58 protein-coding genes (2 of these 58 running past the window's edge) are annotated in these 55305 nt (G+C 65.6%); 29 read left to right on the top strand and 29 right to left on the bottom strand.

From position 1 onward, the window contains the following. From scpA to CO669_RS26650, 8 genes are all read right to left on the bottom strand, one after another. Positions 1-230: the 5' end (the start) of a methylmalonyl-CoA mutase gene (gene scpA / locus CO669_RS26615; protein ID WP_097663020.1), read on the bottom strand. 1927 nt of this gene lie to the left of the window's left edge; the window shows 230 of its 2157 coding nt (coding positions 1-230); it begins with the start codon at positions 228-230; its stop codon lies beyond the left edge, outside the window. 16 nt (positions 231-246) lie between these two features. Continuing rightward, positions 247-711 carry a GFA family protein gene (locus tag CO669_RS26620; RefSeq protein WP_097662912.1) on the bottom strand — a complete coding sequence of 155 codons (465 nt, stop codon included), beginning with the start codon at positions 709-711 and terminating at the stop codon, positions 247-249. Then, positions 708-2579: a methylmalonyl-CoA mutase family protein gene (locus tag CO669_RS26625; RefSeq protein ID WP_097662913.1), complete on the bottom strand. Its 1872-nt coding sequence runs from the start codon at positions 2577-2579 to the stop codon at positions 708-710. The genes CO669_RS26620 and CO669_RS26625 overlap by 4 nt, the downstream gene beginning before the upstream one ends. Before the next feature lie 82 nt (positions 2580-2661). Continuing rightward, on the bottom strand, positions 2662-3153 hold the full coding sequence (folK, locus tag CO669_RS26630) for a 2-amino-4-hydroxy-6-hydroxymethyldihydropteridine diphosphokinase (RefSeq protein ID WP_097662914.1): 492 nt from the start codon (positions 3151-3153) through the stop codon (positions 2662-2664). Position 3154: 1 nt separating this feature from the next. Continuing rightward, positions 3155-3523: a dihydroneopterin aldolase gene (gene folB / locus CO669_RS26635; protein ID WP_097662915.1), complete on the bottom strand. Its 369-nt coding sequence runs from the start codon at positions 3521-3523 to the stop codon at positions 3155-3157. Continuing rightward, positions 3520-4380 carry a dihydropteroate synthase gene (gene folP, locus CO669_RS26640; RefSeq protein ID WP_097662916.1) on the bottom strand — a complete coding sequence of 287 codons (861 nt, stop codon included), beginning with the start codon at positions 4378-4380 and terminating at the stop codon, positions 3520-3522. Before folP ends, folB begins: the two co-directional genes overlap by 4 nt. Positions 4381-4622: 242 nt before the next feature. Further along, positions 4623-5030 (bottom strand): DUF4332 domain-containing protein, encoded by a 408-nt coding sequence (locus tag CO669_RS26645; RefSeq protein ID WP_097662917.1) that lies wholly within the window; start codon positions 5028-5030, stop codon positions 4623-4625. Between the two features lie 26 nt (positions 5031-5056). After that, positions 5057-5422: a hypothetical protein gene (locus CO669_RS26650; RefSeq protein ID WP_097662918.1), complete on the bottom strand. Its 366-nt coding sequence runs from the start codon at positions 5420-5422 to the stop codon at positions 5057-5059. Between the two features lie 351 nt (positions 5423-5773). Between CO669_RS26650 and CO669_RS26655 the strand changes: the two genes are divergently transcribed. The 3 genes from CO669_RS26655 (at position 5774) to CO669_RS26665 (ending at position 10248) form a co-directional block, all read left to right on the top strand. Then, positions 5774-7396 (top strand): helicase HerA-like domain-containing protein, encoded by a 1623-nt coding sequence (locus tag CO669_RS26655; RefSeq protein WP_097662919.1) that lies wholly within the window; start codon positions 5774-5776, stop codon positions 7394-7396. 92 nt (positions 7397-7488) lie between these two features. Continuing rightward, on the top strand, positions 7489-8829 hold the full coding sequence (locus CO669_RS26660; RefSeq protein ID WP_198964278.1) for a glycosyltransferase family 87 protein: 1341 nt from the start codon (positions 7489-7491) through the stop codon (positions 8827-8829). 24 nt (positions 8830-8853) lie between these two features. Then, positions 8854-10248 (top strand): M20/M25/M40 family metallo-hydrolase, encoded by a 1395-nt coding sequence (locus CO669_RS26665; RefSeq protein ID WP_097662920.1) that lies wholly within the window; start codon positions 8854-8856, stop codon positions 10246-10248. A gap of 325 nt (positions 10249-10573) precedes the next feature. On the opposite strand, the gene CO669_RS26670 is transcribed toward CO669_RS26665, so the two are convergent. Then, entirely contained in the window at positions 10574-11353 is a 780-nt protein-coding gene (locus CO669_RS26670; protein ID WP_097662921.1) for a class II aldolase/adducin family protein, read from the bottom strand. A gap of 182 nt (positions 11354-11535) precedes the next feature. Next, positions 11536-13185 carry a glycosyltransferase family 39 protein gene (locus CO669_RS26675; protein ID WP_097662922.1) on the bottom strand — a complete coding sequence of 550 codons (1650 nt, stop codon included), beginning with the start codon at positions 13183-13185 and terminating at the stop codon, positions 11536-11538. Between the two features lie 309 nt (positions 13186-13494). On the opposite strand from CO669_RS26675, the gene CO669_RS26680 reads away from it, so the two are divergent. Then, complete coding sequence (locus CO669_RS26680) at positions 13495-14376, top strand: DUF308 domain-containing protein (RefSeq protein ID WP_198964279.1); 882 nt, start codon at positions 13495-13497, stop codon at positions 14374-14376. A 153-nt stretch (positions 14377-14529) separates the two neighbouring features. Continuing rightward, positions 14530-14949, top strand: a complete 420-nt coding sequence (locus tag CO669_RS26685) for a Ros/MucR family transcriptional regulator (protein WP_097662924.1) — start codon at positions 14530-14532, stop codon at positions 14947-14949. A 168-nt stretch (positions 14950-15117) separates the two neighbouring features. Here the strand turns inward: CO669_RS26685 and CO669_RS26690 are convergent, their stop codons facing one another. Together CO669_RS26690 and CO669_RS26695 are read right to left on the bottom strand one after the other, a co-directional pair. Next, a complete protein-coding gene (locus CO669_RS26690) occupies positions 15118-15546 on the bottom strand; it encodes a SufE family protein (RefSeq protein ID WP_097662925.1) in 429 nt (142 codons plus the stop codon). Between the two features lie 69 nt (positions 15547-15615). Beyond that, complete coding sequence (locus CO669_RS26695; protein ID WP_097662926.1) at positions 15616-16059, bottom strand: DUF5330 domain-containing protein; 444 nt, start codon at positions 16057-16059, stop codon at positions 15616-15618. 408 nt (positions 16060-16467) lie between these two features. Here CO669_RS26695 and CO669_RS26700 point away from each other — a divergent pair, with 408 nt between their 5' ends. From CO669_RS26700 to CO669_RS26715, 4 genes are all read left to right on the top strand, one after another. Further along, positions 16468-18324, top strand: a complete 1857-nt coding sequence (locus tag CO669_RS26700; RefSeq protein ID WP_198964280.1) for a PAS domain-containing sensor histidine kinase — start codon at positions 16468-16470, stop codon at positions 18322-18324. Next, positions 18317-19021, top strand: a complete 705-nt coding sequence (locus CO669_RS26705; protein ID WP_097662928.1) for a peptidoglycan-binding domain-containing protein — start codon at positions 18317-18319, stop codon at positions 19019-19021. Before CO669_RS26700 ends, CO669_RS26705 begins: the two co-directional genes overlap by 8 nt. Positions 19022-19176: 155 nt before the next feature. Then, a complete protein-coding gene (locus CO669_RS26710) occupies positions 19177-19386 on the top strand; it encodes a hypothetical protein (protein ID WP_198964281.1) in 210 nt (69 codons plus the stop codon). Positions 19387-19439: 53 nt separating this feature from the next. Further along, on the top strand, positions 19440-19784 hold the full coding sequence (locus tag CO669_RS26715) for a DUF1491 family protein (RefSeq protein WP_097662930.1): 345 nt from the start codon (positions 19440-19442) through the stop codon (positions 19782-19784). A gap of 147 nt (positions 19785-19931) precedes the next feature. Here the strand turns inward: CO669_RS26715 and CO669_RS26720 are convergent, their stop codons facing one another. Continuing rightward, positions 19932-20909, bottom strand: a complete 978-nt coding sequence (locus CO669_RS26720) for a DUF2336 domain-containing protein (protein WP_097662931.1) — start codon at positions 20907-20909, stop codon at positions 19932-19934. A 253-nt stretch (positions 20910-21162) separates the two neighbouring features. On the opposite strand from CO669_RS26720, the gene CO669_RS26725 reads away from it, so the two are divergent. The 3 genes from CO669_RS26725 (at position 21163) to CO669_RS26735 (ending at position 24086) form a co-directional block, all read left to right on the top strand. Next, the gene (locus tag CO669_RS26725; protein WP_097662932.1) at positions 21163-21351 is read left to right on the top strand and encodes a hypothetical protein; all 189 of its coding nucleotides are present in this window, start codon (positions 21163-21165) and stop codon (positions 21349-21351) included. Positions 21352-21367: 16 nt separating this feature from the next. After that, on the top strand, positions 21368-22129 hold the full coding sequence (locus CO669_RS26730; protein WP_097662933.1) for a hypothetical protein: 762 nt from the start codon (positions 21368-21370) through the stop codon (positions 22127-22129). A 166-nt stretch (positions 22130-22295) separates the two neighbouring features. Further along, on the top strand, positions 22296-24086 hold the full coding sequence (locus CO669_RS26735; protein WP_143278742.1) for a WG repeat-containing protein: 1791 nt from the start codon (positions 22296-22298) through the stop codon (positions 24084-24086). Positions 24087-24098: 12 nt separating this feature from the next. On the opposite strand, the gene CO669_RS26740 is transcribed toward CO669_RS26735, so the two are convergent. Next, positions 24099-24959 carry a LysR family transcriptional regulator gene (locus CO669_RS26740; protein ID WP_097662935.1) on the bottom strand — a complete coding sequence of 287 codons (861 nt, stop codon included), beginning with the start codon at positions 24957-24959 and terminating at the stop codon, positions 24099-24101. A gap of 93 nt (positions 24960-25052) precedes the next feature. On the opposite strand from CO669_RS26740, the gene CO669_RS26745 reads away from it, so the two are divergent. Further along, positions 25053-25889: an MBL fold metallo-hydrolase gene (locus CO669_RS26745; RefSeq protein WP_097662936.1), complete on the top strand. Its 837-nt coding sequence runs from the start codon at positions 25053-25055 to the stop codon at positions 25887-25889. A gap of 591 nt (positions 25890-26480) precedes the next feature. On the opposite strand, the gene CO669_RS26755 is transcribed toward CO669_RS26745, so the two are convergent. The 3 genes from CO669_RS26755 to CO669_RS26765 form a co-directional block, all read right to left on the bottom strand. After that, positions 26481-27059, bottom strand: coding sequence for an amino acid synthesis family protein (locus tag CO669_RS26755; protein ID WP_097662938.1), 579 nt, complete (start codon positions 27057-27059; stop codon positions 26481-26483). A gap of 8 nt (positions 27060-27067) precedes the next feature. Then, on the bottom strand, positions 27068-27931 hold the full coding sequence (locus CO669_RS26760; RefSeq protein WP_097662939.1) for a fumarylacetoacetate hydrolase family protein: 864 nt from the start codon (positions 27929-27931) through the stop codon (positions 27068-27070). Positions 27932-28036: 105 nt separating this feature from the next. Beyond that, positions 28037-28738 carry an FCD domain-containing protein gene (locus tag CO669_RS26765; protein WP_097662940.1) on the bottom strand — a complete coding sequence of 234 codons (702 nt, stop codon included), beginning with the start codon at positions 28736-28738 and terminating at the stop codon, positions 28037-28039. A 107-nt stretch (positions 28739-28845) separates the two neighbouring features. Between CO669_RS26765 and CO669_RS26770 the strand changes: the two genes are divergently transcribed. From CO669_RS26770 to CO669_RS26800, 7 genes are all read left to right on the top strand, one after another. Further along, positions 28846-29838: a zinc-dependent alcohol dehydrogenase family protein gene (locus CO669_RS26770; RefSeq protein ID WP_097662941.1), complete on the top strand. Its 993-nt coding sequence runs from the start codon at positions 28846-28848 to the stop codon at positions 29836-29838. Between the two features lie 16 nt (positions 29839-29854). Then, positions 29855-30760 carry a VOC family protein gene (locus CO669_RS26775; protein WP_097663022.1) on the top strand — a complete coding sequence of 302 codons (906 nt, stop codon included), beginning with the start codon at positions 29855-29857 and terminating at the stop codon, positions 30758-30760. 129 nt (positions 30761-30889) lie between these two features. Next, a complete protein-coding gene (locus tag CO669_RS26780) occupies positions 30890-31867 on the top strand; it encodes a tripartite tricarboxylate transporter substrate binding protein (protein ID WP_097662942.1) in 978 nt (325 codons plus the stop codon). 115 nt (positions 31868-31982) lie between these two features. After that, positions 31983-32348, top strand: coding sequence for a hypothetical protein (locus CO669_RS26785; protein WP_097663023.1), 366 nt, complete (start codon positions 31983-31985; stop codon positions 32346-32348). 102 nt (positions 32349-32450) lie between these two features. Further along, positions 32451-32843, top strand: coding sequence for a FixH family protein (locus CO669_RS26790; RefSeq protein ID WP_097662943.1), 393 nt, complete (start codon positions 32451-32453; stop codon positions 32841-32843). Between the two features lie 79 nt (positions 32844-32922). Continuing rightward, positions 32923-34344: an efflux RND transporter periplasmic adaptor subunit gene (locus CO669_RS26795; RefSeq protein ID WP_097662944.1), complete on the top strand. Its 1422-nt coding sequence runs from the start codon at positions 32923-32925 to the stop codon at positions 34342-34344. Next, positions 34341-37529 (top strand): efflux RND transporter permease subunit, encoded by a 3189-nt coding sequence (locus tag CO669_RS26800; protein ID WP_097662945.1) that lies wholly within the window; start codon positions 34341-34343, stop codon positions 37527-37529. The genes CO669_RS26795 and CO669_RS26800 overlap by 4 nt, the downstream gene beginning before the upstream one ends. Positions 37530-37564: 35 nt before the next feature. On the opposite strand, the gene CO669_RS26805 is transcribed toward CO669_RS26800, so the two are convergent. Genes CO669_RS26805 through CO669_RS26815 form a run of 3 tightly spaced genes read right to left on the bottom strand, consistent with a single transcriptional unit; the run spans position 37565 to position 40002 of the window. Beyond that, entirely contained in the window at positions 37565-38371 is an 807-nt protein-coding gene (locus CO669_RS26805; protein ID WP_097662946.1) for an ABC transporter permease, read from the bottom strand. Beyond that, positions 38368-38964: an ABC transporter ATP-binding protein gene (locus CO669_RS26810; protein WP_097662947.1), complete on the bottom strand. Its 597-nt coding sequence runs from the start codon at positions 38962-38964 to the stop codon at positions 38368-38370. Before CO669_RS26810 ends, CO669_RS26805 begins: the two co-directional genes overlap by 4 nt. Before the next feature lie 3 nt (positions 38965-38967). Continuing rightward, the gene (locus tag CO669_RS26815; RefSeq protein WP_097662948.1) at positions 38968-40002 is read right to left on the bottom strand and encodes a Cj0069 family protein; all 1035 of its coding nucleotides are present in this window, start codon (positions 40000-40002) and stop codon (positions 38968-38970) included. 474 nt (positions 40003-40476) lie between these two features. Here CO669_RS26815 and CO669_RS26820 point away from each other — a divergent pair, with 474 nt between their 5' ends. Together CO669_RS26820 and CO669_RS26825 are read left to right on the top strand one after the other, a co-directional pair. Then, positions 40477-40710, top strand: a complete 234-nt coding sequence (locus tag CO669_RS26820) for a hypothetical protein (protein WP_097663024.1) — start codon at positions 40477-40479, stop codon at positions 40708-40710. A 44-nt stretch (positions 40711-40754) separates the two neighbouring features. Next, on the top strand, positions 40755-41642 hold the full coding sequence (locus CO669_RS26825; protein ID WP_097662949.1) for a DUF1259 domain-containing protein: 888 nt from the start codon (positions 40755-40757) through the stop codon (positions 41640-41642). 11 nt (positions 41643-41653) lie between these two features. Here CO669_RS26825 and CO669_RS26830 read toward each other — a convergent pair whose 3' ends face one another. Continuing rightward, positions 41654-41968 (bottom strand): YjiS-like domain-containing protein, encoded by a 315-nt coding sequence (locus tag CO669_RS26830; protein WP_097662950.1) that lies wholly within the window; start codon positions 41966-41968, stop codon positions 41654-41656. A gap of 352 nt (positions 41969-42320) precedes the next feature. Between CO669_RS26830 and CO669_RS26835 the strand changes: the two genes are divergently transcribed. After that, positions 42321-44729, top strand: a complete 2409-nt coding sequence (locus CO669_RS26835; RefSeq protein WP_097662951.1) for a 3-keto-alpha-glucoside-1,2-lyase-like domain-containing protein — start codon at positions 42321-42323, stop codon at positions 44727-44729. Between the two features lie 120 nt (positions 44730-44849). Here CO669_RS26835 and CO669_RS26840 read toward each other — a convergent pair whose 3' ends face one another. The 5 genes from CO669_RS26840 to CO669_RS26860 all read right to left on the bottom strand — a co-directional run bounded on the left by CO669_RS26840 (position 44850) and on the right by CO669_RS26860 (position 47743). Then, entirely contained in the window at positions 44850-45257 is a 408-nt protein-coding gene (locus CO669_RS26840) for a GFA family protein (protein WP_097662952.1), read from the bottom strand. A 126-nt stretch (positions 45258-45383) separates the two neighbouring features. Then, positions 45384-45785 (bottom strand): arsenate reductase (glutaredoxin), encoded by a 402-nt coding sequence (gene arsC, locus CO669_RS26845; protein WP_097662953.1) that lies wholly within the window; start codon positions 45783-45785, stop codon positions 45384-45386. A 17-nt stretch (positions 45786-45802) separates the two neighbouring features. Next, entirely contained in the window at positions 45803-46858 is a 1056-nt protein-coding gene (gene arsB / locus CO669_RS26850) for an ACR3 family arsenite efflux transporter (protein ID WP_097662954.1), read from the bottom strand. Between the two features lie 2 nt (positions 46859-46860). Then, the gene (locus tag CO669_RS26855) at positions 46861-47388 is read right to left on the bottom strand and encodes an arsenate reductase ArsC (protein ID WP_097662955.1); all 528 of its coding nucleotides are present in this window, start codon (positions 47386-47388) and stop codon (positions 46861-46863) included. Next, positions 47381-47743: an ArsR/SmtB family transcription factor gene (locus tag CO669_RS26860; RefSeq protein WP_097662956.1), complete on the bottom strand. Its 363-nt coding sequence runs from the start codon at positions 47741-47743 to the stop codon at positions 47381-47383. Before CO669_RS26860 ends, CO669_RS26855 begins: the two co-directional genes overlap by 8 nt. A 123-nt stretch (positions 47744-47866) precedes the next feature. Between CO669_RS26860 and CO669_RS26865 the strand changes: the two genes are divergently transcribed. From CO669_RS26865 to CO669_RS26890, 6 genes are all read left to right on the top strand, one after another. Continuing rightward, a complete protein-coding gene (locus CO669_RS26865) occupies positions 47867-48184 on the top strand; it encodes an ArsR/SmtB family transcription factor (protein WP_097662957.1) in 318 nt (105 codons plus the stop codon). Between the two features lie 48 nt (positions 48185-48232). After that, positions 48233-49594 carry an NAD(P)-binding domain-containing protein gene (locus CO669_RS26870; RefSeq protein ID WP_097662958.1) on the top strand — a complete coding sequence of 454 codons (1362 nt, stop codon included), beginning with the start codon at positions 48233-48235 and terminating at the stop codon, positions 49592-49594. Positions 49595-49694: 100 nt separating this feature from the next. Continuing rightward, the gene (locus CO669_RS26875; protein WP_097662959.1) at positions 49695-50873 is read left to right on the top strand and encodes an MFS transporter; all 1179 of its coding nucleotides are present in this window, start codon (positions 49695-49697) and stop codon (positions 50871-50873) included. Between the two features lie 217 nt (positions 50874-51090). Beyond that, entirely contained in the window at positions 51091-51516 is a 426-nt protein-coding gene (locus CO669_RS26880; RefSeq protein WP_097662960.1) for a hypothetical protein, read from the top strand. Between the two features lie 101 nt (positions 51517-51617). After that, positions 51618-51896 carry a hypothetical protein gene (locus CO669_RS26885; RefSeq protein ID WP_097662961.1) on the top strand — a complete coding sequence of 93 codons (279 nt, stop codon included), beginning with the start codon at positions 51618-51620 and terminating at the stop codon, positions 51894-51896. A gap of 205 nt (positions 51897-52101) precedes the next feature. Continuing rightward, positions 52102-53082, top strand: a complete 981-nt coding sequence (locus CO669_RS26890; RefSeq protein ID WP_097662962.1) for a phosphatase PAP2 family protein — start codon at positions 52102-52104, stop codon at positions 53080-53082. Positions 53083-53432: 350 nt separating this feature from the next. Here CO669_RS26890 and CO669_RS26895 read toward each other — a convergent pair whose 3' ends face one another. The 3 genes in view from CO669_RS26895 to CO669_RS26905 are tightly spaced (at most 9 nt apart) and all read right to left on the bottom strand, a layout consistent with a single transcriptional unit that may run on beyond the window. Further along, entirely contained in the window at positions 53433-54017 is a 585-nt protein-coding gene (locus CO669_RS26895) for a DUF1254 domain-containing protein (RefSeq protein WP_097662963.1), read from the bottom strand. After that, entirely contained in the window at positions 54014-54592 is a 579-nt protein-coding gene (locus CO669_RS26900; protein ID WP_097662964.1) for a DUF1214 domain-containing protein, read from the bottom strand. The genes CO669_RS26895 and CO669_RS26900 overlap by 4 nt, the downstream gene beginning before the upstream one ends. Positions 54593-54601: 9 nt before the next feature. Then, positions 54602-55305: the 3' portion of a transglycosylase domain-containing protein gene (locus CO669_RS26905; RefSeq protein WP_097662965.1), read on the bottom strand. 1582 nt of this gene lie beyond the right edge of the window; 704 of the gene's 2286 nt are visible here — the last part of the coding sequence; its start codon lies beyond the right edge, outside the window; its stop codon occupies positions 54602-54604.

Raw genomic sequence — 55305 nt, forward strand, 5'->3', positions numbered from 1 at the left:
TGCCGGACGGTCCAGGGCTGGTTGACATACATGGTCGGGTAGGGCCCGCGCAGGTATGGCGCGATGCCCGGATAGGTCTCGAGAAAATCGAGCCCGGCCAGATCAGCCTCGCCATAGGCGGGCTTCACCAGGATGCCCTCCGGGGTCAGCCAGGGCTCGGCGCTGCCGGCTGGAGCAGCGGTGGTTGCTCTCTCGAAGGCAACGTCTGCAAAGTTCGGAATGCGGCTCATGGCTTCAACCATATCCTCAATCATGATCCGGATGCTGATGGCTGACGATGGTCGCCATCTTCTCCGGTCCGTAATTCTGCTGCGTGGTCTGGCTCGGGAGATTGGCGATGCCGACCACCCAGCCGAGGCGCGATTCGGTGCCGAACTGGCGCGTCGGGATCACCCGGTCGGGGCGATCGAAGGCGCCGGTCATGATCTCGATCCGGTCGCCGTCGATGCGGCCGAAGCTGAGCGGCGTGCCGCAGGCGGCGCAGAAGCCGCGCTCGGCGATGGTGGAGGAGCGGAAGAACGACGGCTGTCCCTTGGTCCAGGCGAAGTCGGTCTTGTTGATGTCGGCAAAGGAGGCGAAGGGCGCGCCGGCCGCCTTCTGGCACATGCGGCAGTGGCAGATCGAGACCCTGTTCGGCGCCGTCGTGACACCGAAACGCACCGCGCCGCATTGGCAGCCGCCGGTGAGAACGGGTTTGCTGGTGTCGGTCATGCCTGCTCCATCCGTCGATAGGCGTCTTGCAGCGTGGCAAGCGCATCGCCTCCGGCGAAGACAAAACCCGTGACGCCGGCGGCCCGCAGCGCCGCCTCGGCTTCCGTCGGGCGGCCCGCCAGATAGATATGTCGGCCGCCTGCGGTTTGCAGGGCCTTCGCGGCAGGTTCCGCCTGATCGGCGTAGACCTTGTCGCTGGAACAGAGGCAAGCAAGCTCGGCGCCGGAGGCCTTGAAGGCCGCAGCCAGCTTCGCCGGATCGGCAAAACCCTCGCTGTCGATGGCCTGAATGCCGCCGGCCTCGAAGAAGCTCTTGGCAAAGGTCGCGCGCGCCGTGAAATCGGCGGGCGTGCCGAGACTGGCCAGGAACACTCTTGGCCGCGCCCCGCGCACCTTCAGCGCCGCGTCGGATTTGTCGCGCAGCGCCTCGAACGGTTCCGCCAGCCGGATCGGCGGCAGCGGCTCGAACTTGTATTTTTGCTCGCCGTACGGCGCCAGCGCGATCGGTGTCGCCTTGAGCACGGTGGCTGCGCTCTCATGCAGGTTCGGAAACTCGCTGGCGCCGGTCAGCACGTCGCGGCGTTTTGCGATGTTGGCGTCGCGCGCCTTTCGCGCGGCCGCGACCTTGCCCTGGAACACGCCCTGCTGAAGCGCGGCAAAGGCGCCGCCGGCCTTTTCGCTCTCCTGGAACAGCGCCCAGGCGGCCTCGCAAAGCTGCGCGGTCAGCGTCTCGATGCCGCCGGCGCCCGCCGCGGGATCGCTGACCTTGGCGAGGTTGCTTTCCTCCAGCAGCAACAGTTGCGTGTTGCGTGCGACACGCCGCGCGAACGGATCGGGCAGCCCAAGCGCCAGCGTGTGCGGCAGCACGGTGATCGCGTTGGCGCCGGCAAGCCCCGCCGCGAATGTCGCGATGGTCGCGCGCAGCATATTCACGTAAGGATCGCGCTGCGTTAGCATGCGCCAGGCGGTATCGGCAGCGATGAACAGCGGTTTGGGCGTCAGCCCGCACGCTGTTTCGATGCGCGCCCACAGCAGGCGCAACGCGCGGAATTTGGCCATGCTCAGGAACTGGTCGGCGTCCGCGGCAAGCCGCGCATAGACCATGCCTTGCGCCGCTTCCAGCGGAATGCCGGCGCCTTCGATCGCGCGCAAATAGGCGACGCCGCAGGCCAGCACGAAGGCGAGCTCCTGCACCTCGGAGCCGCCGGCATCGTGGATCGCGCGGCCGTCGGCGGAGGCGAACGGCCCCTTGAAGCCGAGCCCGGCGAGGCCCTTGATGGCGCCGGTGATCGCGGGGGCGATCTCGTCCCAGGTATAGGGGCTGTGGCCCCACACCGCGCCGGCCGCGAGCGGATCGAGGCCGAAGCGGATGTTGCAGGCGGCGGGATCGAGACCCTTGCTCTTCACATATTCCGCGACATGGATCGCGGCCATCCGCGATTGCGGTCCGATCTCGAGCTCGATGCCGATGCCGGCGTCGAGATGAATGTCCTTCAGGATCTTCGCGACCGCCTCGGCCGAAGGTTCCAGGCCGAAACCGCGCGCGCCATTGGCGCCGGCGAAGACCAGCGCGAGCCCGGTCGCGCCGTTCTCCAGGTCCTGCAACGCCTGCGCATTGGCCAGCGCCGCATCGGGATGGTCGATCCGCTGCACGATCTGCCACGGCGCGGCGGCGGCTCGCCCCATGACGGGCGCGACAGCCTTGGCGCGCGGATAGAGCGGATCGATCTTGAGCCCGTCATAGGTCTTGCCGACCAGCTTCTCGAACGGCGCGCCCTTGAGCACGCCGTCGACCAGCTTGCGCCAGTCCTCGACGGTTGCCTGGGGAAAATCGGCCGCCAGCTTCAGGTCGTCGGTCACGGAGGTCATACGGCCAAGGGCTCCCAAACGTATCGTTATTCGCGGGGCGAATTTGCCACGGCCGACCGTCCCTGCAAACGGTCGATTTTGGTTAACCGGTATCCGGAAGCCGCTCAATGCCTTGCGTCGAGACGCTGGCGAGCCCGTCACGCACGCGAATGCCCGAGATGATGCGGTCGGGTGCGATTTCTGCCAGCGGTACCAGCACGAACGCGCGCTCGAACAGGCGCGGATGCGGCAGGGTCAGGTCGGGCTTCTGCAAGCTGACATCGTCGTAGGCGATCATGTCGAGATCGAGCGTGCGCGGTCCCCAGCGCCGATCCTTCTGTCGCGTGCGGCCGAATTTCTGCTCGACCTTCTGCAGCACGAACAGGAGTGCGTGCGGATCGAGGTCGGTCTCGATCTCGATGCAGGCATTGATGAAGGGATCCTGGTCCTCGTCGCCCCAGGGCGGCGTGGCATAGTCCGCGGAGCGCGCGATCAGGGCGCCTTGCGCCATGCCGCAGATATGGGCGACCGCCTTGCGGAATGTCGCGCGGACATCGCCGACATTGCCGCCGAGGGCGATCAGCACGTCTGCCATTTTACGGATGCCGCGATCGCGTCAGCATGATGCCGACGTCGTCGAAGATCGCCGCGATCGGCGCGTGCGGCTTGTGCACGGTGATCTTCACGGCGCGGATGCGCGGAAAGTGCGACAGGATGGCGTCGGCAACCGCGCCGGCCGCGCGCTCCAGCAGCTTGTAATTGGTGTTCTTGAACGCGGCCGTCGTGGTCGCGACTACGTCGGCATAGGACACGGTGTCGGAGAGGCGGTCGCTGCGCGAGGGCTCCGACAGGTCGGTATAGAGCTCGAGGTCGATCACGAAGCGCTGGCCGACTTCGGTCTCGTGATCCATCACGCCGTGGCGGGCGTGGATCGACAGGCCGGTGACGAAGATCGTGTCGGTCATTGTGTGCCCTCGATTGCGTTCGCAACCCGCAGCGCCTGCAGGGTCTCGGCGACGTCATGGGTCCGGATGATCTTGGCGCCGCGCTGCGCGGCGATCAGATGCGCGGCGATCGAGCCGGCGAGCCGCTCCTTCGGCTCCGACGGCGACACCGCTGCGATGAAGCGCTTGCGCGAGGCGCCGACCAGGATCGGCAGGTCGAACATCTCGAATTCGCGCAAGCGCGCCAGCGCGATCATGCTCTGCTCGGCGGTCTTGCCGAAGCCGATGCCGGGATCGAGCACGATCCTGTCGCGCGCGATGCCGGCCTTTGCGGCGATGTCCAGCGAGCGCAGGAAGAACGTCTTCATGTCCGTGATGATGTCGATGGCGGGATCGGCATCGTCGCGGTTGTGCATGACGATGACGGGGACACCTCTTGCGGCCACCAGCGGCGCCATCGCGGCGTCGCGCTGCAGGCCCCAGACGTCATTGGCGATCGCCGCGCCCTGGTCGAGCGCGTAGGCCACCACCTCCGCCTTCATGCTGTCGATCGAGACCGGCACGCCGAGGGCGACGACGCCGGCCAGCACCGGCTTCAGCCGGGCAAGCTCGTCATCGGCGGTGACGGCCTTCGCGCCCTTGTAGGGCCGGGTGGATTCGGCGCCGATGTCGATGATGTCGACGCCGGCCTCGATCATCGCCCGCGCCCGCGCGAGCGCCTGCTCGGGCGCGATGAACTCGCCGCCATCGGAAAAGGAGTCCGGGGTGATGTTGAGCACGCCCATCACCGCCGGGATGGGCCGTTCCAGCAATGTCCGCAGCGCATCCGGCCTGGCCGAGCCGGCCGGCGGGACGGTTGGGGAGGGCGAGGCATTCATGGCGCCCGCTTTAGCGGTCGGGGAGGGGGAGTTCAAGACCAACCCCTCGCTGTCATTGCCCGCGAAAGCGGGCAATCCAGTACTCCGAGGCAGTGCGGCGATACGGAGGACGCGCGGCGTACTGGATACCCCGCCTTCGCGGGGTATGACGGCAGAGTTTGGTGATACAGCACAGCTCCATCATCGCCATTCCCGTGCCAACGCTTCGTGGTTGCGCGGGGATGACGGAGTCAGGGAGTCGGCTAATACGTGATCTTCGGCTGCAGCTTCTTCGCCTTGGCGATGATGTCGCCGACCGACTTCTCGGACGGCAGGATGCGCAGCAGCTTCTTCTTCTCGTTGGCGTCGCGCATGCTCTGGGCGAGCCTTGCCGGATTCCGATAGGCAAGCTCGCGCACGGTGGTGACCCCGGCGGCGCGGACCAGGCCGACCTTGGCGCGGCCCATGCCGGGGATGCGCATGTAGTCGGACACGTTGGCCCATTCCAGCAGCAATTGCTCGCTGATGCCGGTCTTGGCGGAGAGCGCCTTGCGGCCTTTCACCGTGCCGGCCGCCTCGAGCAGCGCATCGGTGGTGCGGATACCCTGCGCCTTCAACTTGTTGGCGGCAAAGACCGACAGGCCCTCAATCTCGGAGATGGGATATGTCATGGTACTCGATATGAAATGCGACGGCTTCAGGCGAACTGGCTGAGGCCCGGCGTCCCCGCAATGATCTTGCCCATCTGATCCGCTCCGATTTTGTCTCGGCCGTAGCGGAAAAGTTCACGGGCGATGTTTTGAATCTCGGACATGCCGAGCCCGAGGCCCATCAGGCGCGTGCCGACCGCCATCAGGCCGCCGCCCATCAGCCGCGACAGTCCGCCGCCGCTCCTGGATGCCTCGATGGCGGCTTCCGCTCCGGGGATGTGATCGATCAGGGCCTGCACGCTGTCGGAGGGGCCCTCGTTGCGGAGGAAGCCCAGGATAATGCCGACGGTCTTTTCAGCGACAGCACTATCTATGCTGGCGTTTGTCGCCAGCCGCCCGATCAGTTCGTCCATAAGGCCCGCCCCTCAGCCGGTTTGCTTGCCGGAGTATTCTTTCGAAAATGATCTTGAGCCGGTGTGATGTGAAATTCAAGCGATGAACGCAAGCGTCGTCGCGATTCATCTTCGAACGCGCGAAAAGTGTTGCAGCGGTGCATGAGCGGAGATGGAATCGGCGAAAAATTGCCGCGTTGCGAACGGCTCGTTCCTACTTTCGGCTGATACCGTCCGTCTGTTTCCGACAATGTCACATGCCTGGAGCAGCGTTGAACCGTTTCAATCGGTGCGCGACATGCGTTAAACTACGGAACTGGAGCATTCGAGTTTCGGTATGCGAAACCCGGCAAGAAGAGATCAGAGAGAATAATGACCGCACAGGACAACAAGCTCGGCGATACCGACGACAAGATCTTCGTCGGCAAGGGAGCGGAGCAGGCCTGGCTGACGCTGGCGCTCGCCAATCGCCATGGCCTCGTCACGGGTGCAACCGGAACCGGCAAGACCGTGACGCTGCAAGTGATGGCGGAAGGATTTGCGCGCGCCGGTGTTCCGGTCTTCGCCGCCGACATCAAGGGCGACCTCTCGGGCATCTCGGAGGTGGGCGAAGCGAAGGACTTCATCGTCAAGCGCGCCACTGAAATGGGGCTGAATTTCCAGCCCGACCAGTTCTCGACGGTGTTCTGGGACGTGTTCGGCGAGCAGGGTCATCCGGTGCGCGCGACCGTCACGGAAATGGGGCCGCTTCTGCTCGCGCGCATGCTCGACCTCAACGACGTGCAGGAAGGGGTGCTCAACGTCGCCTTCCGCGTCGCTGACGACGCCGGTTTGACCCTGATCGATATGAAGGATTTGCGCGCGCTGCTCGACGCCATCGTGCCCGATAGCGGGAAGAAGGGGGCGGATGCGGAGGAGGATCCGCTCGCCGCCATCCGCAAGGCCGCGCAAGGGTTCGGCAACGTCACCAAGGCCACCGTCGGCACCATCCAGCGCCAGCTTCTGGTGCTGGAGAACCAGGGCGGCACCAAATTCTTCGGCGAGCCGGCGCTGACGCTGAAGGACTTCATGAAGACCGACCGCGACGGCCGCGGCATGGTCAACATCCTGGTCGCCGACAAGCTGCTGCAGAGTCCTCGGCTTTACGCGACATTCCTGCTGTGGATGTTGTCGGAGCTGTTCGAGGAGCTGCCCGAGGCCGGCGATCTGCCCAAGCCGAAGCTGGTGTTCTTCTTCGACGAGGCGCATCTGCTGTTCAACGACGCGCCCAAGGCGCTGATGGACAAGATCGAGCAGGTGGTCCGCCTGATCCGCTCCAAGGGCGTCGGCGTCTACTTCGTGACGCAGAACCCGGTCGACGTGCCCGACCGCGTGCTGGGCCAGCTCGGCAACCGGGTGCAGCACGCGCTGCGCGCCTTCACACCGCGCGACCAGAAGGCGGTCGCGGCTGCGGCCCAGACCTTCCGGCCCAACCCGAAGCTCGACACGGCCAAGGTGATCATGGAGCTCGGCAAGGGCGAGGCGCTGGTGTCCTTCCTCGAAGGCAACGGCACGCCGGCGATGGTCGAGCGCGTGATGATCCGGCCGCCATCGGCGCGCATCGGGCCGATCACGCCGGACGAGCGCAAGGCGATCATGGCTGCAAGCCCGGTGAAGGGCAAATACGACACCGCGGTCGACGCCGAGTCCGCCTACGAAATGATCCAGAAGCGCATTGCCGGCACGGCGGCCACGGCCGACGGCCCAGCGGATGGAAGCGGCGGCGGCCTTCTCGGCCAGATCGGCTCGATCGTCGGCACCGTGTTCGGCACCAACGTCAAGCGCGGCCGGCTGTCGACCGGCCAGGTGATTGCGCGGGACGTGACGCGATCGGTCACCAACCAGGTGATCGGCGGAATGGCCGCCAATATCGGCAAATCGCTCGGTGGCCAGCTCGGCGGCTCGATCGGCCGCACCCTGGTCCGCGGCGCGCTGGGCGGATTGCTGCGGCGGTAGGCGGGGCCACCGGCTCTACAATTTCGGGTGAGGGGCTCTCCAAGCCTGCGCCGGTCTGCTACGTCCTGTTCGCCGCCGAACAGGACCAGTCCGTGACCTCGCTCGCTCCGCTCGCCAAGCCTGACGCGCCAAGACGCCTGTCGTTGCGCGCGCCGCTGGACCTGCTGTTTCTGGTCTGCTGCGTCCTGCTCACTGCCGACGTGCTCGTCCCCGAGATCTTCGGCAGCGGCAAGACCAAGGACTACCCGCTGTGGTACTGGGCCGGGCAGCAGGTCTTGCACGGTGAGCCGCTCTATCCCGCCACGGCCATCGAGTATTTCGAGTTCATCTATCCGCCCACGCCGGCAATCCTGCTGGCGATCCCGAGCTGGTTCGGCAAGATCCCGCTTTATGTCGTGCTCTCGATCCTCAACGTCCTGGCGTGGTGGTACACCGGCACGTTCTCGCACGTGATGACCGGCTCGGACCGCAAGCCCGGTCCCTGGCTTGAAGCGCTGCCCGCCGTCGTCACCGTGCCCTTCGTGTTCGACATGTTCGACCTCGGCCAGCCGAACCTCGTCCTGCTGGCGATGGTGCTGTTCGCCTTCTGGAGCCTGCGGCATCAGCGGTCATGGCTCGCCGGCTTCATGTTCGCGCTCGCTACCGCAATCAAGGTGTTTCCCATCGCGGTGCTGCCCTATCTGCTCTGGCGCCGGAAGTGGGCGGCCGCCGCCAGCATGATCGCTTTCACCGGAATCCTTCTCTACCTCGTGCCGGCGCCGATCCGCGGCTTCGAGCGCAACGCGGCCGAACTTGCGGTGTGGTATCAGGGCATGGTCGGAACGAGCTCGGAAAAAGGCTTCGGCCAGCGCGACGAGCAGAACTGGTCGTGGGTCAACCAGTCGCTGATCGCCGTCACGCACCGCCTGGTCCGTCCCATCAACTACAATCAGGACAATCCCAAGACGCCGCCTCGCACGATGAATGTCATCGCCGTCGACTACGGCACGGCCAACTGGATCGTGCTGGCAGTGTCGGTCTTGCTCGGGCTGGGCTTCCTCGCGGTGATGCCGCGGCAAGCGCGGCGAACGGCGCGCTCCGATGCCGAGGAGCTCGGCATCCTGCTCTGCCTGATCACGGTGGCCTCGCCTCTGGCGCGGCAATACTACTTCATGTGGCTGTTCTTCCCGATGACGGTGTTGATGCATCGCGCCGCCTTCGACGAACGGGCGAAGGTGCGCCTCGGAACCTGGCTCGCACTCGGCGCGGCCGGCATTCTCCTGCTGCTGGCGCTGCCGTGGTTTCCGACGGTCTTCCAGGCCTGGGGCAATAACCTCGCCGCGACCTCCGTTCTTGCAGGTTGCCTCGCATGGCACATCCGCCATCCGCCGGTTGCGGCTGGCCCCGAGCCTGCGACGGGGTTAAAACCCGTGAATCTCGAGAAGCCGTCTTAAGTCTCAAACGTCAGGAATCCGACCATGGCCAATGCGCAGCTTCAATCCGTGCTCGATCACATCGACAGGGATTTCGACAACAGCCTGGAGCGTCTGTTCGCGCTGCTGCGGATCAAGTCGATCTCCGCGGATCCGGCCTTTGCCGGCGACTGCAAGGCGGCGGCGGAGCATCTCGCCAAGGACATCGCGAGCCTCGGTGTTGCCACCGAGGTGAGGCCGACCGCGGGCCATCCCGCCATCGTCGGCAAGACCGGAGCGGGCGGACGGCCGCATGTGATCTTCTACGGACACTACGACGTGCAGCCGGTCGATCCGCTCGATCTCTGGCACCGCCCGCCGTTCGAGCCTGTGGTGACCGACCATGCCGACGGCCGCAAGATCATCGTCGCGCGCGGCGCCGAGGACGACAAGGGCCAGGTCATGACCTTCGTCGAGGCCTGCCGCGCCTGGAAGAAGGTGACGGGCTCGCTGCCGATCGACATCACCTTCCTGATCGAAGGCGAGGAGGAGGTCGGCTCGAAGAACTTCGTGCCCTTCATCGAGGCCAACAAGGACGAGTTCAAGGCGGACTACGTGCTGGTCTGCGACACCGGCATGTGGGACCGCAACACGCCGGCGATCACGACCTCGCTGCGCGGCCTGCTCTATGAAGAGCTGAAGATCACCGCCGCCAATCGCGACCTGCATTCCGGCGTGTTCGGCGGCAGCGCGATGAACCCGATCCGGGTGCTGACGAAGATCCTCGGCGGCCTGTTCGACGACGACAACCGCATCACCATCCCCGGCTTCTATGACGGCGTGAAGGATCTGCCCCCGGACATCCTGGAGCAGTGGAAGAAGCTCAATCTCACGCCGGACATGTTCCTGAAGCCGATCGGCCTGTCGATCCCCGCCGGCGAGAAGGGCCGCCTCCTGATCGAGCAGGCCTCCTCGCGCCCGACCTGCGACGTCAACGGCATCTGGGGCGGCTATATCGGCGAAGGCTCCAAGACCGTGATCCCCTCGCACGCCTCGGCCAAGGTCTCGTTCCGTCTGGTCGAGGGCCAGGATCCGCAAAAGATCCGCAAGGCGTTCCGCGATTACGTGACGGCGCGGCTTCCGGGCGACTGCAAGGTCGAGTTCGGCGACCATTCCGCCGCGCCCGCCGTTGCGCTCGACTGGAACATGAAGCCGCTCGCCGCCGCCAGCAAGGCGCTGACGGAGGAATGGGGCAAGGAGACCGTGCTGATGGGCTCCGGCGCCTCGATCCCGATCGTCGCCGACTTCAAGCGCACGCTCGGCCTCGACTCGCTGCTGGTCGGTTTCGGCCTCGACGACGACAACATCCACTCGCCGAACGAGAAGTACGATTTGCGCAGTTTCCAGAAGGGTATCCGTTCCTGGGCGAGGATCCTCGCGGCGCTGGCGGAGGTGAAGTAGGCACAGGGCCGTAGGGTGGGCAAAGGCGTATAGCGCCGTGCCCACCACCTCTCCATGATTGCGAAAGAACGTGGGCACGCTTCGCTTTGCCCACCCGACGAGACCTTCATCCGTCATTGCGAGCGTAGCGAAGCAATCCAGAATCCCTCCGCGGGATGAAGTCTGGATTGCTTCGTCGCCTGCGCAAATTGCTTCGCAATTTGTCGCGGGCTCCTCGCAATGACGGTGGGGCCAAATAAAAACGCCGCCCGGAATTGGGCGGCGTTTCATTCCAAAAGGCGTAGAGGTTCGTTGGCGACGAACCTACCTCAAGCTCGCGAAAATCTCAAGACCGGTAGCCGGGCAGCTCGCGGTCGAGCTTGCGCAGCAGGGGCGGCCAGACGAGGTTGGTCGCGCGCAGCTCGGCGCGGTCGCGGTTGGCGAGCAGCTCGGTGTTCTTCTCGATCGCGATCTCCTCGACCGGATAGACCGGCGTGCCGAGCGCGCGCGTGCGCACCTGCATGGAGCAGGCGCGTTCGAGATGATACATGCGTTCGAAGGCGGAGGCGACCGAGCGGCCGACCGTCAGCGTGCCGTGATTGCGCAGCAGCATGTGGTTGTGGTCGCCGAGATCCTTCTGCAGGCGCGGCCGCTCGTCGTGGTCCAGCGCGATGCCTTCATAGTCGTGATAGGCGAGGTCGTGGGTGACGAGCTGGGCGGTCTGGTTCAGCGGCAACAGGCCCTCGGCTGAGCTCGACACCGCGGTGCCGTCGAGGGTGTGGAGATGCAGCACGCAGATGGCGTCCTCCCGCACCTCGTGGATTGCCGAATGGATGGTGAAGCCGGCCGGGTTGATGCTGTACTCGCTCTCGGAAAGCTGGTTGCCGTGCAGATCGACCTTGACGAGGCTGGACGCCGTGATCTCGTCGAACATCAATCCGTAGGGGTTGATGAGGAAATGATGCTCGGGGCCGGGGACGCGCGCGGAGATGTGGGTGTCGACCAGATCGTCCCAGCCATACAGCGCGACCAGGCGATAGCAGGCGGCGAGATTGACCCGCTGCTGCCACTCGGCCTCCGTCATATCAGACGGCACTTCCTTCAGGCGCGCTTCCGCTGGCGACATGGCAGGTCTCTCCGAACATCGTTGTTGCGGGGAGGGAGCCTAGTACCGGTCGTGGTTGCCAGCAAGGCGGCCAAAGCGCGGCAGTTCAGCGTAGCCTGCATGGAGCGCAAGCGGAATGCGGGGAGTCGTGTGGTCCCGGATTTCGCTTGCGCTCCATCCGGGCTACGGGCCGGAGAAGATGATTACGGCGCCGGGATGGACAGCAGGCTGGAAATGCTGCGGCCGCGGATATCGTAGACGCGGGCGAACACCACGTCGTCGCGCTTGATCTCGACCATGACGGGTGCGGTGAGGCCCTTGCAGTAGAACTCGCCGAGCGTCATGGCGAAGTCAGCCGCGTTGGAATCCCAGCCGATGGTGAAATCGGGCCCGAGCGCGACCTGCGCCGGCCGCTGCGGACCGCACACTGCGACTTTCCATTTTCGATTGACTGGCGGCACTTCCTGGCGCTCGACCAGCTGCTCGCGCAGCTCGTCCGAGGCCTGCTTCAGCGCGAGGCCCCAATAGTCCAGCATGAAACGGTCGTCGGCGCCGCGCACGGTGCCGGCGATGTGGTTGAAGTGGGTGTATTGATAGGGATGCAGGCGGATCATCTCGGCGAGCGAGAGCGCAAGGCCGAAGCAGAAGGTCGCCAGCACGACCGGCTGCCAGGTGCGGTGATTGGCGCGCAGGCGCTCCATGGCCCAGGCGAACGCGACGCCGCCGAGCACTGCCATCGGCGGAATTACGAAGACGAAATGGCGGATGCCGTTGTATAGCGCCGGCCGCTTCACCATCGCGATCGCCAGCGGCAGGGTCGCCGCTAACGTCAGCATCAGCATGATGGTCTTGCGCCGCGCCGGCACGTCGCCTCGCGGCAGCATGGCGAAGGTGCTGAACACCGCGCCGCCCATCAGCACCAGCAGCACCTCGGGCAGCTGCAGCGCGAACAGCGTCGGCAGGTAGGACCAGGGCATGTCCGGCACCGACACGATCGCGCCGTCGAACATCTCCTTCCACGGCTTCTCGAAGAAATGCGAGAAGTAGGTCAGCGCCTCGAAGGGATTGCCGGGCTCCATGATCGACCACGGCCAGATCAGGCCCATCACGAGGTAGCCGAAGGCGAGGCCGGGCAGCAGCACATAGACGACATGGGCGAAGCGGCGGACCGACTCGCGAAGACCCTCGGTGCGCAGCTCCTCCAGGAACAGCGGGATGAAGCCGAGCATGGCGTAGACCAGCGCGAGCCCGCCGAGAATGCGGCAGCCGAGCGAAAGACCGGCGCCCAGGCCGACGATCAGAATCGTGCGCGGCGACGGCTGCGGATATTCCTCGGCGAGGCGGACGAGGCCGAGCATCAGGATGATCATGGCCACCGCGAAGGGCGCGTCCTTCGGGTTCATAAACATGTGGCCGTAGAAGATCGGGCACAGCGCGAGCAGCAGGAGTGCGGCAAGACCGGCCAGCGGCCCCCCGATGCGGCGGGCAAGGCGCCAGGTCACCGCAAGTCCGATCACGCCGACGATGGCGCCGAGCAGACGTCGCGTCTCGAACAATTCGAGCGGAATGATCTTGTGCAGGAGGGCCGCGACCATGTCGAAGCCGCCGCCATACATGTAGAGATTGGCAAAGGAGAGCGCCGCGGTGTCCTTGAAGCCGGAACCGAACATGCGCAGCAGCAGGTCGGCATATTCGGCGTGGGTGTAGTCGTCCCAGCCAAGGCCGTAGTCACGGAAGGTCAAGCCGGCGATGACGGCGACCACTGCCAGCACCAGCATGGCGAGATCGTCGCAAGTCCGTTCGACCGAGCGCCGCTGAGGCGTGTCGATCGCCGAAGTCGTGATGGATGTCATGGCTATCGGTGCCCCGGAATCCCCTCTTGGCCCTGCTGGCGCGCGCGGGCCTGCTCCCCGGACTCCCTATAGCGCAGTTCCATTACCAAGTAATTGGGCATTATGGCTAAATTCCTGATGCGACGCAGCAATTCCGGATTTCGAGCACGGACCAGCATTAGCGGGCCGTAGCTGAAGGGAATGTGAATAAGTCCCTGATTTCCCTCCCTTTAGGAACGCTGCTTGCAATTGGCCGTTGGCGTGGAACACCGTATGACGGTATCGTGGCGTGACAGGTCGCGTGTGGATGTGCGGCCGGGGGTGAGTTCGATGACCTTGGCACTGTTGATCGCAGGGATTTTCGCCGTCCTGGCGGGCTTCCTTTCGATCCTGTTTGGCTTCTCCGTCAGGGAGTTCAGCCTCGGCAGCCCCCTCATAGTCTCAGGCACCATCGGCGTCTGCTCCGGGATGTTACTGGTCGGCCTCCATGTCGTGGTCCTGGAGCTGAAAGCGATTGCGCGCCGGCTGGCCGGTACGCCGTCCGAAGTGCGGGTCAGGCCCGTGTTGCCGGGGCTTGCATCGGGCGCTGCCGCGCCTGATGCGATGTCTGCCGCAGCGGCACGGATTGACACCCGGATGGACGCGGCGCCGCCGCCACCACCGGCCGCAGGCCCGCCGCCGTGGCAGAGTGAAGCTGCCGCGCGCGAGCGTCCGCCTGCCGAGGTGCCGCCGGAGCCGGAGGCTCCGACGCCGCCGGCAGCTCCTGAAGCGCCGCGCCGGCGCAATCTGTTGTTCGCCTCGACCTCGCGCAAGGAGCGCGAGCGTGCGGAGGCGAAGACCACCGAGACGCCGTCGTTGCACCCGGAGCCGAGTGAAGCGCCGGACATTCCGCCTGCAAGCTTTGACGATGCCTGGCCGAAGCCGGATCGCAGCCGTCCGCCGGAGCCGCCGGCCACCGCGCGCCGGCCAATGCCGCCGCCGCGCTCGCCGTCGACCTTTGCGGAGGCCGCCCCGCTGCCTGCATCCGAACCGCCGCCACCACCGCCGGCACCGGCCGAGCAGCCACCCGTGACCGTGCTCAAATCGGGCGTCGTCGACGGCATGGCCTATTCGCTCTATTCCGACGGCTCGATCGAAGCGCAGATGCCGGAGGGCATGATGCGCTTTGCCTCGATCGACGAGCTGCGCACCCATCTCGACCAGCGGGGTTGAGCTCGGCCTGCGCGTCGACGCGCGGCCATGACTTGTTGCGTCGAGGTCCACTCGTATTCGCTGGCCGTCTTAGTTCAGCCGAACGTATTGTTGACACGGAATAGTTGAGCGTCGTCTATCCCGAGAGGCGCAAGGTGGAGAGAGGGCGGGCCCATGTCGGATGCGGGGGCTAAGAATTTCATCGAGCTGACGGCGGGCATCGTGTCGGCCTATCTCAGCAACAATCCGACGCCGGCCGCGGAGATTCCGAACCTGATCAGCCAGGTGCATGGCGCCCTGGTGCGGGTGTCCTCGGGCCGCACCGAGACTGCGCCGCTCGAACCGGCGAAGCCGGCGGTCTCGCTGAAGAAGTCGATCGCGCCCGACTATCTCGTCTGCCTCGAGGACGGCAAGCGCTTCAAATCGCTGAAGCGTCATCTGCGCACGCAGTACAACATGACGCCGGAGCAGTATCGGGAGAAATGGGGGCTGCCCGCCGACTATCCCATGGTCGCGCCGAACTATGCGGTGGCGCGCTCGCAGCTCGCCAAGCAGATGGGCCTCGGACAGCAGCAGCGGAAGAAGGGGAAGTAGAAGGCCGCCCCCCGGGAGATCTCGTAGGGTGGGCAAAAGCGCGAAGCGCTGTGCCCACGAGTTTTCTCCGATCGCACTCAGAACGTGGGCACGCTTCCGCCTTCGCTCTTCGAGCTACGGCGGACAAGTCGTTTTGCCCACCCTACAAGAGCTATCGACGAAGCTTCCTTACGACGCTTCCGCAAGCGCCTCTTTCGCGTCGGTCTTGATGCGCTCGACCATCGAGCGCAGGCCGTTGGAGCGCTGCGGCGTCAGATGATCGCGAAAGCCGAACTCGTTGAACACGGCGATCGCGTCGGTATCGAGAATCTCCTGCGGCGTGCGGCCGGAATAGAGCGAGAGCACGATGGCCACCAGCCCGCGCACGATGTGCGCGTCGCTGTCGCCGCGATATCGCAGGATCGGCGCGCCCTTGCTGCGGTCGACCTGCTTCTGCAGCCAGACCTGGCTGACGCAGCCGTTGACCTTGTTCTCGGCGGAGTGCTCGGCCTCGGGCATCGGTTCCAGGGTACGGCCGAGCTCGATGACGTACCGGTAACGGTCGTCCCACTCGTCCAGAAGCTCGAAATTGTCCCTGATTTCGTCGATCGTCGTCATGTTGGCCCAAGGTTCCCGCTTCCCGCCAATATAGGGATGCGAGGAGCCGAAATCGATAGGGTTTGGGCGCTAATTCGCCGGCTGCGGGCCGCGCCATTCGAGTGCGAGGTCGTCCTGGCTCAGCGTGTCACGCGGTGCTTCGCTCGAAATGGCGTCGCCTTCGCCGACCATCGCGATCGAGCCGGTATGGTCGGGCGCCTTCTTCTCGTTCTTCTCGTTCTTGTCGTTCTTCTCGTTGCCGATCTGATCTTTTTTGTCGTTGATGATCTGGTAGATCTTGCGCGCGCCGTCCTGGGCGCGCTGGCCGATGATGGTCGCCGCCTGTCCGCCGACCTCGCAGGCCGCCGGCTGGCGCTTGCAGAACTGAGTCATGTCGGAGACGGCCGCAGTCGCAGCCTGCACCGCGTCGGCGGCGCCGATCTGCGGCAGCTTCTCCGATTCGGGTGTCTTGTCCCTGGGCAGGAGCACCAGCACCAGCCCGAGCCAGAATGTGATGCGGAGCAGAAAGCGCATCTTAGCGACCTGTACCTTCGATCCCCACCGCGGCGATCTCCGCGGAAGTCGGACCTAGCAACTCTCGATAAATCGCAAGTGATTGCCTTGAGCTTAATTCGCGGAAAATTTACGCAAAATTCTTCGCGATCGACGGTGTCGTAAATTTTCGATTGACGCCGGCGCCCGTGATTTTGCCGGCGCGCATGTCCACCAATTCGAAACCATGAAAAGGACGGTGAAACCCTGTGTTCACCATCCTCGCCGAAGACGTCGTCAAATCGTCTAAAAAGCCCCGCGATGTCCCGGCGTCCGGCCGCACGCCGCGGCGCCTTAGCACTCGTTTAAGGTCGCTCTGACACGGTGGCTCAACGACAAGGAGGCGTTCCGGCGCGTCTTCTCAGACGATTGAGCCGAAGCGCGAGACCCGTGACAGTTTTGAGTATCATCCGCGATTGTCTCGATGCACTGCTGCATCCCTCCGCGCGTTACGATGCGCTGATGCGAGCGCGTCATCGTGCCTTCATGGCGCCGCGGCTGCTCGGCAGCCTGGCCGCCTTTGCCGCATTCCCGGTCTATCTCGCCATGCGCGGCGCGCCGAATGCGGTCGAGGTCGCCGCTTTCGCATGGCTGATCGCCCCGATCCTGCTGTCCTGGTTCCTGTCACGCACCGGCCGTTATGAAGGCGCGCATGTGCTGTCGTCGCTGGCGCTGTCCGGCCTGATCATGGCGGTCGCGGGCTCTACGGGCGGCATCGACTCATTTGCCGCGGTCTGGCTGGTCGTGGTTCCCCTCGAGGCCGCGCTGTCGGCCTCGCGCCGCGTCGCCGCCTTCGCGTCCTTGCTCGCGTTGTCCTGCGCGGGACTGCTGATTCTCGGCAGCCAGCTCGGCTGGCTGCCCTCCGCAGACACCAGCGCCGCAGAACGCGGCGTGCTGATGGCATTCGGCGTCGCCTCGGCGACGCTCTATGCCGCTGGCCTCGCCTTCGGCGCGGAATCGCTCGCGCGCACCAGCGTTGGGCTGCTGTCGCGCGAGGAGGAGCGTTACCGCCTGCTGGCCCGCAACATGAGCGACGTCGTCTCGCGGCATCGGCGCAACGGCGCGGTGCAGTTCATCTCGCCGGCGGCGGAGGCCATGCTCGGCATACCCGTGGCGCAACTGCTCGGTCATGGCCTGTTCGACCGCGTCCATGTCGCCGATCGCCCGGCCTATCTCACCGCGCTGTCCGATGCCGCGCGCGGCGACGTGCGCAGCGTCGAGTTCCGGCTGCGGCGTGAGCCGGATGGTTCCGAGCGCGGTCAGATCGATTTTCTCTGGGTCGAGATGCGCTGCCGCCCGCTCGATTCGGAGATGGGCCGCGACGTCACGCGCGAGGCCGAAGTCGTCGCCGTGATGCGCGACGTCACCGACCACAAGCTATCCGAGCAGGCGCTGGAGCAGGCGCGCTGCGCCGCTGAAGCCGCCGATGCCGCCAAGACGCGCTTCCTCGCCACCATGAGCCACGAGCTGCGGACGCCGCTCAACGCCATCATCGGCTTCTCCGAGATGATCGCGCAGGAGCAGACCTTGATGCTGGGTGCGGCCCAGCGCAAGGAATATGCGGAGCTCATCCACGCATCCGGCCAGCATCTGCTGTCGGTCGTCAACGGCATCCTGGACATGTCGAAGATGGAGTCGGGCAATTTCGAGATCGCGTCCGAGCCGTTCGCGCCGCGCGCCTCGCTCTTGCATTGCTGCAATCTGCTGGCGCTGAAGGCGCGGGAGAACGGCATCGACCTCATCACCGACGCGCCGCAGGACCTGCCGGTCATGACCGGCGATCCCAGGGCCTTCAAGCAGGTCGTGCTCAATCTCGTCGCCAACGCCATCAAGTTCACCGAGCGCGGCGGCCAGGTTTCCGTCTCCGCTGCGGTGACCGGATCGCAGCTGACGCTGCGCATCAGCGACACCGGCGTCGGCATCGCGCCCGACGACCTCAAGCGCATCGGTGCGCCGTTCTTCCAGGCGGGCAAGACCTATCAGCGCCGTCACGAAGGAACCGGCCTCGGACTTTCGATCGTGAAGAGCCTCGTGGCGTTGCATCTCGGCGAATTGACGGTACAAAGCAAGCTGGGGGAGGGCACCGCCGTCACGGTCAAGCTGCCGCTCGTCTACACGCCGCCGCAAGTCAAGCCGGCCGATGAGAAGGCGAGCGAGAGCAAGATCGCGACCCTGACGCCGGCGTTGCGCCAGGAGACTGCGGACCAAACTCAGGACCAACCCGCTCTGGTGAAGAAAAGTGCCTAGGAAGTTGAACAAGGACGGAGCCGCTCCGCGCCGCCGTGGCGCCAAGGCCGCGGTTGTCGACGTCGAGACCGAGCGCAACCTCGTGATGCGCGTGCTGCTGCACAGTCCCAAGGACACGCTGGCCGGCCTCGTCGCCGTCGCCGCGATCGGTGCGATCGTCGCCAACGCGCTGTTCCTGCAGACCGGTCGGCATCCGGCCCCGATGTTCGGTACGGTGATCAATCTTCCCGCGCCGTCATCCGTCTCGCTGCCCAATCTACTGCCGCGTCCGCGTCCCGTCGGCGCCGACACGTCGCCGCTGGAGCCGCGCGCGACCGAGTTCCGCGCCGAGCCCAAACCTGCCGAAAGAGCGGTCGAAAAGCCCGTGGAGAAACCGGTCGAGGCGACCGCATCGACGCGCGCGAACGATCCCATGACCAATCTGGTCAAGGCGACGACCTCGACGCCGCCCTCCGCCATGCGTCCGCCGGCTCCGATTCCCGTGCCACAGAGCCCCGCCGCGCGGCGTATCGCCGGCGTGCAGCGCGCGCTGTCCGAATACGGCTACGGCAATCTGAAGATCACGGGCACGATGAGCGGCGAGACCCAGTCGGCGATCCAGAAGTTCGAGCGCGAGCACAAGATGCAGGTCACGGGTCAGTTGTCCGACCGCCTGCTGCGCGAGCTCGGCGCCGCGATCGGCCATCCCGTCGAATAGCCGCGCCGTCCGCTGTCATTGACGCGGATCAATCTTCGGGTTCTCGCGCCGGCAGCCCAGGCCGCGTCCCGCAGGCGCGATTTGCTTGGGATCAATGACGGCCGCCAGCTTCGGGGACCATGATCGCCCATCTTCAACGAAGAAGAGAGGGTGTCATGTTCAAGGTCTCGGTCCTCGTCTGGATCATGCTGGGGACGGTGCTGGCAGGCGTCAGTCTGATTGTCGTGCTGATGGTGCCGAGTTTCGCCGCCGACGCCATCAGGAACATCCCCTACGCCGTGGCCACGGGATTTGCGCTCGCGATTCCGCTGTCATACCTCGTCGCACGCCAGATCCGCGGCGGGCAGGGCCTGCGCAACGTCTGACGGGCACGAGCTGAGACTGGCGGCGCGCGCCACGCTGGCCTATCGTCCGACTCATGCGTTTGAAATCCAACATATGGGTCGCGGCCTATCTGCGCCGATGCCAGACCGAGGGCGTGTTCGGCGCGGTGCGCCGTCGCGGCGCCGAGGAGGCGGGGGCGGTCTTCGTGAAAGTGTCGCTGCTCGACGGTCAGGCCATGCTCTACGCGCCGGCGCCGCAGACCTCTTACGACGACGGCCGCCCCGTCGATCGCTTTTTCGTGCCGGTCGCACCGCAGCCCTTGCCGGAGCACACCATCGAAGAACGGCTGACCAAGGAGATCCGCTTCGACCCGGACGCCTGGATCGTCGAGACCGAGGACCGCGCCGGGCGGCATTTCCTGGAATTGGCGAAGACGTAGCTGCTGTTCGCTGTTCCGTCGTGTCCCGGCTCTGAGCGCACCACACCGGACGATGCTTCGCATCGCCGGCGCGCTGCGTCGCGTCCGGGGCACGCTTGCAGTGACAAGCTTGGGCTCCGTCTCGCTCAGCGTTGACGCTGAGCCGCCTTACCGCTCCGACGAGCCGCCGGTCCCGGTGCGCACGGTCGGGCTGGAGCCGGGCTGTACGCCGGGCCGCGTCTGGTTCGCGCCGGCGCGGGCGCGCTGGCGTTCGCCGTCGTGCAGTGCCGACTGGTACTTTGCGCGGGTGACGGCGAGCGTCGAGCCGCGCCAGGCCGCCAGCAACACCAGCGCCGAGCGGTCGCTGAGACGGTCGTAGAGCCGCGACAGCCGGTACACCTCGTTCACGGAGGTGCCGATCGCCGGTTTGAAGAACAGCAGAATGCGCTGGAAGTTCGGGCTCGGCATGTCGAGCGCGCGCGCGGCGACGGCGAGCGCTTCGCCGCCGGGATCGTCGACGATCTGGGCTGCGACGCGCGATGGCAGAATCAGGCTGTCGCCGAGCTCGAGGGCGAAGTTCTCGACGTCGCCCGCGATCGCCGCCATCTCCAGGATCTGGATCGCGCGCTTGGCGCGGACGGTCGGAATGCGCGGCGCGGCCTTCAGCGGGGTTTGCGCCAGATTGTGCAGGATCAGCGCGCGCTCGGAAGGCCCGGCGCGGAAGAACATGTCGTGGATCTCGGCGGCGTCCTTCGGCTGCATCGCCATGTTCGCGGCCATGCGCTGCTCGGCCTCGGTCGGCGCGCGGACCGGGGAGGGGGCCGGTGCGGGCGCGGGGATTTCGCGCGCGAGCGGAACCCTGCGGCCTTCCTGGGCGGCGACCAGCCCGAGCTTCTGCAGCACCGGAACGGGCGTCTGCGGATAGATCGCGAGCTTCGCCTTGACGGCCGCGCGCGTGGCATCATCGACCTGGTCGATCAGCCGCGTCGCAAGCTCGACGAACTGGCGCTGTTCGTCGTCGCTGTGGACGCGCGTCTGGACATAGAGGTCGGTCAGCACGCGCAGCAGCGTCGGCCGAACATCGACGCCTTCGCGACGGGAGAGGCTCATCAGCCCGTCGAATCCGGGAAACAGCGACTTGGTCATGGAGGCGTACGCAACTCGGGAAAAATACTCGGAGCGAGCCTAGCGCGGGTTCCTTTAAAGGCTCGTTAAGGAAAACGAGGCGTGAAGCGGATCCTTAAATTTGAGGCCTTGTCGTGCCGCAACGGGACGGCGGGCCCGGCCCGTGCGGCTACGGTCCAAGCGGCACGTTTACACCCCGTTAACCATGAGCTGATCTTAATGATCGCCATGTTGCAGGAGCGTATTTGATCGCGCGGCAATTGAGAGAGCTGACATGGGGACCATCATCGAATTTCCGGCCGGTCGCCGGGTAGGCTCGTCGGGGGACGTCACACCGCGCGCGGACATGGGGACGATTCTGATCCTCCCGGTGATCCGCATCGAGCGCGAGGGCGACGAAACCAGCGGCGATCATGGACCGGAGCAGGGCACAGCGCCGGGGCGCCGTCGTCGCCGTCGCTGACATCCGGCTGCATGCAATGCCGGACACCATCCGCCAGATCCGGCCCGCTTTATCGGCCGTCCTGCTCGCATTGCTCGCCGCGACCCTTGGCGCGTGCAGCGGTGGCGATTTCGGCCGCACCCGCGCCGACATGCGCAGCGACGACATGCATCGCTGGCTCGGCGCCGAGGCCACCGGCAGCGTCGGCCTGAAACCTTCGCAATTCCAGCTGACCGACGAGGAGCGCCAGCTGCGCGACCTCGCTTATCCCATGATCGAGCCGCCGCTGTCGCGTCCCGCCTGGAAGAGCGTGTTCGGCGACTACAAGGCGATGCCCTCGCCCTGGCGGCAGAAGATCGTGTTCGACCGCACCATGTACGGGCGCACGCTGATCGACGAACCGCACCGCTCGCATTCCTCGCGCTATGCGCAGCTGATGGAGGACGTGCGCAACGACATCACCCGGTTCGAGCCGTTCTTCGCCTCCGCGATCCGCGTCATCGACCTCGACAGGAAGCGCGACGCCAGCATGGCGCGCGTCTCCGCGCTCTCGCCGAAGGAAAAGGACGACGCGGTCGCGCGCATGCAGGAGAACTCGCTGATCGTGCAGTGGGTGCAGCAGTGCCTCGAGCAGCGCGTCTCGTCCTATCGCTGGGCGCTGGAGCGCCTGGTGATCCAGGCGCCCGACGGCATGGCCGCCGATGCCGACCGCCTGATCGGCGAGCTCGCCGCCCAGACCGCCAACCCGCCGGTCCAGGCGCAGCCGCCTTACGGCCGCGCGGTCATCTCGAAGGGCTGAGCGGGAGCTCTGTCCGGTAAATCGGCCGCTGAGCCTGGGATTTTTGCGCAATGAGGTAACGTTCAGTTTGGCAAGTCGCCAACTGGTTGGCACCCGACGCTGGGGAAATGACCTAAAATCGCCGAAGTTGTGCCTGTCGTATCAAGCTCTTCGGAGGTTGTTTGCCTTGAACGGATGCGTTCGTCTTCTCGCCGGTATCGCCATAGTTCTTGCTGCAGCTCTGGCCGCGCGTGCGCAATCCGCCGAGCCTCTGCCCGCTCCCATTCCGACGGGACCCGACGATCTGGAGAACGCGGCGCGCGCGCAGGGCGCGTCGCTGATTCCAAGCTGCAGATTCGCGGGCGCTCGCTGCGGTTATCTCGACCGCAGTGGCAAGACAGTCATCGCGCCGCAGTTCGACTGGGTCGATTTGTTCGTTGGCGATCGCGCGCTGGTCGGTAGCGGCGGGAAATATGGCGCGATTGATACGACTGGTCGTTACGCGGTTGCTCCGACTTACGCGTCCATGAGCAGGTTCGATCGCGGCCTCGCGCTGGTCGTTGTTGGAAATCGCCTGGGCGCAATCAACGAGGATGGGCGAGCAATCGTTCCGGCGGAGCACGGCGCGATTATCCGGATCGCGGATGAGGCTTTTCTCGTCGCGGAGCCGCCCTATGCCGTTGGAAGGCAGCCGGACCCGCTGGGCCGCAATGTCGCTCCCTATGCATATGGCAAGCGGTGGGGCATCGTTGCAAGCGGCGGAAGCTGGATTGTACGCCCCAGTTTCGCACAGGTGAGCATGCTGTCGGAAGATCCGATCGGACTGTTCTTTGCCTCTGACTCCATGCGCGATAATGTGGGATGGCAGTTGATCCGAGCGGATGGAAGTCCTGTCAACACTGAGAGGTTCGATCATGTTCAGCTCATCCAGCGTGCTGATGATCGCGCGATCGTGCAGCGGGGCGGGCGCTGGGGCGCCGTCAACGGCAAGGGTGACATCGCCATAGATCTGAAATTCGACTGGCTCGGATACTTCCGCGATGGCTGGGCTCCCTATCGACTGGCCGGGCGCGAGGGTCGAATCGACCGGGACGGAAACATCTTGTCGGATGCGGTGGCCCAACCGCCGAGTTGGAACGGAAAGGTCGGTGCCGTCGTCGATGGCAAGTTGCTCTATACCGATCGCGCCGGCACCGTGTTGCTCGGGACGGATCACCCGAAATGCCCTGACGGTCGCCACCTGCGCTTCGAGCAGGGGAATTGGACCATCTTGACGGCCGACGACACGCCGGCGCCTGCCGTTGCGTTCCGTTACGTGCAGCTCGCGTGCAACGGGCCGTCGGTCGTCCAGTACGATAATAAATGGGGTTTCATATCGGTGGACGGCAAACTTCTGGCCGGTCGCTATTTCGATCGAGCCCAAGCTTTTCACGATGGAATTGCAACGATCGTCGATAACGGATTATGGGCCGTCATCGGCGAAGACGGATCGCCACTGCTCGGGCCACTGAAGCTCGCGCGAGGCACGGCGACCAGCGGAACCGGCGTGTACAGCATCGAATTCGAGGAAGGCTATAGGACGCTCGACAAGGCGCTGCTTGCCGAGCTCGTGCGAGATCCCAGTGTCCTCACGCATCGCCTTGCGCCGCGCCTGCCTTGGTCCGAAGGGCTCGCGGCGCAGCTTGACGACAAGACCGGTAGATGGGGGTTCATCGATGCGACGAAGAATTTCGTCATTGCGCCGCAATTCGATGCCGTGAGCCCCTTTCATCGGGGTTCTGCCTGGGCCGCCTTTCCCGACCGTCGTGAATGGTGCTCGATCGACAAGGCCGGAAACATCGTGTCCGCCGTCCAGTGTCGATGCGGCCAACCGATCATGCGTCTCGAGCACTACACGCCGCCGCCCAACGTCGCGTGCTATGACGACGGCATCCGCATTGTTCGTGGAATGCCGGTCATCCGTGGAACTGCCCACTAGCAACTTCGTCCGTCAGGACCTTCGGCGAGGAGCCGTGCGCGCGACTCTGCTTGGCTTGCGCGGCCGCTTCTGCAGTTTCCCGACAAATTCCTTCAGCGCATCCGCCAGCGGCGTGGAGGCGCGGTAGGCGAGGCCGACCTCGCGCTTCACCTTGACCTCGATCTCGCGCACGGCGACATCAGGATTGCCGCGCGCCACGCCCTCGGGGACGATGGCGACCCCGACCCCTGCGGCGACCAGTGCCATCGCCCAATCTTCCGACTGCGCGATCGCCGCGGTTTGCCGCTGCTGCGCGCCGCGGCCGAAGAACGCGCTCTGCTCGCAATGGCAGCGGTCGATCAGCGGCACGCCGGCGAGATCGGCGGTCCGGAGCTTGTCCTTCAGCGTCAGCGGATGCGACGGCGGCAGCGCGGCGACATAGCGCTCGCTCCACAGCGCGACGAACTGTTCATCCTTGCGCAGCATGCTCCTGGAGATGATGCGCGCATCGGCGGGCTCGTCGCTGCCGACGAGGCGGAGCGAAACGTCGCTGCGCGCGGTCAGCGGCTTCAGCAGCGCGATGGTCCGGGGCACGTCGAGCGTGCGCATCAGGCCGAGCGTGACATTCGTCTTGGTGCTCGGCTTCCTGAACAGGCTGCGCGCGGCATCGGTCTCGTCGATGATGCGGCGGGCGAGGGCGTGAAACTGTTCGGCGGACGCGGTCGGCGCGACGCCCTTCTTGTGCCGGACGAACAACGTGGTGCCGAGCTCCGCCTCCAGATGGGTGATGGCGGTCGAGATCGAGGGCTGCGACACGAAGCAGGCCCGCGCCGCGGCGGTCAGGTTGCGCGCGCGGTAGACGGCGGCGAAGTAGCGAAGCTCGCGGATATCCATAGGAATGGCCTAGAGATAATATCAATACTCGATATTTTACCTATGGCTGGAAGGATGACAAGAACGTCCTGCCCATAACCGGCAGGACACGCGATGAAAATCCACCATCTCAACGCCGGCACGATGTGCCCGATCGGCCGCCGCCTGGTGAACGGCAGCGGCGGCCTGTTCCAGCGCGCCCGCCTGGTCTGCCACTGTCTGCTGATCGAGACCAAGGACGGGCTCGCCCTGGTCGACACCGGCATCGGCCTCGACGACATCGCCGCGCCCGCGCGGCTGGGGCGGCGCTGGGTGCGGCAGACCGCGCCGAGGCTCGATCCCGCGGAGACGGCAGCCGAGCAGGTGAGGGCGCTCGGCTATTCGCTCGAGGACGTGCGCCACGTGCTGCTGACGCATCTCGACCGCGATCACGCCGGCGGCGTGCCCGACTTTCCCCATGCCGCGATCCACGTCCATCGCGCCGAATACGACATGGCGGTGCTGCACAAGCCGGCACCACCCGAAGGGCGCTATGTCACGGGGCAGTGGAGCCACGGCCCGCATTGGTCATTCTATGGCGAAGCCGGCGAGGACTGGTTCGGCTTCAGGGGCGTGCGCGCGCTCGGCGACAAGGAGGCGGACATCCTGATGATTCCGCTCGCCGGCCACACGCTCGGCCATTGCGGTATCGCGGTGCGATCGGGCGATACCTGGCTGCTGCATGCCGGCGACAGTTACTTCCACCATGCCCAGCTTGATGCATCGCCGCGCATGCCGTTGATGCTCGGCTACTTCCAGCGCCGTGGCGACATGGATCGCGACATGCGGATCGCCAACCAGGAACGGCTGCGCGCGCTGAAGCGCGATCACGGCGATCGCGTGAGCATCGTCAACAGCCACGATCCCGCCGATTACGAGCGTTGCCGCTGCGGAGGGCATCCACTGTCATGAGACCAATGTTCGGCCAACAGATGGGCCCAAGTTCTGACAATTCGTGCTATGGATGTCGCCTGAACGCCAGGCGGAGCCAGTGTCGTGATCTGTGAAAAGTCTCGTGATCGGTTGGCTCTGGCGCTTCGGCGCTACGTGGCGGGACGTATCAGTAACGACGATTTGGCAGGGATCAAAGTTGATTGGCGGGATCGCGGTGCGGTTGCGGTCCGCCAGATGGCATGGAGCCTCTACGACGATACGAGGCACCACTATGCCACAGGCAGGCACGCGATAAACTGCAGCGGCAAGCGGATAGTCGCAAGGTGGATCGTATTCCTGCATAGCGACAGGGAATATCTTTGGCCTGACTATTCTTTCATTCAAATCATCAATTGGCCCCTCAACTTGTTGACCCTTGGCTGGTGGGAGCGCCGCAAGAACATTCGTCGCCGGGAGTTTAGGCGAGCAGGGGACTTCGCTGCGTGGCCGTTCATAGCGATGACTGACCTCGATGCGGAAGCGCAAGAGCCACGATACTTGTCAGGGCTGCGTCGGCATTGACTTCCGCTGTGAGGCTGTTGCGGCGCGCATTGAGCGCGCGCTGACGCATCACCGCTGCCCGTCGTGCACGGCGATCTCCGACGCCTTGAGGCCGCCGATGCGCGCGTGGGGGCGGCCGCCGGTGGCCATCACGAGGCCGAAGGCGATCTCGTCGCGGCGCGGTGCGTCCCACAGCGTCATCTCCGCGGTGCCGAAATGGCTGCGAACATAGGCGGCATGGATGTGGCCGAGCGGCACCATCAGGCGGGTGCCGGGTCCGCCGATGGTCTTCGCCGCCGGCACGATCGCTTTGGGTTGCCCGAGCATCTCACGCATGCCGTGGCCGCCGGCTTCATGCCAGACGGCGCCGTGCTCGAGCTCGCCGTCCTCGCCGACGATGATGCCCTTGCCATAGGCTTCGATCCGCGGGGCGCCGCCGAGCTGCGTGATCAGATCGGTCGCGAGCGCGCGCCCGAGTTCGCGCAAGGACGCCTGGAACGGCATCAGGTCCGGCTCGTAGCGGCCGGCGAAGGGATTGCGGATTACCGCGATGGCGGTGCCGACCAGAAGCGGCGTCTCCAGCCGGGGGCCGCGCTCGTGCCAGACGGTCTCGACGCCGAGCGAGGTCTTGCGAATGTCGTAGGACATGAGTGGCTTTACGCCTCGTCCACGACGGGATTGCGGAGCACGCCGATATTCTCGATCTCGACCTCCACCACGTCGCCCGGCTTGAGGAAGACCGGCGGCTTGCGGGTGAAGCCGACGCCGGCCGGCGTGCCTGTCGCGATGACGTCGCCGGGCACGAGGTCGAAAATGGTCGAGCAATATTCGATCAGCCGCGGGATCGAGAAGATCAGCATCGAGGTGTCGGAGGACTGCACGGTCGCGCCGTTGACGCGCGTCTCGAGCTTCAACTTGGTGGGATCACCGATCTCGTCCGGCGTGACCAGCCACGGCCCGAACGGGCCGGTGCCGACAAAATTCTTGCCCGAGGCGATCTGCTGCGCATGACGCTGCCAGTCGCGCACGCTGACGTCGTTGTAGATCGAATAGCCCGCCACGTGAGTCCACGCGTCGGCCTGGCTGATGTGGCGGCCGCCCTTGCCGATGACGACGGCGAGCTCGCCCTCCCAGTCGAAATTGTCCGAGACCTTCGGCCGGATCACCGGCGCGTTGTGGCCGACCTGCGAGCGCCAGACCCGCAGGAAGATCGGCGGAAACTCGGTGATCTCGCGCTTCATGCCGAACGCCACGGCTTCGTTGTGGTGATCCAGATAGTTGCGCACGGCGCAGACGATCTTCTCGGGGCGCGGGATCACCGGCAGATATTTGACGTCGCCGAGCGCCAGCGTGGGCTTGTGCCCGGCGACGATGGCCTCGCGTCGCGCGTAATCGTCGCTGCCGAGAAATTCCGCGAGCGTCGGGTACTGCGGCAGGGCACGGCCGAGATCCACCACGCCGTTTTCGACAACGGCGCCCCAGCTTTCCCGATTTCCATCCAAGAACGACAGCAGTTTCATGGTTCCGCCCCGAGGGTTCTGTTTAAAGGTTCCAATTTTCGATCTAATGCATTATTTTCGAAAATACGGCGCGATGCAAGCCCGCCCTGTGAAAATGCCGGTCGCCTATTCGGTGTCGAGCAGGTGGGCCGCGTATGTCGCGACGTTGTCGGCGGTCGAGCGGATATGGCTCTCGATCAGCTGCACGGCGAGATCGGCATTGCGCGAGATGGCGGCCTGCATGATCGCCTGGTGCTCGCCGGCCTTGTCGCGCGGGCGCGGCCGGAAATTCGCCGACAGGTGCCGATAGCGCTCGGCGCGATCGAACAGCTCGGCGCGAATGGCGAGCAGCGTCGCCGAGCCGCACGCCGACACCAGCGCCTCGTGGAACTGGCGATGGGCGATCTTCCACTCGGGATCGCGCAGGGGATGCTCGGGGTCGCGCTGCTCGATTCGCTTCAATCTATGCAGCGTGGAGATCACGGCGATTTCCCAATCGTCGTCGCCCCGCTCGATCGAGCGGCGGATCAATTCCACCTCGACCAGCACGCGCGCATCGGTGACCTCGATCAGGTCCTGGCGGCTGACCGGCGCGACGCGGAAGCCGCGCTGCTCCTGCGCGTCGACGAGGCCTTCCGCGGCCAGCGCCGTCAGCGCCTCGCGCAGCGTCGTAAAGCTCGCGCCGAACCGTTCGCGCAGCACGTCGAAGCGCAGCGGCTCGTTCGGCGCAAGCGCGCAGGCAATGATCTCCTCGCGCAGCCGATGCGTGATGTCGGCGGCGATGGTCTTGCCGAATTCCTTGCGGGGACGAATGGCGCTGTCGGGCATGGCTCAGCCAATGAATCGATGGCCCAAGATGCCGCGGCAACGACCATCTTGCAATAATTTTCGTAAACGGTATGATTTTCGAAAATATGGCCTGGGGAGTGTGAGGCATGAGGGCGGTGCTGGTGCGTCAGCCGGGTGGGCCGGAGGCACTTGAGGTGGTCGAGCGTCCGGTGCCCGCGCCGGGCGCAGGCCAGGTGCAGATCCGGGCCGAGGCGTTCGGGGTCGGGCAGCCCGACGTGCTGATCCGGCGCGGCGTCTACAAATGGATGCCGCCGTTGCCGGCCAATCCGGGCAACGACGTCGCGGGGCGCATTTCCGCACTCGGGCCCGGTGTCGAGGGCTTTGCGATCGGCCAGAAGGTGCTGCTGAGCGCGCGCGATCTCTCCCAGCGCGGCGGTTGCTATGCCGATTATGTCGTTGCGCCCGCGGACGCCGTGCACACGCTGCCGGACAATGTCGATCTGCAAGCCGCGGTGTGCCTCTCGAACTACCAGGTCGCCTACGCGCTGCTGCACGAGTGCCGGCATCCGCGCGCGCCGGGAAGCGTGCTCGTGATTGGGGCTGCCGGCGGCGTCGGCACCGCGCTGGTGCAGTTGGCGAAGCTTGCCGGGATGACCGTCATCGGCACGGTCTCGACCGAGGAGAAGGCCGCGTTTGCCAGGGCGAACGGCGCCGATCACATCATCTTCTACCGCAGCGAGGATGTGGTGGCACGCGCCCGCGAGCTGACGGATGGCGAGGGCGTCGGCCTCGTGCTCGATCACGTCTGCGGGCCGGAATTCACCGCCTATCTCGGCGCCCTCGGCAAATGGGGCACGCTGCTGTCGTACAATGCCTTTGCCGGATTGCCGGAAGAGAATTTGATGGCGGCGATGCGGGATCATCTCGACATCTGTCCGGCGATCCGCTGCTTCTCCTTCCACATCTACGATCATGATCGCGACGGGCGCCGCGCCCTGATGCGCAACGTGATCGATGCGCTGAGCCGCAATGCCATCAGGCCGGCGATCTCGGCGGTCTTGAAGCTCGATGAGGTCAGAAAGGCGCATACGCTGCTGGAGCAGGGTTCGGCGCTCGGCAAGATCATCATGATTCCATGAGGGGATGGACCGCACGATGACGACACAACAACCCATCGCACGCTTCACCCGGCTGCGGCACGCGACCTTCACCTCGCCCGATCCGGAGCGGCTGCTCGATTATTATCGCGGCGTGATCGGTCTCGGCCTCGTTGCCCGCGACGGACAACGTCTGTTCCTCGCCAACGATTCCGAGCAGCTCTCGCTCGTGATCGAGCCCGGCGATGCCGCGCTGAAGAGCATCGCCTTCGAGATATCTCCCGATGTCCAGATGGAAACGCTGGGCGCCGCGCTGAAGCAGGCCGATTTGCGGCCCGAGCTGCGGAGCGATCCGCTGCCGGGCGTCGCCAGGCTGTTGTCGTTCACCGATCCCGAAGGCACGCGCTTCGAGCTGATCCAGGGCTGGACGCCGACGCCTGCGCAGGAGCGGATCGGTGCGCTTGCCGTCGCCAAGCTCGGCCATGTCGCGCTGCGCACGCCCGATCCCAGGGCCGCGTCGGACTTCTTCGCAAACGTGACGGGCCTGCGCGTCTCCGACTGGATCGAGGACCGCTTCGTCTTCATGCGCAGCGGCTACGAGCATCACACGTTGAATTTTGCCCGCGCCTCCGATCGGGCCCTGCATCACTTCGCCTTCGAGCTGCGCGGCCCCGAGCACATGCATCGGGCCTGCGACCATCTCGCGCGGCACAAGCTGCCCGTGCTCTGGGGCCCGGTACGCCACGGCCCCGGCCACAACACCGCGATTTATCACCGCAATCCCGACGGGCATCTGGTTGAGCTGTTTTGCGATCTCGACCGCATGACCGACGAGGCGCTCGGCTATTTTGACCCGCGTCCGTGGCATCGCGACCGTCCGCAGCGGCCCAAGGTCTGGGTCGGGCTGCCGCGCGACGTCTGGGGCATGCCGCCGTCGCCCGAATGCACGGAGTTCGCGCGTTAGAGCATGATCCGGAAAAGTGTGAAGCGGTTTTTCGAACGGATCATGCTCGCACTTTAACGGCTTCGATCACGACTTGAAGACGCCGCGCGCGTTGCGGCCAACGACATAAGATCAAAGGGAGAAGCATCCATGCGAGGGATGAAGCGGCTTGCTGCGGCCATTTTTCTGTTGGGCGGTTGTCTGGTGACCGGCGCTGCAGCGGCGGATACCTACCCGTCGCGTCCGATCCGCCTGCTGCATGGCTTTGCCGCCGGCGGCGCGGCCGACACGCTGTCGCGCATCATCGCCGACGGGCTCTCCAAGAAGCTCGGCCAGCCTGTTATCGTCGAGGCCAAGCCGGGCGCGGGCGGCAACATCGCGGCGGACGCGGTCGCCAAGGCGGCTCCCGACGGTTACACGCTCGGCCTCGTCACCGGCGCGCATGCGATTTCCGCGGCGACCTACAAGAGCCTGGCTTACCAGCCGGCCGAAAGCTTCGAGATGATCTCGACGCTGGTCTACTACGCGCTCGTCATCGCCGTGCGCAACGACTACCCCGCGAAATCGCTGGGCGAGCTCATCGCGATGGCCAAGGCCAAGCCGGGTTCGCTCAGCTTCGGATCGGTCGGCTTCGGTAGCACCCATCACCTCGCAGGTGAATTGCTCAACGCCACCGCGGGCGTCGAGATCGTGCACGTGCCGTATCGCGGCGACTCTCAATCCACCACTGCGCTGCTCGGCGGCGACGTTCCCGTCATCGTCGGCACGCCCGTCCTGCTCGCCCCGCAGATCCAGAGCGGCGCGATCCGCGGTCTCGCCGTGACCTCGCCGACGCGCACCGCGCTGCTCCCCGATGTCCCGACCGTGCAGGAGGCCGGGATCAAGGGCTACGACGTGCGCACCTGGGCCGGCCTGCTGGCGCCGAAAGGGACGCCGCCCGCGATCATCGCCGCACTCAATGCTGCGACGCTGGATGCGCTCGCCGACCCCGAGCTCAAGCAGCGGCTGGAGACGGCCGTCGGCGGCGAGGTCCGCGGCAGCTCGCCGGAGGAGATGAAGAAGCTGATCCAGACCGAGATCGCCAAATGGACCGGCGTGGTCGAGAGGGCGAAGATCCCGAAGATCTGAGCTGCGGCCCGCAGACGTGTCTCGCTCACGAATGCTTGACCGGGATCAACGAATGCCTCCGGCACCGGAGTATGTTACTAGGGAGGCATTCTGGTCCGAAGGTAAGTCGATATTGATGCGGTTCGTCCGTACCATCCTGGCATTCGCAATCGCCATTTCCTTGGCGATGCTGCCCGTTGGCGCGTCGGCTTCCCATCTCGCCATGTCGCCGGACGACATGCAGGCGACCATGCAGATGGGCGGCGACGCCGGGATGTCGATGGACGATTGTTGCCCCGACATGAAGGGGACGCCGTCCGAGACCGGCGGCTACAAATGCGGGATGGGTTTTTGCTGCGTCGGCGGGCTGGTCGCGCTCGACGACATCAGGCCCGTCGCCTTCGGCCATGTCGCCGTAGCGGCGAGCACCCTTCCCATTCCTGAGGATCAGGTCGTCACCATCGGCGGCGGCAGTCCTCCCTTCCGACCTCCTCGAATCTGATCTCGCCAAGCCCGAAAGACGCGTGCGGCATGCCCCGCGCGCGGGGACTGACGTGCGCGTGTGATGCGCCACGGCGAAAGATCAGATCATGAGGACAGGACTATGCTTTCCAAATTCAGCACCGCGGCGCTCGCCGCCACCCTTTCGCTCGCCGCTTCCGCCGCGATGGCGGGCCCCGGCGACTACGCCTTCGAGCCCGTCACGGCGCAGATGAAGAAGGGCGACGACGTCACGCTCTCGGTTCGCCTGACCAACAAGCAGACCGGCAAGCCGGTCGCGGACGCCGTCATCTTCAAGACCCGCGTCGACATGGCCCCGGACGGCATGGCCGAGATGGAATCGGCGGTGGCGCCGCTGCCGTCCCAGGAGCCGGGCGTCTACGTCTTCCGGACGGACCTGCCTATGGCCGGCCGCTACCAGGTCACGCTGTCGGCGAAGGTGCAGGGCGAGGCGGAGACCGTCACCGGCAAGGTGATCGTCACGGCGACCAAGTGAGCGTGCGGACGCCGCCCGCGGCGTCCGCACTTCATTTTCCCATTCATATGGACGCGCACCGAGCGCGCGAAGACACACCATGAAGACGCTGCGTCTCCTGACGATTCTCGCTCTCGGCGGCGGCCTTGCCCTGAGCGCATACCGGTTCTCGAATGACGGACGCTGGTCCGCTCATGCCGAGGTGACCTCCGCCGCGGCGCCAGCGGACCGGGTGCCGCTCTACTACCGCGATCCCAGCGGCGCGCCGCTATGGTCCGCGGCTCCGAAGAAGGACGACCGCGGGCGCGACTATTTGCCGGTGTACGATGACGAACAGGCGAGCGCAGTGGCTCCGAAGCCGGCGCAGCCGGAATCATCGCGTAAGATCCTCTACTACCGCAATCCCATGGGCCTGCCCGATACCTCGCCGGAGCCGAAGAAGGACCCGATGGGGATGAATTACGTCCCCGTCTACGAAGGCGACGACGCCGACGACGGCACGGTGAAGCTGTCGCCGGGCAAGATCCAGCGCACCGGCGTGAAATCCGAGCCGGTCGGGCGACGGGCGATCCGCGTCACTGTCAAAGCGCCCGGCACGATCCAGCTCGACGAGCGCCGCGTCTCGGTGATCGCGATGCGCGCGGAAAGCTTTGTGCAGAAAGTTGCCGACGTCACCACGGGCACGCGCGTGACGGCAGGTCAGCCGCTGATGGAGATCTACAGTTCGGCCGTCGCCTCCGCCGCGGCCGAATATCTCGCGACGATCACCTCCAAGACGGTGGGCGGCGTCGAAGTCTATGGCCGCGGCTCGCGGCAACGGCTGGTCAATCTCGACGTCCCCGAACCCGTGATCGCCGAGATGGAGCGGACGCGGGTCGCGCCCGTCACCATCCATTGGTCGGCGCCGCGCGGCGGCATCGTGCTCGAGCGCAACGCGATCGAGGGCATGCGCGCCAATCCCGGCGACGTGCTGTTCCGGATCGCGGATATCTCGCAGGTCTGGGCCCTGGTCGACGTCGCCGAGCGCGATCTCGGCAACGTCGCGGTCGGGCAGCCCGTGGCGGTGCGCGCGCGCAGCTTTCCCGGCCGCAGCTTCAGCGGCAAGATCGCGGTCGTTTATCCCCAAGTGAACCGCGACACCAGGACGGTTCGCGTCCGGATCGAGCTCGCCAATCCCGATGCCGCGCTGCTGCCGGACATGTATGTCGATGCCGAGATCGACACGGCCGACGCCGCGCCGGTGCTGGCGATTCAGGATAGCGCGGTGCTCGACACCGGCACGCGCCAGGCCGTCCTCGTCGACAAGGGAGAAGGGCGCTTCGAGCCGCGCGAGGTGAAGCTCGGCCGGCGCGGCGGCGGCTATATCGAGGTGCGCGACGGGCTTGCGGACGGCGAGGCCGTGGTCACATCCGCCACTTTCCTGATCGATGCGGAAAGCAATCTGAAGGCCGCGCTCAAGGGCTTTGCCCAGGCGGCGCCTCCGGCTCCCGAACCGGGCCATGCGACGGGAGAGCACAAATGATCGCCCGCGTCATCGCCTGGTCGGCGCGCAACCTTCTGCTGGTGCTGTTCGGCACCGGCTTTGCGGCCGCTGCCGGCCTCTATGCGCTGGTCCACCTGCCGCTGGATGCGATCCCGGACCTGTCGGACACCCAGGTCATCGTCTACACCGAATATCCCGGCCAGGCGCCGCAGGTGATCGAGGACCAGGTCACCTATCCCCTGACCACGGCGATGCTCACCGTGCCGAAATCGAAGGTGGTGCGCGGCTTCTCCTTCTTCGGCGTGTCCTTTGTCTACGTGATCTTCGAGGACGGCACCGACATCTACTGGGCGCGCTCGCGCGTGCTGGAATTCCTGAACGGCGCGGCGTCGCGGCTGCCCGCCGGCGTCAGCCCGACCATCGGGCCCGATGCCACCGGCGTCGGCTGGGTCTACCAGTACGCGGTGGTGTCGAAGGAGCTGAACCTCGCCGATACCAGGACGATCCAGGACTGGAATCTGAAGTTCGCGCTGGCCAAGGCCGAAGGCGTCGCCGAGGTCGCCAGCATCGGCGGCTTCGTCAAGCAGTACAACGTCGTGCTCGATCCGCAGCGGATGCGCGATCGTGGCATCGGCATGCAGAAGATCCGCGACGCCATCCGTGCCAGCAACGCCGACGTCGGCGGGCGCACCGTCGAGCTCGCCGAGTTCGAATACGTCATCCGCGGCAAGGGCTACATCAAGAACATCAACGATCTCGGCAACATCGTGCTGAAGACCAGCAACGGCACGCCGGTGCTGCTCCGCGACGTCGCCCATGTCGAGCTCGGGCCGGACGAACGCCGGGGCATCGCCGAGCTGAACGGGGAGGGTGAGGTCGCCAGCGGCATCGTGCTGCAGCGTTTCGGCGTCAACGCCCTCGACGTCATCGAGAACGTCAAGAAGCGCTTCGGGGAGATCGCGAGCAGCCTGCCGAAATCGGTCGAGATCGTGCCGGTCTACGACCGCTCCAGCCTGATCTACGCGGCCATCGACACGCTCAAGCACACGCTGTTCGAGGAGAGCATCGTCGTCGGTCTGGTCTGCATCGTGTTCCTGCTGCATGTGCGCAGCGCGCTGGTCGCGATCCTGATGCTGCCGGTTGGCGTGCTGATGGCGTTCGGCGCCATGAAGCTGCTCGGCCTCGGCTCGAACATCATGAGCCTCGGGGGCATCGCGATCGCGATCGGCGCCATGGTGGATGCCGCCATCGTCATGATCGAGAACGCCCACAAGCATCTCGAGCGCGCCGAGCCCGGCGCATCGCGGGTACAGATCCTGATCGAGGCCGCCTCCGAAGTCGGGCCCGCGCTGTTCTTCAGCCTGCTGATCATCACCGTGTCGTTCATGCCGATCTTCACGCTGGAATCGCAGGAAGGGCGGTTGTTCAGCCCGCTCGCCTTCACCAAGACCTTTTCGATGGCCGCAGCGGCCTTGCTGTCCGTGACGCTCGTGCCGGCGCTGATGGTGATCTTCGTCCGCGGCCGGATCGTGCCGGAGAGCCGGAACGTCATCAATCGCTTCCTGATCTGGATCTACCGTCCGGTGATCAAGGGCGTGCTGCGTGCCAGGACGTTGGTGATCCTGGCCGCGCTCGCCGTGCTCGCGGTCACGATCTGGCCGGCAAGCCGGCTCGGCACCGAGTTCATGCCGACCCTGAACGAGGGCACGCTGCTCTACATGCCGACGACGCTGCCCGGCATCTCCGTCACCAAGGCCGCCGAGCTGATGCAGACCCAGGACCGCATCATCAAGTCGTTCCCCGAAATCGCCTCCGTCTACGGCAAGGCGGGACGGGCGGCGACCGCGACCGACCCGGCGCCGACCGAGATGTTCGAGACGGTGGTCAATCTGAAGCCGAAGGAGGCGTGGCGTCCCGGCGTCACCATCGACAGCCTGATCGCGGAGATGGACAAGGCGCTGCAGTTCCCCGGCGTCTCCAACGCCTGGACCATGCCGATCAAGGCGCGCATCGACATGCTCTCCACCGGCATCCGCACGCCTGTCGGCGTCAAGGTCATGGGCACCGACCTCGTCGAGATCGACCGGCTGGCGCGGCAGGTCGAGCGGGTGATCAAGAGCGTTCCGGGCACCTCGTCGGCCTACGCCGAGCGCGGCATCGGCGGCTATTATCTCGAGATCGTGCCGGACCGCGAGGCGCTCGCGCGCTACGGCATCCTGATCCAGGACGTGCAGGACACCATCGCCGCCGCGCTCGGCGGCCAGACGGTGACGACGACCGTGGAGGGACGGCAGCGCTTCGCGGTGAACATGCGCTACCCGCGTGACCTCCGCGACAATCCCAAGGCGATTGCCAGCGATATCCTGGTGCCGATGCCGGCGGGCGGCGCCGTGCCGCTTGGCGAGGTCGCCAAGGTCGAGCCGGCTCGCGGGCCGACCTCGATCCGCACCGAGAACGGCCAGCTCGCGACCTACATCTATGTCGACATCCGCGATCGCGACATCGGCAGCTACGTCGCCGACGCGCAGCGCGCCGTGACGGAGAGCATCCAGTTCCCCGCCGGCACCTATGTGGTCTGGAGTGGCCAGTACGAATATCTGCAGCGCGCCGCCGCCCGCCTGAAGATCGTCGTGCCCGTGACGCTGACGATCATCTTCCTGCTGCTGTACCTGAACTTCAGGGCGCTGACCGAGACGCTGATCGTGATGCTGTCGCTGCCGTTCGCGCTGGTCGGCGGCATCTGGATGATGTGGTGGTTCGGCTTCAACCTGTCGGTCGCGGTCGCCGTCGGGTTCATCGCGCTCGCTGGCGTTGCCGCCGAAACCGGTGTCGTGATGCTGATCTATCTCGACCACGCGCTCGCCGAGATGAAGGCAGGGCGCAGCGCCGAGGGCCGCGCCGCCACCCGACGCGACCTCCACGACGCCATCATGGTGGGCGCGGTCGAGCGCGTCCGGCCCAAGATGATGACCGTGGTCGCCATCATGGCCGGCCTGCTGCCGATCATGTGGAGCACCGGTGCGGGATCGGAGATCATGCAGCGCATCGCGCTGCCGATGATCGGCGGCATGATCTCGTCGACGCTGCTGACGCTGGTCGTGATCCCCGCGATCTTCGGCCTGGTGAAGGGGCGGGGGCTGCCTGATGGCGAGCAGCCGGCGCTTGCCGAGGAATGTTTGGTCGAACGAGGGTACGGCATGCATGCGCCAGAAGCCGCCGAGTAGGCGACAAGCCCGATGCAGAGACCGAACCCAGGCATCTAAGCGGACTTTTCAGCGAGAACACGATCGAGGCGTAGTCGATGCCGATGATCGGTAAGAAGACGAGCGCCTCCCAGCACCGCAGCGAGAGTTCCCAATCCGGTCCCGCCGGCGATCAAGAACATGATCAAGAGCTGATATTTGACGGCGTCGATCGGTTCGACGCCTGCCAGGATTTGGCCGGTCATCATTCCCGGCAAAGAGACAAGGCCGATCGCGGCCATCGCGTTGATGGTCGGCATCAGTCCGCTCCGCATCGCATCGCGCAGGGCAGGCAGCAGCGCCTGGTATCGCGTCCCGCCAAGAGCAAGGCTGGCTTCCACGGCGGCCCGTTCACGCACCAGGCCATTGGTCAGCGCATCCAGGCCCAGGCTTATTCCTGTCATGGTGTTGCCCAGGATCATGCCCAGCAATGGCAGCGCATAGCGCGGATGATACCAGGGATCCGGGCGAAGCTCCGTCAGAAGCGAGAAAATCGTGACGGTACCGGCCGCGAGCAGCGTGCATCCGGCGCCCAAGCCGTAGCTCCACATACCTGGCAGGCGCCGCTTTTGCCGCGCGATGATCTCTCGTGATGCGAACAGAACCATGATGCAGGCAGCGAGGGCGGTCCAGAGCAGCGAGACTGCGGCAAACAGGAACGTCAACACGTATCCTACGAGCACCAGCTGAACCACCATCCGCACGGTCGCAATAGCCAGTTGTCTTTCGAGCCTGAGTCGGAGAGCAAGCGAGAGAGCGCCGTCCATCACCACAAGAAGTGCGGGCAGGACCAGATCACCGTAGGCCAGCTGGATGTAAGTCACGGCCGGCTGTCCCCGATGCGCCCGTCGGCGCTCATCACGAATATCCTCGACGCAACACGGCTGGCCTGGGCGCTGTCGTGAGTGCTCCAAACCACACTCGTTCCATTCGCAATGCGTTCGGCGATCAAGGATTCCACGGCCGCAGTCGATGCCGAATCGAGTGCCGACGTCGGCTCGTCCAGGAGAAGAACCCGCGACCGCAGCATCAGCGCCCGTACAAGTGCCAACCGTTGGCTCTCTCCGGTCGAAAGCCTTTGGACCGGCCAGGGACCGCAACTGCTGGGCAATCCCAATCTTGTGACCAGAGGGAGCGCATCGTCCCATCCGCTGAAGTGATCCTGCACGATGTCTGACCACCAGCCCGGCTCGGCAGCGAGGTAAGTGACTCGCTTTCGCCAGGCGGGGGCGGGCATTGCCTCCCTGAGCGTTCCGTCCAGCGTGACCGTTCCCTCGTTGGGGTCGAGATCAGCGATGGAGCGAAGCAGCAGGGTCTTCCCGACGCCAGAAGGGCCCTGCAGGGCGACGCATTCGCCGTCCTGCAAGTCGAATGAGACAGAGATGTGCAAACGCCTGAGTGCGCGGACCGTCAGCATGTGTCAGAGCTTGCGCTGCAGCCGATCGGCAACCCGCGCGGCGATCTCCGCCGGCGCCTCGTCCGGGTAAGGATACACCGAGCTGACATTGATCTCGCCGAGTACATAGCTGTCTGTCCCGTCGGGAAGGACCGGACCAAGCATGAAGTCGGCGTCCCAGATCATCGGCAGGTCACCTCGCGCGATGTCTAGCAACGCGGTCAGCTGCGGTGTCCACTCCTCTTCCATCAGGCGACGCAGCCGCTGGAAGCGCGGGTCTGCGTTGGACGTGTACAGCCGCGGTCCGGCCTCGGAACGTGCGGTCGGCGAGTCGACCAGGGCTTTGACTTTGTGGTGGCCGAAGCCGGCGCAGCGATCACTTGCCATATAGCAGCGCATCACACCTTCGCTCAAGCGAGGCTGGAACGGCTGATCGATCACGCTGCCGCTTTCGAAATACTCGGCGCAACGGCGGACAAAATCATCCAGCGCCAGTTCCTCGGATCCGTCCCTGGTCGCGTCAAGCACCTTGATCATCGGGGAGCCCGGCAGCCTCTCGACTTTCCAGACGCCCTGACCGCCGTTGCCCCGGTTGCGCTTGATCACCCGCGGCCCGGTGGCGAGGCGTGTCGGCAACTCGGCGCGCATGGCCGCGGCGGTTTGATATAGAGCCGTGTCGCATCCCCACCCCATCGAGCGGGTACGATAGAGGACCTCCTTGGTGCCCATCTTGAGAATGACGTCCGGATGAGCGCTGACCCACACGCCGCGTGCGGCGACGTCCCGCAGCAGCGCGTCGAGATCGGCGCGATTTCGACCGTCTTGAATAGGGTTAACCCAGACCAGCACCCCGTCCGCCGCGAGCAACTGATGCCGCACCTCCTCAGCGAAACTTTCATCGTAGATCGCGGGGCGTGCCTCGATGCCGAGTGCGGCGAGGGCTTCGAAGAGGTGCACGAAGCGGCTGTTCCGCGGGTTGGCGTCCTGGCGCGCTGCAGCGTCGCCGCGGGAGAGAATGGCCACGGAAGGTCGAGAAGAGGGCTGTCGTTCGGTAGTCATGCGCAAGCTCCACGGATGGCGTGCTGCGCAGAGCTTGGACCGAGGCCTCACGGGGAGTCTGCTTTGTCCCCACGCGAGGAACAATAATGCGACCGTCCGCGCGTTTCAAGACGGCGGTCGGCGCTCTGTTCCTGCCGTGAACCCTTTGCGCGCTGGCTGGCGATCGGCAGGCTCGCTCTGGGCACATGCCGGTTGACAGCCTCCGGGCCTAGGGGTTCTATTTGCGGACCGGGGACGGGCGATCTCCCCGTGAGGCGACAAGCCCAAGCATCGCGTCCTGATCACCAAGGGCGCAGCATGCCATTATATACCCCCGATACATCCGACGGATTGTCCCGGCCTCGGCACGACGCCTGCGCCGATCGCACCGGTGCGTGCGGGTTGCTGCGTCCGTCCGGGCACCAAGCCGGGATGTAGAGGCAAGATCGCGAGACCGACTTCGCCTGGGGCAGGGACATGACCAGGAGAACGATCATGCAGCCATCAACAATCTTCAGCACAATTCTATTGCTTGCGATCGCAGCCGGGCCGACGAGCGCATACGCCCTCACGCAGGAAGAACTCGTCGCCAGGATCCAGGCGGCCGGCTACGCGCAGGTCAGCGACATCAAGGCGACCGCCGAGGGTATCACGGCCAAGGCGGTGAAGAACGGCAAGGCGGTGACGCTCGTCGTCGACAGCAGCGGCCAGGTCAAAGAGCGACACTGAGACAAGGCCTCGATCTCGCAAAATGAGCTCAAGGGAGCATATCCATGCGAAAGACAATCTTGGCGCTGATGGGTATCGGCGCGTGCTATTTCGCGAGCGCTCACGCGCAGGGCATCGACTGGCAGCAGGTCGATGAAACGCTGGGCCGCAAGCCTGTCGTCGCGGACGATGTCCATCGCTACGGCTTTGCCCGCACCGATCTCTCCGTGACCTTGGACGGGGTGACGATCAAGCCTGCGCTCGCGCTCGGCGGCTGGGTCGCGTTCAAGCCCGCGCATGGCGGCGCGATGGTCATGGGCGATCTCGTGCTGCTCGAGACCGAGATCAATCCCGTCATGGCCAAGATGATCGCGAGCGGTCTTGCGATCACCGCCGTGCACAATCATCTGCTAAGGGCGAGTCCGGCCACGTTCTACATGCACGTCGCCGGACACGGAGACCCCGCCAAGCTGGCCTCCGCGATCCATGACGCGCTTGCCGAAAGCAGGACGCCGCAGACGGTCGCGGCGCCGGCGACCCCGGCGCCGCCGATCGATCTCGATACGGCCAGGCTCGAAGAGATCATCGGCGTCAAAGGGCAGGCCAATGGCGGCGTCTACCAGTTCAACGTCAAGCGGCGGGACCCGATCACCGAAGACGGCATGCCGCTGACGCCAGTCGCTGCGATGGGCGTTGCGATCGCCATCAATTTCCAGCCGACCGGGGCAGGCAAGGCTGCCATCACCGGTGATTTCGTGCTGACCGGCGACGAGGTGAATCCGGTCATCGTGGCGCTGCGCACGCACGGCATCGAAGTGACGGCGCTGCACAGCCACATGCTGGATGAACAGCCGCGGCTGTTCTTCATGCATTTCTGGGCCAACGACGACGCGATCAAGCTGGCGAATGGCCTGCGTGCCGCGCTCGACAAGACGGCCAGCACGAAGAGCTGAGCAGGCCGCCGCTATCTGCGACCCTTGGCGGGCGCGCCGCCCTCGCGGGGTGAGATGCGGCGCACCTGATCGAGGTAAAATGAACCATCAACCAGCGGCGCCCAACCGGCGGACGGAAACTGTCGAGCTCTCGCAACGGTTGTTCTCGATAAGCCGACGTCCGCGAGCAACCGGTCGTCCAATTCGAGTAGCTCGTGGTATTGGCGGCGCCGCGTTATTTCGTTCAGGAGAGCGAGCGGCAATCTCCAGAACCATCTGAGATCTGGAGAAGGGCCGTAAGTTGCGCCGGCTGTATCGATTGAGGCAGTGGTGCTGTCGCAAGACATGTTTCACCTCCAAAACGGAGCGAAACAACGCTTGGCTCGAGAGCTGATCGGGCGGTTGTATGTGGCCCGAAGCCAATCGCTAACATGCTCCGCCTCGGCGCACAAGCGACCCGGCAGCGTGCGATCCGATACCGGTGATGTCTTCCGCTGAATATCGCACTGACGTGTGAACAGGCTCATACGATCGACCGCAGCTCGCTCCTATCGTTTCGGCCGCGCCACGGTGCGTTCTTAGCGTTTCTCCGTTTGCCCCGGGAATGCCCTCTGGCGCCGCCGACCCCTGTGGAACGTAAGGCGGCCTGACCGAACGTCGGGTGTGCTGCGGCATTAGCGCCTCGAAAGGAGCTTTCCCATGCTGACCTTTCTTCAACACGACCCTTCCATCCCCGTCGACATACAGGACACGGATTTCACGCGCGATCTGCTCGGCAGATACGTGTGCAGCACAATCGACGAGGCGGTGAACAACGGCGGGAGACCGTTCGACGTCGTGGTGATTGGCGCCGGGATGTTCGGCGCGTATGCGGCCAACAGGATCTATCGTAAGGGTGCCGACCAGAACCTTCGGGTGCTCCTGCTTGATGCGGGAGGCTATCTTGCCCCGACGCATGTGCAGAACATGCCGCATCTCGGCCTGAATGCGCCGGACACCGTCTTGGTGACCCGCAATGATCAGGATCGCGGTGCGCGCAACGGTGTCTGGGGCATTCCCTGGCACAGCAACGAGCCGTTCACCGGCCTCGCTTACTGCCCCGGAGGACGCTCTCTATTCTGGGGCGGCTGGGCGCCGCGGCTCATGCCGGCCGACCTCGCGACGTGGCCCAATGACGTGCGCGCCTTTCTGACGGCGACCTACCCCGACGTGGAGCGCGAGATCGGCGTGCAGGACAAGGCGGACTATCTATCGGGCCCGCTCAATACGGCGCTCAACGCGCAGTTGCAGGCGGTGGCGTCAGGCACGAGCGCGATCATGCCTGACGTGACGTTGGACGTTGTCGAAGAAGCTCCGATCGCGGTGCAGGCGAGCGCCCCGGGCCCTGGGCTCTTTTCGTTCGACAAGTTCAGCAGCGGCCCCTTGCTGCTCGAAAGTATCCGGGACGATATCGCCAGGCGCTGGACGTTGAACGATAACTCGCGGCGGCGCTTCTTCCTCGTTCCAAGGTGCCACGTGATACGGCTACGCAATAGCGGAGGCAAGGTCACCGGGATCGACCTGACCTACAATGGTCAGTTTCGATCGCTTTCTGCTCCGTTCAACCTCAGTCCCGATTGTCAGGTCGTGGTCGCCGCGGGAACGATCGAGACCACGCGATTGGCCATCGAGTCGTTTCCCGTGACGCGGGGCGCCTACAGCATGGGTGCCAATTTCATGGCGCATCTGCGCACGAATCTCACGGTGCGTGTCAAGCGCAGCGCGCTTGGGCTTGCCGCGGCCACAACGCTTGAACAGGGCGGCGCGATCGTGCGCGGCGAGATCAGAAATCCGGACGGAAGCAAACGGCGCTATCATGTCCAGGTGCTGGCATCGGCCGAGAAGGGACAGAATCCGGAAGCGACGATGTGGACGATGGTGCCCGACATCGACCTCTTGCGAAACCTGCTTTCCAACGAGGATCCCGACTGGGTGGCTATCGTCTTCCGCGGCCTGGGAGAGATGGACGGCGACAGGACGGCCGGCCCGGGCGGCACCACGAGTTTCGTCAATCTGACCAATGCATCCGACCCGCTTCAGAACGATGGCATGAGCGCGCGTGCGTGGGTCAATTTCGCGCCGACGTCGAATGACCGTGCGGCATGGGTCAAGCTCGCCGCCGCAGCCGTCGAGCTGGCCAAACGGCTCGGCAAGACCGCCGGAGACGTCGAATATTTGTACAACGGCGGTTGGCAGAGCGCACCTCCACCTGATCCGTTTGCTGTCACCAAGGACCAGCTCGGCAACACCCATCATGAAGCGGGCACGCTGTGGATGGGCGACGACTCGTCCACGTCGATTACAGACCCCACCGGAAAATTCCATCATATCTCGAACGCCTATGTTGCCGGCCCTGCCTTGTTCCCCACGGTCGGCTCCGCGAACCCGTCATTGACGGGCCTTGCGCTCGCGCGTCTGACGAGCACGGCGGTGGTTACGGCATTGACACCGGCGCTTTCGGCGCGTTCCAAATCGCTGTACGCCGGGAGCCTGGCGGACTGGCAGATGTCGGGAGCCGGAAGCTTCCTTCAGGTGTACGACATCCTCGAGTCCGTCGGGGGGCCCGGCTTGCTCTGGTACACGCGCGAGAGCTTCTCCGACTTCGTGCTCGAGCTCGAATGGCAATACGCGAACCGCACCGACAACTCCGGTGTGTTCATCCGCGTGCCCAACTTGAACAGCTCGAATCCAAACGATTGGACGGCCGCAATCGACCAGAGCTACGAGATCCAGATCGATCCGCGCGGGTACAATTCCGAAAAGGCCATGGAGAACGATCCGTTGCGCAGCACCGGCGCGATCTACAACGTCAATGCGCCGATCCGCACCGATGTTGCGAAGGGCCCCTGGCAGTGGAACACGTTCGTCATCGAGGCGGTCGGCAGCCGCATCAAGGTGACGCTGAACGATGTGGTGGTGAACGACTTCACCGATCCCAGGCCGAGGTCCCTGCGCGGTCACGTCGCGCTGCAAAACCACCACGATGGTTCGAAGGTGCAATTCCGCAACATCCGCATCAAGGCGGTGGTGCCGGGTGTCACTGAGTTGCCCGTCGCCAGGGTCGCTTAGTGTCTTCAGGCCCCACGCTGGCGGCCGCTGGGTTCGCGATCGCGACGGCGTGGGGCTGGTCGTGGCTGAAAGGCAGATATGACGGCCTTGTCTGTCCGAGCCGGTGATCATGCCCCGCCGCTACGGCTGCGGAGGATAGCGCTCGAACGTCGGCAGTTGGTGCGCGTGCTCCATCCAGCGCAGGCGCTCGGCGACCTGGATGTGCATCGTCGCGGGCACGGCATCGGGATCGTCGTAAGTCGCGCTCTGGATGTCGATGACGCCGGGCATCAGGCTGGCATTGACGTAGAACAGGCCGGTGCCGCAGTCGCCGCAAAAGTGCCGCCGGCCGTGTTCCGAGGAGTGGTACACCTTCGGCTCGCCTTTGGTCACCTTGACGGCGCCGTCTGCATACATCGTCCAGCCGACGACCGGCGCGCCGGCGTGGAGCCGGCAATCGCGGCAGTGGCACAGCGCGTGCACGATCGCCTCGCCCTCGACCTCGTAACGGATTGCGCCGCAGTGACAGCCGCCGGTGATGGTGCTCATGCGTTCCTCCCGATAGCAGGCCGGTTCGGTGGACCGATAGCGCGCGAGACCTGCGGCTTCAACGGCGCAATCGATTTGCGATTGCGTCCTACTGTCGCGTGACAGCTCCCGCCATGACGGTGGCGCCTAGCGCGCTTCGACCACCTCGCCGTCTTCCTTGACGAACCGGCCGACCGGGTTATCCAGCAGATCGATGACCGCTTCCGAGGGCCGGCACAATCGCACGCCTTTCGCCGTCACCACGATCGGGCGGTTGATCAGGATGGGATGCGCGAGCATCTGATCGATCAGCTCGTCATCGGTCCATTTGGGGTCGTCGAGGCCGATGTCGCGGAACGGCGTGCCTTTCTCGCGCAGCAGCGCGCGAGCGGATATGCCCATCGCCTTGACGAGCTCGATCAGTCTCTCGCGCGACGGCGGCGTCTTCAGATATTCGACGACGACGGGCTCGACGCCGCTCTGCCGGATCATCGCCAGCGTGTTGCGCGAGGTGCCGCAAGCCGGGTTGTGATAGATCGTGACGCTCATGACCGGGTCTCCACGCTTCACCGACGCGCCTCGACGGCCCCCGGAACCTGACTGCTGCCCGCCTCATACCACCCCCGTGTCGCCTTGACGATGCGGACGACGGACAGCATCACCGGGACTTCGACAAGGACGCCGACCACGGTCGCCAGCGCCGCGCCGGAGTCGAGGCCGAACAGGCTGATCGCGGCGGCGACCGCCAGCTCGAAGAAATTGCTGGCGCCGATCAAGGCGGCCGGCGCGGCGACGCACCAGGCCACGCCGAACCGTCGGCTCAGCCAATAGGCGAGGCCCGCATTGAAATAAACCTGCACCAGAATCGGCACCGCGAGGATGGCGATGACGAGCGGCTGCCGGACGATCTGCTCACCCTGGAAGCCGAACAGCAGCACCAAGGTCGCGAGCAGCGCCATCAGCGACAGCGGCTGCAGCGTCCGCATGACGCGCTCGAAGCCGTCGCGGCCGCTTCGCAGCAGCGCCTTGCGCCACAGCTGCGCGACGATCACGGGAACCACGATGTAGAGCAGGACCGAGAGCAGGAGCGTGCCCCAGGGCACGCTGATCGAGGCCACCCCGAGCAGCAGGCCCACCAGCGGCGCAAACAGGAACACCATGATCACGTCGTTCAGCGCGACCTGGCTCAGCGTGTAGTGCGGCTCGCCCTCGCACAGATTGGACCACACGAACACCATCGCGGTGCAGGGCGCCGCCGCCAGCAGGATCAAGCCGGCGATGTAGGACGAGATCTGGCCGGATGGCAGCCATGGTGCGAAGAGGTGGCCGATGAAGAAGGATCCCAGCAGCGCCATCGAGAACGGTTTGACGGCCCAGTTGATGAAAAGGGTCACGCCGACGCCGCGCCAATGCTGGCGCACCTCGCCCAACGCGCCGAAGTCGATCTTCAGCAGCATGGGCACGATCATCAGCCAGATCAGCGCGGCGACCGGCATATTGACCTTGGCCACCTCGGCGGCCGCCACCATGCCGAAAAAGCCGGGCATGACGTGCCCCAATGCCACGCCGACGACGATGCACAGCGCAACCCACAGAGTGAGGTATCGTTCGAAAATGCCCATGGTCACGCCACGTCGTTTCTGCCGGATGTTGCGCCGTCGGAGCGGCCGATCTCGCGCAGCCTGGTGCCGAGCGAGAGCTTGTCGATGCTCCTCAGCGGCAGGTTCACGAAGGTATCGATCCGATTTTTGAGATAGCGGAACGCGGTGACGAACGCCGCCTGCTGTTCCAGGTCCGACCCCTCTGCTGCGGCAGGATCCTCAATGCCCCAATGCGCCGTCATCGGCTGGCCCGGCCAGATCGGGCAGGCTTCGCCCGCGGCGTTGTCGCAGACGGTGAAGACGAAATCCATCACCGGCGCGTCAGGCGCGGCGAACTCCAGCCAGCTCTTCGAGCGCATGCCGTCGATCGGGTAATCCACCGCCTGCAGCGCGCGCAGCGCCAGCGGATGCACCGCGCCTTTCGGCGTGCTGCCGGCGGAAAACGCCCGAAAGCGGCCGGCGCCGTCCTTCCGCAGGATCGACTCGGCCAGGATCGACCGCGCCGAATTGCCGGTGCAAAGGAACAGCACATTGTAGATCTGGTCAGGCACGGCTTCGCTCCTTTCGTTTCGGCGAGCAGCAGGATTGCAGTGTCTCGACGACGGGATTGCAGACCTCCGGCCGTCCGCCGCAGCAGTCACGCAGCAGGAACAGCGCGACGTCGCGGAATTCGTCGAGATTGGCGCGGTAGACGATCGAGCGGCTGTGCCGTTCGGAGGAGACGAGGCGCGCCCGGCTCAGGATCGCCAGATGCGCGGAGAGGGTGTTTTGCGGCACTTCCAGCAGCCGGGCGAGGTCGCCGGCGGCAAGGCCGCCGGGCTCGTGCCTGACCAGCGTCCGGAATGCTTCCAGGCGGGTCGGTTGGGCCAGCGCGGCGAGAGCGAGGACGGCGTCTTCGGTTTCCATATATCCAGACTTATGGAAATGTTGCCGGGACGTCAATCCGAATCTGGTCCCCGTTAGGGTATAATTCGAATATTCTAGAAATATGGTTTGACAAGCCGGCGTGGATGGGCGCAGCCTGTGCGCATGAAAATCGCCGACGCAGCTCAACGTCTGGAAGCCCTGGGTAATCAAACCCGGCTCCAGATCTACCGGGCCCTGGTCCGGGCCGGACATGCGGGCATGCCCGTCGGCCGCCTGCAGGAGAAGCTGAAGATCCCGGCGTCGACGCTCTCGCATCACATCAAGACCCTGGTTGCGGTCGGGCTCGTCAGCCAGGTCAGGGAATCGACGACGCTGGTCTGCCACGCCAATTTCGATGCGATGCGGGGCCTGGTGGCCTTCCTGGCGGCGGAATGCTGCGCCGACGAAGCCGGATGCAAGGGCGCGCAAACGGCGGCGTGATTTTTTGCGGATTTATTCGATGATTCTAGAAGGATGGGAGAAGTCGGAATGAACGCCAGGACGGTCGCCAAGACGGTCGCCATCATCGGAGCCGGGCCGGTCGGCCTCGCGGCAGCAGCGCACGTGCTCGAACGCGGCATGTCTCCGATCGTGCTCGAAGCCGGACCCGAAGCCGCGCATGCGGTCCGGCAGTGGCAGCACGTCCAGTTGTTCTCGCCGTGGGAATACAATGTCGACAAGGCGGCATCGCGCCTGCTCGCGCCGACCGGGTGGAATTCGCCGGACCCTCACGCCTATCCGACCGGCGGCGAGCTGATCGAGCGCTATCTCGCGCCGCTCGCGACACGCACGCCATTGCGTGAGGCGATCCGCACGTCGAGCCGGGTCACGGCGATCAGCCGCGCCGGCTTCGACAAGGCGAAGACCAAGGGCCGGGAGCAGGCGCCGTTCGAGATCCGCTATCAGAACGGCAAGGGACCGGAGGTGTTGCGCGCCGATGCCGTGATCGACGCGTCGGGCACGTGGTTCACTCCCAATCCCGCCGGCAGCAACGGTCTGCCCGGGATCGGCGAACGTGAGCGCGCGGGCCGCATCGCCTATGGCATGCCGGACGTGCGCGGCGCCGAGCGTGCCCGCTATGCCGGCAAGACCGTTGCGGTGCTGGGTGCCGGCCATTCCGCGGTGGGTACCCTGATCGATCTCGCGCAGCTCGCGGGCGAAGTGCCCGGCACGCAGGCGATCTGGCTGTTGCGCGGCGACGACCCAGCGAAGGCGTTCGGCGGCGGCCGCAATGACAAGCTCGCCGCGCGCGGTGCGCTGGGCTCCGCCTTCGCCGCGCTCGTGGCCGCCGGCAAGATCAAGGTCGAGACCGGATTTGGCGTGACGCACCTTTCGGACTCCGAAGGCCGCCTCGGCATTTCGGCAGGCTCGCGCAGCGTGGTCGCGGATGAGCTGGTGGTCTCGACCGGCTTCCGTCCCGATCTTTCCTTCCTGTCCGAGCTGCGGCTGCGGCTCGATCCGGCGATCGAGGCTCCGGTCGCGCTCGCGCCGCTGATCGATCCCAACGAGCACAGCTGCGGCACGGTTCGCCCTCATGGTGCGCGCGAGCTTACGCATGACGAGCCGGGCTTCTATCTCGCCGGCATGAAGTCCTACGGCCGTGCGCCGACCTTCCTGATGATGACCGGATACGAGCAGGTCCGCTCCATCGCGGCCGACATCGCCGGCGACAAGACGGCCGCGGCAAGGGTCGAACTCGTGCTGCCGGAGACCGGCGTCTGCACCCGCGGCGGCGTCGAGGCGGCGGATGCCGGATGCTGCGGCGGTCCGGCGAAGCAAGAACCATCCGCCTGCTGTGCCGCCGATGAGACCGCCAAGACGGCAGGTCGCGCGGGGTGCGGCTGCTCATGACGCCGATCGCCGCTGCTGCTTTGGTGGATTGGGCGAACGAGGTCTCACCGGACGGGAGGGGAGCATTCGAAGCCTAAGTGGTCGAGCGCTGATTGCGGTGATGTGCGTCGGTCAGGTCGGCAATCTGCTGCCGCATGTGACGCTGTCGGCGAACCTCGCGCAGCATCTGATGCCGGCGTGGGGACTCTCGGCGGCCGAAGGCGGGCTGATGGCGAGCGGCTATGCGTTCGGCTACATGCTCGCGGTGCCCGTGCTGACGACCTTGACCGACCGCATCGATGCGCGCCTCGTCCTGCTCTGGGGCTCGATCTTGAGCGGACTTGCCACCGCAGCGTTCGGCGTCTTCGCAGAAGGATTCTGGTCGGGGACCGCAATCTGGTCCATTGCGGGACTGGGATTTGCCGGCGCCTACATGCCTGGCCTGAAGGCGCTGACGGACCGCCTTCCCCCCGGCGACACCTCGCGGGCGGTGACGCTGTACACGTCGAGCTTCTCGGTCGGTGTCGGCGTCTCGTTCCTGGTGGCGCAACTGGTCGCCGACCACTGGGGTTGGCGCGCCGCCTTCCTCGTCACCGGCTTCGGCCCGATCGCGATGGTCGCCGCATGCCTTCTGATGCGGGAGCAGCGGCCCGCGCCGAAGGCCGGCCGTCTCCTCAACTTCGCGCCCGTCTTCGCCAATCGCGAGGCGCTCGGCTACATCCTCGGTTACGGTGCGCATTGCTTCGAGCTCTACGGCATTCGCACCTGGCTGGTCGGGTTCTGGACCTTCGTCGTCGCGCATCAGGGCGGGCCGTCCTGGATGACGCCCGTGCTGATGAGCTTCTGCTTTGCGGTGATCTCGATGCCCGCCAGCATCCTCGGCAATGAGGCCGCTCTGAAGTTCGGACGGCATCGCGCGATCACGGTGGTGATGATCGCCTCGGCTTGCGTCGCGCTGGTGATCGGCCTCAACGCGACGGCGCCGGCATGGGTGCTGGCGCTGATGCTGATGATCTACGGCCTGACGGTGCCGGCTGATTCCGGCGCGTTGACCGCAGGCATGTCGGCTGCGGCGGTCTCCGAGCATCGCGGCGCGACGCTCGCCCTGCACTCGACGGTCGGCTTCGGCCTGTCGGCTGCCGGTGCGTGGGGAACCGGCGTTGCGCTGGATATCGCCGGCGGACCGCAGAGTGCGCGCGGCTGGCTGCTGGTGTTCATCGTGCTCGCGGCCGGAATTGCGCTGGGGCCGTTGGCGCTGCTGTGGGCGCGGCGGGAACAGTCCGGCGAGCCCCGAGCGTAAGCCCGCCTGCTTCGGCACGGAATATCCGCGCCTGAATTGTCGGGCGCGGGCCTTTCGACTTTTGCTGGTGCCGCTCTGCCATCCCGGCGCTCCGGCGTCGCCGATGAATCTGCAACCCCGGTTGTCCACACCCACGACCCGCAGTATCGAATGACGCGCCGGGCCTACCAGCGATCGACAATTTGCCAACGCTGTTCGCCCCCGCTTTGATGACGGCATGAGCACCAAATCACGCGAGGTCATCTGGAGCGGCCGAATTCTCGGTGCGGAAATTTCGGCCAAGCATGCGCGCGAGGAGGCGAAGAAGGCGGTCCGCGAGGCTGACCGCGCCGAAGCCGAAGCCTGGTCGGTCCGCATGGAAGGCTACGGCGGACCCTCGCAGCCGTCACCGACGATCGCCCAATGCCTCAACGGCGGCATGGGCTGGCTCGAGGTCGAGTGCAACAGGTGCAAGACGCGCGCGAGCCTGCCGCTCGATGCGATCCGCCGGCCGCGCGATACGCCGATCTGGAAGCTCGAGGCCTCGCTGAAGTGCCGGTCATGCCGAAAGGGACGGTCCGCGCCGCCCGTCCACATGATCAAGCTGACGGCGAAGCGCAGCATCACGCCCTACAAATGGGTGCATCCGACCGAGGAGCGTTAGGACCGCGCGGCGATGACGAGGACGGACGGGCTCTCGCGTCGGTTTGAACCATCCGCCGCGCGCTGCCGACCAAGAGCGGTGCTCGCGATCGGGCGGAGATCATGTTCGACGTTCTGGTGAACCTCCTCGTTGCTCTGTCGTTCGGCTTTCCCGCCGTGCCGTGGCTTTTTGGCGCGCGATGGGGCGTGAGAGGCGTTTGGCTCAGCACCGGATCTGCCGTCGTCATCCTGCTCTGTCTCTTTCCCGCCCTGTTTGGGGCCGGGTGCGGTGACTGCGGGCAGGGCGCGATCGCCATCTTCGTGCTGGTGCCGATCTGGATCGCTGCGGCATTGCTGACGGTCGCTTCGGCGGCGTTCGCCCACTTCAGGTTCGCGCGCTGACGTCCGCCAGACGCCGGGCGGCGATGCTGCGCATGAGACGCAGCGACACGTGATCTTTCCCTGAGATTTCCTTCAATTGGATTCAAGTCGAGCAAGCCAATTCAATCGCCCTTAACGTGTGACCACGTAAGTCCGGGTTGTTACAACCGATTGCTACACGTCACAAAAACAACCTTCGCGAAAGCGGCGATGCGGGTGGATCGCAATGGCAGAAGCTGACGACCGACGCGAGAGCTGGCGGCTCCATCAGGCCAGCTGGATGCCGCTGGCGGCCATGGGCGCGCTGCTCGCGGGAGCTCTCGCAATATCGCGCTTCTCCGTGGCCATCGAAGTCGAGCTCGTGACGAGCTTGGTCGTGACGGCCTGTCTCGTCATCTCCAGCCGCTACCTGATCTCGCGGGCTTGGGGAGCGCGATCGGCCTTCATCCTCCTCTCCATTGCGCAGCTGACGGTCGTTGGATTGTTCGGGGCTCCGCTGACCTACATCGCGGCTTCGGCCAATCTTCCCTTGCAGGACGCGAACCTCGCCCATCTCGATCATCTCCTCGGGCTCGACTGGCCCGCCTATTACAATTTCTTCGTCGCCCGGCCGTGGCTGCTGCAATACGCCGTGTTTTTCTACGCGATGATCCTGTCGCCGACGCTCACTGTTCCCATCGTGCTCGGATTGACCGGGAACTACGTCCGGCTGCAGCGCTTCGTTCTGGCCTGCACCTTGACCGTGTGCGTGACCGCACTCGTGTCGGCGCTGGTGCCCGCCATCGGCACCTATCAGCAATACGGATTGCCCGCCGACACCGAAGACTTCAAGGCGATGGGCTATCTCATCCAGCTCGAACGCCTGCCGCTCGCCCGCGACGGCTCGTTGCGCGTTCTGCAGCTCTCCCAGATTTCCGGAATCGTCACGTTCCCCAGTTTCCACGCCGCCGCGGCAATCCTGGCGCTGTGGGGATTTTGGGCCGTCTGGTGGCTGCGCCCGGCAGCATTGATCCTCAACGGCGGCATGCTGATCGCAACTCCCTTGATCGGCGGGCACTATTTCGTCGATGTGCTTGCGGGCGTGGCCCTTGCCGCGCTTGCCATCTGCGCGACGGAAGGACGTGCGCGCGGTAAATTCGCGACCCGGGGTGAGAATGCTTCGTCGGCCGGGGCCTATCCCGTTCCCGCGAAATCGGAAGTCCTGTAGAGCGCCGCGTGCGGCAGCATTCGGAACGTCCGCCGGTTGCCCGTGCCTGACGCTAGCTCAGAGCGCGGGGGAGGTCTGCTTCCTGAAGGCGAGCCGGACAACGCGATGTGAGCGGGCCGAGGCAGCTTTTGGACCCGAAGCGGACCTCCAATGAGTCGCAGCCGAGATCATTCGCACAAGGCCGCGTCAGGGTCTTTGTCGGCAACGCGCGGGGGCTCATGTAGGGCGATTTCCCAGCTTTCAAATGGCGGATCGACCACATACGTCGCCGCGACCGGATGCCGAGCCGACTTTGCCTCGCCGTGCGCGCTTCGCGCTTTTCGTCGTGAGTGCTGCCGAGCCGGCCGCGCTCACCGCCGGCCGCGCGGGGCCTCGGCCTTGGCCGGCTGTTCGGTCTGCGGGCCGCAGCTCGCGGCTGCAAGTGTCGCCTGCGCCTGCGGCATCAGGCCGGGCTCGGCGGCGAGCGCCTTCATCACGATCAGGCCGGTGGCGCTGGGCGAGTCGATGATCAGGCGGTCGGCCGCGGTGACCTCTTCGTCCTCGGGCAGCTCGTTGTGCTGCGCCTCCGTCATCAGGTCGAGCTCGATCACCTTGCGGCCTGCCGAGCGATCGTTGATGGCGTAATAGGCGATCTCGTTGCGGGTGTAGAACGACACCGAGGTATAGGCCTGGCTCACCGGCACCGTCAGCTTGATCGGTCCGCTGGTGAGGTCGTAGCGGCAGATCGCCAGCGCAAAGGCCGGGTCCATGAACGGCATCGGCGACGTCTGGGGATCGGCGAGGGGAAGCTGGGTGACGCCGTTCACCTTCGTCATCGGCGTCAGCCGCGAATAGGCGTCCTGCGTCGCGATCCGCGGCAGGGCCAGCACGCTGACGAGATGGACCACGAGGCCCAGCACGATCCCGGCAACGATGGTGAACGCCAGGCGGATCATGAGCAGCCCACCGTCGAAATGGAGGGCATCGGCGCATCGCGCTGGGTGCGCGTGGCGACCCCGACCGGGGTGTCGTAGAGGCGCAGCATCAGGGCGTAACGCTCGATGCCGCCGGTCGGCAGCCAGTTGCCGGCGCGCGAGCGCGAGGCGATGCGGATCTCGAACGAGCCGTCGGACTGGCGCACGATCTCCTGGCTGGTGAAGCCGTAGCGGGCAAGCGAGTTGGCGACGAGATGGCCCTTGCGGTCGTACAGCGTCAGCGTCCAGAACCGCGCCGGCGGCGTCACGCCGGAGACGATCACGTCGCAGCGGCCGTCGAGCGCCTTCTTCTTGTCGTCGGCGGTCGCGGTGAAGGCGACGCCGTCGCCGGTGCCGATCGGCAGCTCGCCGTTGCGCACGATGGTGGCGCGCGAATAGGGATCGACGTCGGCGGTGCCGGTGCGCGGCCGCGCGGTCCAGGCGCCGATGGTCAGCGCGCCGATCTCGGTGCCGCGCGTCGTCGTCATCCAGGTCGCGCCGACGCCAACCACGCCTGCGAGAAGGAGCGCCGTCAATGTGATCAGGATCAGCCGCACGGGTTTCGATCAGTTCTTGCGCGGGGCGGATGCGTTCGCATTCTCTTCCGCATAGTTCTGCGGGAAGGCGAGCGCGCTCGTCGACGAGGGCTTGGCCGACTTGCCGTCGTTGTCAGCCGATTTGTTCGCGGTCTTGGCGGCGTCGTCGAGCAGCTTCTCGACGCGCACCAGGATGTCGGCGCCGCGCTTGGTCAGGACCGGCGGCGGACCCGGCTTGGTCTCCAGCACCTTCGGCGCCGCGTTGGCCTGCGCGTTGGTCATGTGCTGCGGCGGCAGCTTCTGACCCATGCCGACGCCGGGGATCTCGCGGACCTCGACGCCCTGATGCGCCGCGACCATGATGTCGTGCCAGGTCTGCGCCGGCAGCGAGCCGCCGGTCATGCGGTTGGTCGGCGAATAGTCGTCGTTGCCGTACCACACCGCGCAGCTGAAATTGCCGGTGTAGCCGACGAACCAGGCGTCGCGATACGCATTGGTGGTGCCGGTCTTGCCCGCGGTCGGGATGCCGTCGAGGGCGGCGCGGCGCGCGGTGCCTTCGCTGACGACGTGGCTCATCATGCCCGCCATGTCGGCGGCGATGTTCGGCGGGATGGCCTGCTTCGGCTTCGGGCCGTCGCGGTCCCAGCGCCAGACGAGGTCGCCCGCGCCGGTGCGCACCTCGAGCACGGAGTGCGGCGTCACGGACTTGCCGCGGTTGGGGAAGGTCACGTAGG

Source organism: Bradyrhizobium sp. Y36, assembly GCF_002531575.1.
In the GTDB taxonomy this organism is placed as follows: Bacteria; Pseudomonadota; Alphaproteobacteria; order Rhizobiales; family Xanthobacteraceae; genus Bradyrhizobium.

Excerpts from the sequence above, each read along its gene's own strand:
- CO669_RS26765 (WP_097662940.1), bottom strand. The coding sequence starts at position 28,738 with ATGCCCGACAGCGCCATTCGTCCCCGCAAGGAATTCGGCAAGACCATC.
- CO669_RS26840 (WP_097662952.1), bottom strand. The coding sequence starts at position 45,257 with ATGAGCACCATCACCGGCGGCTGTCACTGCGGCGCAATCCGTTACGAG.
- CO669_RS26740 (WP_097662935.1), bottom strand. The coding sequence starts at position 24,959 with ATGGATATCCGCGAGCTTCGCTACTTCGCCGCCGTCTACCGCGCGCGC.
- CO669_RS26860 (WP_097662956.1), bottom strand. The coding sequence starts at position 47,743 with ATGGAAACCGAAGACGCCGTCCTCGCTCTCGCCGCGCTGGCCCAACCG.
- arsC (WP_097662953.1), bottom strand. The coding sequence starts at position 45,785 with ATGAGCGTCACGATCTATCACAACCCGGCTTGCGGCACCTCGCGCAAC.
- CO669_RS26710 (WP_198964281.1), top strand. The coding sequence starts at position 19,177 with ATGTTCAAGGTCTCGGTCCTCGTCTGGATCATGCTGGGGACGGTGCTG.
- CO669_RS26730 (WP_097662933.1), top strand. The coding sequence starts at position 21,368 with ATGCCGGACACCATCCGCCAGATCCGGCCCGCTTTATCGGCCGTCCTG.
- CO669_RS26625 (WP_097662913.1), bottom strand. The coding sequence starts at position 2,579 with ATGACCTCCGTGACCGACGACCTGAAGCTGGCGGCCGATTTTCCCCAG.
- CO669_RS26620 (WP_097662912.1), bottom strand. The coding sequence starts at position 711 with ATGACCGACACCAGCAAACCCGTTCTCACCGGCGGCTGCCAATGCGGC.
- CO669_RS26815 (WP_097662948.1), bottom strand. The coding sequence starts at position 40,002 with ATGACTACCGAACGACAGCCCTCTTCTCGACCTTCCGTGGCCATTCTC.
- CO669_RS26820 (WP_097663024.1), top strand. The coding sequence starts at position 40,477 with ATGCAGCCATCAACAATCTTCAGCACAATTCTATTGCTTGCGATCGCA.
- CO669_RS26665 (WP_097662920.1), top strand. The coding sequence starts at position 8,854 with ATGGCCAATGCGCAGCTTCAATCCGTGCTCGATCACATCGACAGGGAT.
- CO669_RS26780 (WP_097662942.1), top strand. The coding sequence starts at position 30,890 with ATGCGAGGGATGAAGCGGCTTGCTGCGGCCATTTTTCTGTTGGGCGGT.
- CO669_RS26830 (WP_097662950.1), bottom strand. The coding sequence starts at position 41,968 with ATGTCTTGCGACAGCACCACTGCCTCAATCGATACAGCCGGCGCAACT.
- CO669_RS26755 (WP_097662938.1), bottom strand. The coding sequence starts at position 27,059 with ATGTCCTACGACATTCGCAAGACCTCGCTCGGCGTCGAGACCGTCTGG.
- CO669_RS26875 (WP_097662959.1), top strand. The coding sequence starts at position 49,695 with ATGTGCGTCGGTCAGGTCGGCAATCTGCTGCCGCATGTGACGCTGTCG.
- CO669_RS26685 (WP_097662924.1), top strand. The coding sequence starts at position 14,530 with ATGTCGGATGCGGGGGCTAAGAATTTCATCGAGCTGACGGCGGGCATC.
- CO669_RS26695 (WP_097662926.1), bottom strand. The coding sequence starts at position 16,059 with ATGCGCTTTCTGCTCCGCATCACATTCTGGCTCGGGCTGGTGCTGGTG.
- CO669_RS26790 (WP_097662943.1), top strand. The coding sequence starts at position 32,451 with ATGCTTTCCAAATTCAGCACCGCGGCGCTCGCCGCCACCCTTTCGCTC.
- CO669_RS26810 (WP_097662947.1), bottom strand. The coding sequence starts at position 38,964 with ATGCTGACGGTCCGCGCACTCAGGCGTTTGCACATCTCTGTCTCATTC.
- CO669_RS26885 (WP_097662961.1), top strand. The coding sequence starts at position 51,618 with ATGTTCGACGTTCTGGTGAACCTCCTCGTTGCTCTGTCGTTCGGCTTT.
- CO669_RS26690 (WP_097662925.1), bottom strand. The coding sequence starts at position 15,546 with ATGACGACGATCGACGAAATCAGGGACAATTTCGAGCTTCTGGACGAG.
- folK (WP_097662914.1), bottom strand. The coding sequence starts at position 3,153 with ATGGCAGACGTGCTGATCGCCCTCGGCGGCAATGTCGGCGATGTCCGC.
- CO669_RS26895 (WP_097662963.1), bottom strand. The coding sequence starts at position 54,017 with ATGATCCGCCTGGCGTTCACCATCGTTGCCGGGATCGTGCTGGGCCTC.
- CO669_RS26670 (WP_097662921.1), bottom strand. The coding sequence starts at position 11,353 with ATGTCGCCAGCGGAAGCGCGCCTGAAGGAAGTGCCGTCTGATATGACG.
- arsB (WP_097662954.1), bottom strand. The coding sequence starts at position 46,858 with ATGGGCATTTTCGAACGATACCTCACTCTGTGGGTTGCGCTGTGCATC.
- folB (WP_097662915.1), bottom strand. The coding sequence starts at position 3,523 with ATGACCGACACGATCTTCGTCACCGGCCTGTCGATCCACGCCCGCCAC.
- CO669_RS26655 (WP_097662919.1), top strand. The coding sequence starts at position 5,774 with ATGACCGCACAGGACAACAAGCTCGGCGATACCGACGACAAGATCTTC.
- CO669_RS26770 (WP_097662941.1), top strand. The coding sequence starts at position 28,846 with ATGAGGGCGGTGCTGGTGCGTCAGCCGGGTGGGCCGGAGGCACTTGAG.
- CO669_RS26870 (WP_097662958.1), top strand. The coding sequence starts at position 48,233 with ATGAACGCCAGGACGGTCGCCAAGACGGTCGCCATCATCGGAGCCGGG.
- CO669_RS26725 (WP_097662932.1), top strand. The coding sequence starts at position 21,163 with ATGGGGACCATCATCGAATTTCCGGCCGGTCGCCGGGTAGGCTCGTCG.
- CO669_RS26645 (WP_097662917.1), bottom strand. The coding sequence starts at position 5,030 with ATGACATATCCCATCTCCGAGATTGAGGGCCTGTCGGTCTTTGCCGCC.
- CO669_RS26650 (WP_097662918.1), bottom strand. The coding sequence starts at position 5,422 with ATGGACGAACTGATCGGGCGGCTGGCGACAAACGCCAGCATAGATAGT.
- CO669_RS26825 (WP_097662949.1), top strand. The coding sequence starts at position 40,755 with ATGCGAAAGACAATCTTGGCGCTGATGGGTATCGGCGCGTGCTATTTC.
- CO669_RS26745 (WP_097662936.1), top strand. The coding sequence starts at position 25,053 with ATGAAAATCCACCATCTCAACGCCGGCACGATGTGCCCGATCGGCCGC.
- CO669_RS26795 (WP_097662944.1), top strand. The coding sequence starts at position 32,923 with ATGAAGACGCTGCGTCTCCTGACGATTCTCGCTCTCGGCGGCGGCCTT.
- CO669_RS26675 (WP_097662922.1), bottom strand. The coding sequence starts at position 13,185 with ATGACATCCATCACGACTTCGGCGATCGACACGCCTCAGCGGCGCTCG.
- CO669_RS26890 (WP_097662962.1), top strand. The coding sequence starts at position 52,102 with ATGGCAGAAGCTGACGACCGACGCGAGAGCTGGCGGCTCCATCAGGCC.
- CO669_RS26865 (WP_097662957.1), top strand. The coding sequence starts at position 47,867 with ATGAAAATCGCCGACGCAGCTCAACGTCTGGAAGCCCTGGGTAATCAA.
- CO669_RS26760 (WP_097662939.1), bottom strand. The coding sequence starts at position 27,931 with ATGAAACTGCTGTCGTTCTTGGATGGAAATCGGGAAAGCTGGGGCGCC.
- CO669_RS26880 (WP_097662960.1), top strand. The coding sequence starts at position 51,091 with ATGAGCACCAAATCACGCGAGGTCATCTGGAGCGGCCGAATTCTCGGT.
- folP (WP_097662916.1), bottom strand. The coding sequence starts at position 4,380 with ATGAATGCCTCGCCCTCCCCAACCGTCCCGCCGGCCGGCTCGGCCAGG.
- CO669_RS26800 (WP_097662945.1), top strand. The coding sequence starts at position 34,341 with ATGATCGCCCGCGTCATCGCCTGGTCGGCGCGCAACCTTCTGCTGGTG.
- CO669_RS26715 (WP_097662930.1), top strand. The coding sequence starts at position 19,440 with ATGCGTTTGAAATCCAACATATGGGTCGCGGCCTATCTGCGCCGATGC.
- CO669_RS26775 (WP_097663022.1), top strand. The coding sequence starts at position 29,855 with ATGACGACACAACAACCCATCGCACGCTTCACCCGGCTGCGGCACGCG.
- CO669_RS26785 (WP_097663023.1), top strand. The coding sequence starts at position 31,983 with ATGCGGTTCGTCCGTACCATCCTGGCATTCGCAATCGCCATTTCCTTG.
- CO669_RS26680 (WP_198964279.1), top strand. The coding sequence starts at position 13,495 with ATGACCTTGGCACTGTTGATCGCAGGGATTTTCGCCGTCCTGGCGGGC.
- CO669_RS26720 (WP_097662931.1), bottom strand. The coding sequence starts at position 20,909 with ATGACCAAGTCGCTGTTTCCCGGATTCGACGGGCTGATGAGCCTCTCC.
- CO669_RS26835 (WP_097662951.1), top strand. The coding sequence starts at position 42,321 with ATGCTGACCTTTCTTCAACACGACCCTTCCATCCCCGTCGACATACAG.